The sequence below is a fragment of the Streptomyces sp. SID5643 genome (assembly GCF_009872555.1).
Taxonomy (GTDB): Bacteria; Actinomycetota; Actinomycetes; order Streptomycetales; family Streptomycetaceae; genus Streptomyces; species Streptomyces iakyrus.
The window spans coordinates 1-57671 of record NZ_WWIC01000063.1 but is presented as its reverse complement, the minus strand read 5'-3'; the positions used below and the strand labels follow the sequence as shown (position 1 = coordinate 57671).

Sequence of the window (57671 nt, the reverse complement as noted above, 5' to 3'; positions counted from 1 at the left end):
TCGGACAGGATCGCCGGGTACCGTGGATCCGGCCCGGACCACGGCAAGACCCGCACCGACCACGAGGGCCGAGGACCGAGGACATCGCTAGGAGCTTCAGGTGTTCAATGACATAGGACCACTCGAGCTGGTGACGCTCATCGTCCTCGCCGTGCTCGTCTTCGGTCCGGACAAGCTCCCCAAGGTCATCCAGGACGTGACGCGCACGATCCGGAAGATCCGTGAGTTCTCGGAGAGCGCCAAGAACGACATCCGGGAGGAACTCGGCCCGGAGTTCAAGGACTTCGAGTTCGAGGACCTCAACCCCAAGACCTTCATCCGCAAGCAGCTGGACAACGAGGATCTGGGACTCAAGGAGATCCGCAACGGCTTCGACCTGAAGAAGGAGATGGCCGAGGTCACCGACGCCGTCCACAGCCGTGAGTCCGACGCCTCCTCCGCGTCGTCCGCCGGCGCAACCGGTTCGTCCGGTGGCCGCATCGACATGACGAAGAAGCCGGAGACGCCCGACCCCGGCGACCGGCCGCCCTTCGACGCGGACGCCACCTGAGCACCACGCCGAGGGGCGCACGCCCCCGGGCGCGTGACGCGTTTCATACTCCGGTCGGGCTGTCTACGGCCTGAACCGGGCGCCCGTGCGGCCCACGCGCCGGGCGGTTTCCCTGCTGCTCGCAGCGGTGTGGCTATGCTGCCGAGTTGTTGTGCGGTCCGTGACGAGTACGCCCGAAGGGGGGCGGGCCGTTCCGGTCCGACTAGAGCGAGGAGGCGTCCGGGCACATGGAGACGACGAGTCGGGCAGTCGCGCAGACGCCGGCCGCGGAGGGTGGACAACAGCTCCCCTCCGCCCGGCGTACGGTCGACGGCTACCTGCGTGCGCCCTTCCCGTGGTACGGCCTCGACGAGGCCTTCACGGGACCGCGCTGGCTGATGCAGGTCGGCACGACGGCCGACGGGGCCGTGGAACACGGGTCGATCGGGCACGGGGACGAACCCACGGTGCGCAACGAGCATGCCGCCGGGGGCGATCTGGATGCCAAGGAGAAGTTCGCGGTCGTCGTGACCGTGGCGGCGAATCCCTCACGGCGGACGGCGGACGGCACGGGGCTGCTGGAGGCCACGTCGGTCTCCTCCGTGGCGTGGCTCGCGGGCGTGGGGCTGCTGTCCTTCACCTGGCCCGGGCAGATGGACCACGCCCTGCGGGACGACTGGCTGGAGCAGCAGACGGAAACGGCGTGGGTGCTGGCGGACGACCTGGACGGGGACGACTGGTCGACGCTGTCGCTGCCCGTGGACGGCGTGCCGACGGCGTTCCACTACCGGGAGTCCGAGTTCGGCTGGGTGCTGGCCGGCTCCACCTCGGCAGGGGTTCATGTCGGGGCGTACGGCAGGGGCATGAGTGCGTACGGGCTCGGCTTCGCCGTGGTGAAGGACATCGCCGCTTACGCGTGAGTTTCCCGGGGCGCCGGGTTTCCGGCGCCCCTTCGCCGTGGGGCCTTCGCTTCGTGGGCGGCTGCGGGTGCGATGGGGTCGCTCGCGCGGCTCCCCGTGCCCCTGGGTCAGTTCAGAACTTGTTCCGCGGAGTGATCCCCAGCGACAGGCCGGACAGGCCCCGCTGGCGTCCCCCCAGCTTGCCCGCGATCGCCCGGAGGGCCGAGCCCGCCGGGGAGTCCGGGTCCGTCAGGACGACCGGCTTGCCGTCGTCGCCGCCCTCGCGCAGGCGGACGTCGATGGGGATGGCGCCGAGGACCGGGACGTTCGCGCCGGTCGTGCGGGTCAGGCCGTCGGCGACCGTCTGGCCGCCGCCCGTGCCGAAGACGTCGACCATCTCGTCGCAGTGCGGGCAGGGCAGGCCGGACATGTTCTCGACCACGCCGACGATCTTCTGGTGGGTCTGGACGGCGATGGAGCCCGCGCGCTCGGCGACCTCGGCCGCCGCCTGCTGCGGGGTCGTCACGACCAGGATCTCGGCGTTCGGGACCAACTGGGCGACGGAGATCGCGATGTCGCCGGTACCGGGCGGCAGGTCCAGGAGCAGGACGTCCAGGTCGCCCCAGTACACGTCCGCCAGGAACTGCTGGAGGGCGCGGTGCAGCATGGGGCCGCGCCAGACGACCGGGGCGTTGCCCGGGGTGAACATGCCGATCGAGATGACCTTCACGCCGTTCGCCGACGGCGGCATGATCATGTTCTCGACCTGGGTGGGACGGCCGTCGGCCCCCAGCATGCGCGGCACGGAGTGGCCGTAGATGTCGGCGTCGACGACACCGACCTTGAGGCCGTCGGCCGCCATCGCCGCGGCCAGGTTGACCGTCACCGAGGACTTGCCGACGCCGCCCTTGCCGGAGGCGACCGCGTAGACGCGGGTGAGGCTGCCCGGCTTGGCGAAGGGGACCTCGCGCTCGGTCTGGCCGCCGCGCAGGGCGGACGCCAGCTCCTTGCGCTGCTCGTCGCTCATCACGTCGAGCGTGACGTCGACGCGGGTGACGCCCTCGACCGCGGAGACCGCGTCGGTCACGCGCTGCGTGATCGTCTCCCGCATCGGACAGCCCGAGACCGTGAGGTACACGGTGACCGCGACCGCCCCGTCCACGCCGATCTCCACCGACTTGACCATCCCGAGCTCGGTGATGGGCTTGTGGATCTCGGGGTCGTTCACCGTCGCCAGTGCCTCGCGCACCGCGTCTTCCGTAGCCATAGGACGATGGTACGGCTCCGTACCTGGGCGTAGGAAAGCGTCTCAGCGGTCGTCTGCGTCACGTCCCCGTGACCGTTCCGCCGGGAATACGACGGGGTCGTGACGGTGGCCGTTCTGCCGTTCCTCCATCTCCTTGATCGTGTCCTGGAGCTCCGAGCGGATCCAGTCGCGGGTCGCGACCTCGCCCAGGCCGATGCGCAGCGCGGCGATCTCGCGCGTCAGGTACTCGGTGTCGGCGATCGACCGCTCGTTCTGCTTGCGGTCCTGCTCCAGGTTGACCCGGTCCCGGTCGTCCTGCCGGTTCTGCGCGAGCAGGATCAGCGGGGCGGCGTAGGAGGCCTGGAGGGACAGCATCAGGGTCAGGAAGATGAACGGGTACTCGTCGAAGCGCAGGTGGCGCGGGGCGAGGCTGTTCCAGACCACCCACAGGATGATGACGACCGTCATCCAGACGATGAACCGCCCGGTGCCCAGGAAGCGCGCGATGCGCTCCGACAGCCGCCCGAAGGCCTCCGGGTCGTACTCGGGCAGGAACCGGCGCCGGCGCGGCAGCGGCTGGTCGAGACGGGTGGTGCGCGGCCGGGAGGCGGCCGTGGCGCCCGCGGGCGTGCGCTCGCGCAGGTTCTCGCGCTCAGGAACCATCGGTCGCCACCTCCTCGTCCAGGTGGAACTCCGTCTCCCGCCAGTCCTCCGGCAGCATGTGGTCCAGCACGTCGTCCACGGTCACCGCGCCCAGCAGCGAGCCGGCCTCGTCGACCACGGGCGCCGCGACCATGTCGTACGTGGCGAAGAACCCGGCGATGGCGGGCAGCTCCGCCTCGGGGTCGAGCGGCTGGAGGTCGGTGTCCACGATCGAGCTGACCAGGGACGGCGGTGGCTCGCGCAGCAGGCGCTGGAAGTGGACCGTGCCCAGGTACTTCCCGGTCGGCGTCTCGTCCGGGGGCCGGCAGACGTAGACCTGGGCGGCCAGCGCGGGGGAGAGGTCGCGGTTGCGGACGCGGGCGAGGGCGTCGGCGACGGTGGCGTCCGGGCGCAGCACGATCGGCTCGGTCGTCATCAGACCGCCCGCCGTGCGGTCCTCGTACGACATCAGGCGCCGCATGTCCGCCGCGTCGCCGGGCTGCATCAGGCTCAGCAGCCGCTCCTGCTCGTCGGTCGGCAGCTCGCCCAGCAGGTCGGCCGCGTCGTCCGGGTCCATGGCCTCCAGGACGTCGGCGGCGCGCTCCTCCTTCAGCTTGCCCAGGATCTCGATCTGGTCGTCCTCCGGCAGCTCCTCCAGGACGTCGGCGAGCCGGTCGTCGTCGAGGGCGGCGGCGACCTCGGCCCGGCGCTTGGAGGAGAGGTGATGCAGGACGTTGGCCAGGTCGGCGGGGCGCAGCTGCTCGAAGGTGGCGAGCAGGTTCTCGGCGCCCTGCCCCTGCTCCTCCAGGGAGAACCCGGTGACCGCGGTCCACTCGACGGTCAGCGCCTCGCCCTTGGCGCGCCGGAACGCCCCGCCCTTCCTGCCCTTGCGGACGAAGACCCGGTCGATCTCCCACTCCCGGCGGGCCGGCAGCTGATGCACCGACAGGTCGAGGACGGTGACCTCCTCACCGGTCTCGGTGAGCGTCACGCGCCGGTCCAGCAGCTCCCCGAAGACCAGCCGCTCGGTCGGCCGCTGCTCGAAGCGCCGGACGTTGAGCACGCCGGTGGTGATGATCTGGCCGGACTGGATGGCGGTGACCCGGGTCATCGGCAGGAAGATACGGCGGCGGGTGGCGAGTTCGACGACGAGGCCGAGCAGCCTCGGGGGCCGCTGCCCCACCCGCAGCATGACGACCAGATCGCGCACCCGCCCCACCTGGTCGCCGGCTGGGTCGAAGACGGCGACACCTTGGAGGTGCGATACGAAGATCCGGGGGGCGCCCGCTGCCATGGCCGCGGCTCCTTTTCGTGCGGGGTGGTTCGTGGTGGCTGTCTGTGTGGCTGTCTTTGTGCCTGTGTCTTCCGAATTGCCCGCTCGGGTGGGCTTCAGGCTAGCCCGTCCCGATCGGTGGCGCGTCGGCGGGCGGTCCGGACGGACTGGCTCCGATCCGCCCCCACGACCCCGGTACCCTGCGGTACGCCGTTCAGGTCTCCCGTCAGAGAGGCAGCCCCACCTGTGACCCCGATTCGCCAGAGCCGCGGCCGCCGTGCCGCACTCGCGAGCGCGACGTGCGCCCTGCTCGTGACGGGTACGGTGCTCACCGGCTGCGCGGAGGATCCCAACGAGGGCACCAACGGGGTCGGCAGACTCCCCGCGACCAAGATCCAGGGCAAGACCCGGTCGGCCGCCGAGTCCGCCGGCGCGGTCCGGGTGCACGGCAACGTCGTCAGCGGCGGACGGACGTACGCGCTCGACATGCGGCTGAACGACGACGGCGGTGACGGCTCGGTCACCTCCCAGGACGCGACGTTCAAGCTGCTGCGCATCGGCGAGCAGCTCTACGTCAAGGCGGACGCCGAGTTCTGGACTCACGGCAGCGGCCAGGGCGGGGGCGGCAAGGCGGACGCGGCGGCGGCCTCCAAGCTCGACGGCAAGTTCGTGAAGGTGCCGCAGGGCGACCCCTCGTACAAGAAGTTCAGCGGTTTCACGGACAAGGCTCTCCTCCTCGACGGCCTGCTGACCCTGCACGGGACGCTCGCGACGGACGGCCACGACGAGGAGGCGGGCGTCCGCACCATCCGCGTCACCGGGGACAAGGGCTCCGGCGGCACCCTGGAGGTGTCCCTGGAGGGCAAGCCGTACCCGCTGCGCCTGGAGCGGGCCGGCGGCGCGGGCACCCTCACGTTCTCCGGCTGGGGTGATGACTTCTCCCTCAGGGAGCCGGAGCGGAACGAGACCGTGGACTACGGCCCGCAGCTGCCGTCGTCGTAGGACGTCACGTCCGTTTGCGCTTCCTCAGCAGCAGACGGGGCAGGCCCGCCGGGACGGGCCGGCGGGTGAGCGCCGGGGACGGTAGGGGCGGCTCGGACAGAGAGCCGTCGGGCAGCGGCGCCGTCGCCCCGGTCGGTTCCAGGCGCAGCACCCGGCACTCGCGGGCCCAGCGCTCGGGCATGGCCTCGCCGTCGGGCGCGTTCAGCCGTTTGCCCTTCAGCTCGGCGACCGCCGCGTCCCACGCCTCGGAGCCGGGCGCGAGCTGGGTGACCCGCGCCGTCCAGGTGACCAGCCGGCCACCCTTGTCCTTGCTGCGGACCGTCACCCGCGCCTCTGCGCCGTCGGCAAGACCCGGCAGCGGCTGCTCGCCGGGTCCGTCGCCGACCAGGCACGCGGCGCCCTCGTGCCACACGTGCCACAGCGCACGCGCCGGGCCGTCGGGGCCCTGGACCCAGACGAGGCCGGACTTCTTCGTGGCCTCCTCGACGAGGGCCTGGTCGAGCAGCTCGCTTGTCATGGGGCCCACCCTAACCAGGCTGCTCACAGCCATCCGTTCCGCTTCAGCGTGCGGTGGATGCCCAGACAGACGGCCACCGTGAAGCTCATGATCACCGGGTAGCCGTACTTCCAGTGCAGTTCCGGCATGTACTTGAAGTTCATGCCGTACACGCCGCACACCATCGTCGGCACGGCGATGATCGCGGCCCAGGAGGTGATCTTGCGCATGTCCTCGTTCTGGGCGACGGACGCCTGCGCGAGGTTGGCCTGGAGGATGGAGTTGAGCAGCTCGTCGAAGCCGAGGACCTGCTCCTGGACCCGGGCCAGGTGGTCGGCGACGTCCCGGAAGTACTTCTGGATGTCGGGGTCGATCAGCCGCATCGGCCGCTCGCTCAGCAGCTGCATCGGCCGCAGCAGCGGCGACACGGCCCGCTTGAACTCCAGCACCTCGCGCTTGAGTTGGTAGATCCGGCCGGCGTCCGAGCCGCGCGGCGAGCCCTTGCGGCCCGGGGAGAACACCTCCGTCTCGACCTCGTCGATGTCGTCCTGCACCGCGTCGGCGACGGCGATGTATCCGTCGACGACGTGGTCGGCGATGGCGTGCAGCACGGCCGAGGGGCCCTTGGCGAGCAGCTCGGGGTCGTCCTGGAGGCGGTGCCGCAGAGCCCGCAGGCTGCCCTGCCCGCCGTGCCGGACGGTGATGAAGAAGTCCCGTCCGGTGAAGCACATGACCTCGCCGGACTCGACGACCTCGCTGTTGGCGTCGAGCTGGTCGTGCTCGACGTAGTGGATGGTCTTGAAGACCGTGAAGAGGGAGTCGTCGTAGCGCTCCAGCTTGGGCCGCTGGTGGGCCTGGACGGCGTCCTCCACGGCGAGCGGGTGCAGCCCGAACTCGCCGGCGATGCCGGAGAATTCGGCCTCCGTCGGCTCGTGCAGGCCGATCCACACGAAACCCCCGTCGCGGCGCACCAGGCGCACCGCCTCGTGCGGGGTCAGGGCGGTCTCGGTCTCGATGCGGCGGCCGTCCCGGTAGACGGCGCAGTCGACGACGGCCGAGGAGGCCGCGGGGCTGCGGGTGGCGTCGTACGTCCCGCCGTCCTTGCGCAGCGACACACGGGACGGACGGACGACTGCTGCGCGCAGGTCGCGGATCATCGACATGGCGGGCTCCTTCGCGGGCGGGCGACGAAACGCCGGCCGACGACGGCTGGAACTACCCGGAATGGGGACGTAGGGACTACTGATGTTTGGCACGTCCACAAAGCGGGGAGCACCGCACCGTCGCGGTGGTCGGTTTCGTCACTGATTCAGCTACTGAGGCAGATCAGGCAAAGCGAAACGAAGCGCTCTTCCGCGGTGAAGCGAGTGCGAGAGGTGGCAGCCAGAGACAGAAGCAGCTACATCGGCGGCGCGAAGAGCGTGGTGCTACTGCACGGTCGACTTCGATCCATTGCAGCCCCACCTCCTCCGGCCGGTCCCTCGTGAGGGAGTTCCTTCGGCGTCGGGGCTTGATCGCGACGCTTCTGCGTGCTGCCCCGAACCACCGGGCAAGAGTAGCAGCCGACACAACTGTCAAGGTGCTGCTTTGCCCGCTACTGGCGAGTTCTATGCTCGCCGCATGGCAGATGTTCTTCCTCTGGTCGAGGCCCGGTTGCGCAGCGCGCTGGGCGAACCGGACGCGCGCGCGGCGGTCACCTTCCTGGGCACCGACCGCATCGAGGTGCTCCGCTTCCAGGAGGCCGGCATCGTCCGCTACGCCTCGCTCGGCATGTCCGCACACCCCATGACGGACCCCACGGCGGTGGTCGCCGACCCGGTCAAGGGCCCGCGCGCCGAGCTGGTCCTCTCCGTCCGTGCCGGGCTCGCGGAGACCGACAAGGTGCTCCGGCCGCTCGCTGTGCTCGCCGCTTCTCCGCAGGTGGAGGGCCTGGTCGTGGCTCCCGGTGCGTCCCTGGACGTCGGTGAGCCGCTGTGGCCCGGTGCCCCGTTCACCTCCGTCCTGGTCGCCGAGCCGGGCGGTCTGGTGGAGGATCTGGAGCTCGACGAGCCGCTCGACCCCGTGCGGTTCCTGCCGCTGCTGCCGATGACCCCGAACGAGGCCGCATGGAAGCGCGTGCACGGCGCGCAGGCGCTCCAGGAGAAGTGGCTCAACTCGGGGACGGACCTCCGGGATCCGTCCCGGAAGTCCGTCCCGCTGGAGTGAGGAAGCTCACCAAATCCCAGTGATGGCAGTTCAGTTGGAGAACACGGCGACGCCGTCCTCGGCCGCTGGCCTGGGCTCCGGCTCGTCGGCCTCGTAAGTGAGGGCCTTGCGTCGTACGACGACCACGGCCGCGCCGGCGACGGCGGTGACGGCCGCCACCACGAACGGGGCGTGGACGTCGGTCCACTCCTCGATCTTCGGCGCGAAGAACGGAGCGGCCGCCGCCGCGAACCAGCGGACGAAGTTGTAGCCCGCGCTCGCCACCGGCCGGGGCGCGTCCGAGACGCCGAGGGCCAGCTCGGTGTAGACGGTGTTGTTCACGCCGATGAAGGCGCCGGACAGGATCGTGCAGACGACGGCGGCCGTGTGCGACCCGTAACCGAGCACCAGCACGTCGGCCGCGAGCAGCACCAGCGAACCGCTGAGCACCTTCAGCGAACCGAAGCGCTTCTGGAGCCGGGGCGCGACGATCACCGAGAAGACGGCGAGCAGCACGCCCCAGGCGAAGAACACCGCACCCGACCGGTACGGGCTCATGTTCAGCACGAACGGAGTGAAGGCCAGCACGGTGAAGAACGTGTAGTTGTAGAAGAAGGCCGAGGCCGCCGCGGAGGCGAGGCCGCCGTGGCCGAGGGCCTTGATCGGGTCCAGCAGCGAGGTCTTGCGGGCCGGTTTGGGCTGCTCCTTCAGGAACACCGCGATGCACAGGAAGCCGACGGCCATCAGGAACGCCGTGCCGAAGAACGGGTAGCGCCAGCTGGCGTCGCCGAGCAGGGCGCCCAGCAGCGGGCCGCAGGCCATGCCGAGGCCGAGGGCCGACTCGTACAGCAGGATCGCGGCGGCGCTGCCGCCGGCCGCCGCGCCGACGATGACCGCGAGGGCCGTCGAGACGAACAGCGCGTTGCCGAGGCCCCATCCGGCGCGGAACCCGACCAGTTCGCCGACGGATCCGGAGGTGCCCGCGAGCCCGGCGAACACCACGACGAACGCGAGGCCGAGCAGCAGGGTCCTGCGGCCGCCGATCCGGCTGGAGACGAAACCGGTCACCAGCATCGCGACGGCGGTGATGAGGAAGTACGAGGTGAAGAGCAGGGAGACCTGGCTCGCCGTGGCGTCGAGGCCCTGGGCGATGGACGGCAGGATCGGGTCGACGAGCCCGATTCCCATGAAGGCGACGACCGACGCCCCGGCGGTCGCCCACACGGACTTGGGCTGCTTCAACAGGCCGCCCGCTCCGGTGTCGAAGGGGTCCATTGCTTGCTCCCTTTCCCGGGACCGAGGTAGTTGGTGTTTACACACACTAAGTTAGCAAGACTAATTAATGCAAATTACATCTAGTGTGGGTGGTGAAGGGTTCCGTCCGGATGGGTGATCGTCCTTGACGCGGCGGGGCGAGGGTAGGACCGTGGGGCCCTATGAGGGGCGAACCCAGTTGCCCGAAGTGCGGTGGCCGGGTCAGGGCTCCCGGCCTCTTCTCCGACTCGTGGCAGTGCGATGTGCACGGCACCGTTCACCCGGTGCAGCCCGTGATACCGCCGAGCGTCGACGCCCTCAACGTCGTGGTGCACCGCACCCGCGTGCCGCTGTGGATGCCGTGGCCGCTGCCGGTGGGGTGGCTGTTCACGGGGGTGGCCTGCGCGGGGGACGACCGCACGGGCGGCCGGGCGACCGCCGTCGCCTGCACGGGGCCCGGCCCGCTCGGCGGAATGGGTGAGCTGATCCTGGTGGCCGAGGAGCTCGGCGTCGGGCTCGGCGCGCGGTACGCCGGCATGGACGGGCCCGACCCCGGACCGCACATGAACGTCGAGAAGCCACCCCAGGCGAAGGTGCTGGCCGCCGGGCGCCCCACGCCGTTGTGGCATGTGGCCGGGGCGCCGGACGACCGGGCGGTCTTCGCGGGCGAAGCGCTCGGGATGTGGCTCTGGGCGGTGGTGTGGCCCGAGCAGTCCGGGCTGCTGATGTACGACGAACTCGTGCTGACGGATCTGCGGGATGCCGGCGCCGAGGTCGAGCTGGTGCCGTGCGGCGCCCTGTCCCCGCGCCTGCTGGGGCCCTGAGGGATGCGGGGGTGCTTGCGGATGTAGGGGGCGCTTGCCGGGTTCAGGTGTGACACGGGGCCGTTGAAAAGCTGGTTATCCTTGAGCAGTCCTGTCGTCCCGCCCGTGTCTGGAGTCCGTGTCGTGCGCATCGATCTGCACACCCACTCCACCGCTTCCGACGGCACGGACTCGCCCGCCGAGCTGGTGCGCAAAGCCGCTGTCGCCGGGCTGGACGTCGTCGCGCTCACCGATCACGACACCACCCGCGGGCATGCCGAGGCGATCGCCGCGCTGCCCGAGGGCGTCACGCTGGTCACCGGGGCCGAGCTCTCCTGCCGGATCGACGGGATCAGCATGCACATGCTGGCCTACCTCTTCGACGCCGAGGAGCCCGCGCTGCTCGCCGAGCGGGAGCTGGTCCGGGACGACCGGGTGCCACGCGCCCAGGGCATGATCGCCAAGCTCCAGGACCTGGGCGTCCCCGTGACCTGGGAGCAGGTGGCGCGGATCGCCGGTGACGGGTCCGTCGGCCGCCCGCACGTGGCGAGTGCGCTCGTCGAGCTCGGTGTCGTGCCGACCGTGAACGACGCCTTCACACCGGACTGGCTGGCCGACGGCGGCCGGGTGTTCGTGGAGAAGCACGAGACCGACCCCTTCGAGGCGATCCGGCTGATCAAGGGCGCGGGCGGGGTCGCGGTGTTCGCGCATCCCGGCGCGAGCAAGCGGGGGCTCACGGTGCCGGAGGCCGCCATCGCCGAGATGGCCGCTGCCGGTCTTGACGGCGTCGAGGTGGACCACATGGACCACGACGCGGACACCCGTGCGCGGCTGCGGGGGCTGGCCAAGGAGCTCGGTCTTCTCGTGACCGGGTCGTCGGACTACCACGGCAGCCGGAAGACCTGCGTCCTCGGTGAGTACACGACCGATCCCGAGGTCTACGGGGAGATCACGCGGCGGGCCTTCGGTGCGTTCCCCGTGCCGGGAGCCGGCGGAGCCCTCTGAGGTCTCTCCCGTAGGCCGGTCTCTTCTTCTCGCTCCCCTTTTCTCACCCGGCGCTGTCCGCTGCGCCCAGGCGTTCCGCCCTGCGCACCGCCTGTCCGCGGCGGCTGCCCCCTGCGCAAGGCTCACTCATGTTCGACGTCGCCGTCTTCGGCTCCCTGTTCCTGACCCTCTTCGTCATCATGGATCCCCCGGGGATCACACCGATCTTCCTCGCGCTCACCGCCGGCCGGCCCGGCAAGGTGCAGAAGCGGATGGCCTTCCAGGCCGTCTGCGTCGCCGGCGGTGTGATCACCGTGTTCGGTCTCCTCGGGCACCAGATCCTGAACTACCTGCACGTGTCCGTGCCCGCGCTGATGATCGCGGGCGGGCTGCTGCTCCTGCTGATCGCACTGGACCTGCTCACCGGCAAGACCGACGAGCCGAAACAGACCAAGGACGTCAACGTCGCCCTCGTCCCGCTCGGCATGCCGCTACTGGCCGGGCCCGGCGCGATCGTGTCGGTCATCCTGGCTGTGCAGAAGGCCCACAGCGTCGCCACCCAGGTGTCGGTCTGGGCGGCGATCCTCGCCATCCACGTCGTGCTGTGGCTGGTGATGCGCTACTCGCTTGTGATCATCCGGATCATCAAGGACGGCGGTGTGGTCCTGGTGACCCGCCTCGCCGGCATGATGCTCTCCGCGATCGCCGTGCAGCAGATCATCAACGGCGTCACGCAGGTGATCCGGGGGAGCTGACGATTCCCTTCAGACCCGGAGGGCGCCGCGGATCTCCTGGGCGGCCTTCGGGTGGCCGAGGTACTCCTCCATCTTGTGCGCGCGGTCGCGGCCGTTGGAGACGGCCAGCTGGCTGAGCTTCCCCCACCGTTCGTCCTTCAGGGGGCAGCCGATGGCCACCGCGTCGGTGGGGCACCAGACGTTCACCCAGTCACGCACCCTGGGCGGCTGGTGCGGGCCCCGCGCGAGGAGCCGTTCGTTGACGCCGTCCAGACCGAGCGGACTTCCCGCGGTGACCAGCAGGACGGGGTCGAGGCCCTCCGGGAGCCGGGTCAGAAGGTCCATGCCCACGACCGTGCCCAGGCTGTGGGTGACCAGCACCAGCTCGCCACCCGCCGGCATCGTCTCCATGACGCTGTCCAGCACCGCCTGCCGCACGGCGCTGTCGCCGAGGTACAGGTCGACGTCCCGCAGGAACGTGGCGATGGTCCATTCGTCCAGGTCCGACTTGGCCGCGAGCCAGCTCAGCGGCCGGTGCAGCACCCCCACCAGGCCCGAACCGAACCCCTCCGTGGCCGCCGGCCCGTTCTGGGGCATGCCGGCCCGCACGGCCGCCTCGTGGAGCAGCTGCTCGTAGGAGCCGGTGGGCGACTGCGCGGCGAAGACCTCGGCGGCTGCGGCGGCGCTCAGCTGGTCGAGGCCGACGGGTGCCGCCGTGCTCTCCCTGCCGCTCAGGGCGTGCAGTGTCGTGCCGTAGAACGGGAACCAGACGTCCTCGGGGTCGAGCGTGGGCAGGGACGCGAGGGTGAGGCCGTGGTTCAGGCCGGCCGTCCAGCTGCGGCGGAGGACGTCGGGGACGTTCTCCTGCTGGTCACGGCCGTGCAGGAAGACCAGGTGCTGACGGCCGCCGAAGGCGGTGGCGCGTGCCCGGACCCCGGCCCTGGGCCGCTCGCCGCCGGTCCTGGGGGCCGTCGTGGCGGCTTCGGGGACCGCGGGGGCTGAGGGGATCGTGACGCCCGGTACCGCGGTCGTCCTCTGCGACTGCGCCCCGGGGGCCGGCGCGGTGGTCATGGCCTGGTCCAGCCCGGTGTCCGGGCCCATCTCGGCCAGCACGGCACGCCGCCCCGGATCGAGGTCCAGTCCGGCGAGGTGCTTGAGGATCGAGCTGATCCGGACGCCCTCGTTGGCGACCCAGTCGATGGCGTCGTCGCCGTCGCCCTGCTGCCATGGCCGGCCGTCCTTGCGCAGGACGCGGCCCTGGTCGTCCTTCTTCGGCACGCCGCTGTGGTGCAGCGCCACGACCTCCCACTGGTCGTTGAAGACGGGGGAGCCGGAGTTCCCCGGTTCGGTGTCGGTCGTGTAGTGCACGAAGTCGTCGAGGCGGACCAGCACGGCGTTGTCACGCAGCGCGATCTCCTTCAGCCGTCCGGAGGGATGGCCGATGATGTTGACCTTCTCGCCGAGCACCAGCTTGCCGATCTGCACGCTCAGCCGGTTCCAGCCGAAGATCTCGCCCGGAGGCGGGCCGTCCAGGGTGGGCGCGACGGCGACGAGGGCGAAGTCGAGCCGCCGGTCCGCCGCGAAGAAGGTCCCGGGGTCGAGCTCCATCCGGACGACCGTGTCGGGCAGGTTGTCGGCCGTGACCTGGGCGTTGAACTCAGCGAAGCAGCGGCGCGCGAAGCTCTCGTCGGGCAGCACATGGTGGTTGGTCATCATCAGCCGCGGCGAGACCAGGAAGCCGGTGCCGTGCGGCAGCTCGCGGCCGTCGCGGCGCAGCGTGATCCGGGCGACCGTGGCCCCGGCCCTGACCCCGCGCGGCAGGAAGCTCCAGGCCTGGAGCTCGTTGGACAGGTCGATGATCCGCTCGTTGGCGTCGGGCAGGTTCATGGCGTCGCGGTGGATGTCCGCCACCACAGCCGAGGGCGACAGACCGCCCCTGTCGAGGATGCGGTCGGCGCGCACGGCGAGGGCGTCAGGGGAATCGGGGAACCGCACACCGGCCGCCAGCCGGCCCTGCACGCGCTCGCGTTCCGCGGCGGAGTCCTGGTAGCGCCGTGCGGCCTCGTCGGCGGCCTGCTCGTGCAGCTCCTGGTGCGACCGGTCCGTCACCGACATGTCCACCGTCCTCCTGGTTCGTGCCGGCCCCTCAGCCAGTACGCCCCCGACCACGGAGGTCCGCAACAGCGGAGCCCCCGCACGGCTGATGCCGGGCGGGGGCTGCGAAGTGTGGGAGAGCTGCGCGCGTTATGAGGCCGTGGTCTCGGCCGGGCGGATCCAGAGGCGCTGCCCTATGGCGGCCGCCTGCTGAACGATGTGGTTGACGGAGGCGGCGTCCACAACGGTCGAGTCCACAGCAGTGCCGTCGACGTCGTCGAGTCGCATGATTTCGAAGCGCAAGGGCTTCTCCCTTCGTCTGGTCATCCTCCTGAGGAGAACTACTCGGTGTGCGGCCCACCGGGCGTCGGTGCCGGTGTTCCGTATGGGTCAACAGCGATGCGGGTGTCAAACATTCCCTACGCTAAGGAAATTTTTCGAACGGCTAATTACTGAGGCGTAAGAGTGTCGTTACGGGACCGGCCGGGACCGGTGGTGTTCACAGCGTGACCGCCGGGACAATGGAGGTGATGAATGACGACCTCGCGGCCCTCAGCGCCCGCATCGACCGCACCAACGAGCTGCTCCAGCGCATGCTCGCCGAGGTGGCGAAGACGCCCTCGACCCACGCGATCTTCGTCGATGCCGGGTATCTGTACGCGGCCGCGGGACGCCTCGTCGCCGGTACGGAGGACCGCCGCTCCTTCGACCTGGACGCCGAGGGTCTGATCGACGCCCTCATCGACAAGGCCCGCACGATCTTCGCGGACAGCCGGCTGCTGCGGGTCTACTGGTACGACGGCGCCCGCCGCCGTATCCACACGGCCGAGCAGCAGACCATCGCGGAACTGCCCGACGTCAAGGTGCGCCTGGGCAACCTCAACGCCAACAACCAGCAGAAGGGCGTCGATTCGCTCATCCGCTCCGACCTGGAGTCCCTCGCCCGGCACCGTGCCATCAGCGACGCGGCCCTGCTCGGCGGCGACGAGGACCTGGTGTCGGCGGTGGAGGCGGCCCAGGGGTACGGCGCCCGGGTCCACCTCTGGGGCATCGAGGCCCCGGAAGGCCGCAACCAGGCGGAGCCCCTCCTGTGGGAGGTCGACAGCCAGCGCACCTTCGATCTCGACTTCTTCAAGCCGTACGTCTCCCGCCGCACGGCCCCCGCCTACGAGTCGGCCGCAGGCCGGCCCACCCGCGAGGACGTGCGGTTCGTCGGCGCGCAGATCGCGGCGAAGTGGCTGGCGGCACGCGGCCGGGACACTCTGGTCGAACTGTTGCCCGGCCACCCGTACCTGCCCGGCTCGGTGGACCAGGACCTCCTCGTGGAGGCCGAGGGTCTCCTGCAGTACTCACTGCGCGGCCAGGCGGACCTGCGGCGGGCGCTGCGGGACGGCTTCTGGGATCACCTGCGGACGCAGTACTAGGCGGGAGTTTGCGGGCACCCCTAGGGCGTCCCGGCAGCGGCCGGGGACCGGCCCGGCCCGACGCCGTCCCAGAAGTCGGCGAGGGCGTGGGCCGTCGGGAGCGGCTGGTCGGCGTTCGGGGAGTGCTCGGCTCCGGTGACGACCGTACGGTGCGCGTCCAGCCGCAGGGCCATGTCGTCCAGGATCGCCACCGGCCAGGTGTCGTCGTGCGCGCCCGACAGGACGTGGAACGGCAGCGGGACGGCGGCGAGTTCGGCCACGCGGTCCGGCTCGGTGCACAACTGACGACCGGTCGCGAGCAGTTGTGCGGGGCTGTGGCCGAGCCAGCGGCGGCGCAACTGGTCCTGATCACCGAGACCGCGGGCGGGCCCGCCGACCTCCTCCGGAGGTCCCATGGCCTGGATGGCCTCCCACACCTCCTCCATCGACAGCACGGCGAGCGCGTCCCGCAGCAGCTTCACACGCTGCTGCTGGGAGACGGAGATCTCCGCCGGGCCGGACGAGACCAGGGTGAAGGAGACGAACGGTGAGTGGTCGAGCAGCACGGCCGCACGGGCGATCTGCCCGCCGAGTGAGTGCCCCACGAGGTGGACGGGCACGCCCAGAGCCTCGGCCTGCGCGAGCACGTCCCGCGCCAGTTCCCGCTGGGCGTAGGCGGATTCGTCGTCCAGGGGACCGACCGACTCGTGCTGCCCGCGCCCGTCCACGGCGACGGCCCGGTACCCCCGCTGCGCGAGCGGCTCGTGGAGCAACCGGAAGTCCTCCTTGCTCCCGGTGAACCCCGGCAGCATCAGGGCGACCCCCCTGGCCTTCTCACCCGCCGCCGGCGAGGAGTCGACGACGGCGAACTCGCCGCGCGCGGTGCTAAGGGGGTAGGCGCGGGCGCCCGGGGGAGGGGGGAAGGCGGGGTGGCTGGTCACGGGGCGAGGGTAGCGGGTGGGAATCGCCCCCGTGCCCCGGGCGAAAGCCGACGGCCCGGCTCCCCGTGAGGGGGCCGGGCCGTCGGAGAGGGGTGTGTCAGCCCTCCGTGGGCTCCGCGGCGGCCGTGGCCTTGCGGGTGCGGCGGGCCCTGGGCTTCGCCTCGGCAGCGTCCTCCGCAGCGGCAGCCGTGGCGGCCGTGGTCGCCTTGCGCGTACGACGCGGCTTGGCGGCCTCCGGCTCCTGATCCGCCTGCGCGGGGATCTCGGTGGGCTCGGCGGCCTTGCGGGTGCGGCGGCGCGGCTTGGCCTCCGTGGCCTCGGCCGTGTCGACGGCGGCCTCGGCCGTCGCGGCCGTCTTCCGCGTGCGGCGCGGCTTGGCCTCGGCGGCCTCCCCGTCCGGGCCGGCGGCGGCCGTCTTGCGCGTGCGGCGTGGCTTGGCCTCGACGGCCTCCGGCTCCTGAGCCGTCTGCGCCGGGATCTCGGCGACGGCCACTGCGGCCGTCTTGCGAGCGCGGCGCGGCTTGGCCTCCGTGCCTTCGGCCGTGTCGACGGCGGCCTCTGCCGGGGCGGCGGCCTTGCGGGTGCGGCGCGGCTTGGCCTCGGCAGCCACCGGAGCCTCGGCGGTGGCCGTGGTCTCGGTTGCCTGGGCAGCCTCGGCGGTCTTGCGGGTGCGGCGGCGCGGCTTGGCCTCCGTGGCCTCGGCCGTGTCGACGGCGGCCTCGGCCGCCGCTGCCGTCGCCTTGCGCGTACGCCGGGGCTTCGCCTCGACCGTCCCGGCGGGGTCCTCCGCCGCTGCGGCCGTCTTGCGCGTGCGGCGCGGCTTGGCCTCGGTCGCCTCGGCCGTGTCGACGCTCGCCTCGGCCTTCGCGGCCGTCTTACGGGTACGACGCGGCTTCGTCTCCGCCGGCTCCGCAGCGGCTTCGGTGGTCCCCTCGGCCGTGTCGACCGCCGACTCGGCCGCGGACGCCGACGTGGCCTTGCGGGTGCGGCGGCGCCGCGTGGTGGCGGCAGCCTCGGGCTGAGCGGCCTCAACGGGGGCCCCGGTGACGGTCACCTGCTCCGGGGCCGACGGCGTCACCGGGGCCTCGGTCTCCACCGCGGGCGTGTCCGAGCGGCGCGTACGACGCCGGCGCGGCTTCGCGGCCGTCTCGGGGGCCTCGGCTGCCGTGCCCTCCGCCGTCGCGACGGCGGTCTCCGCCTGCTCGGACACGGTGGACTCGACCGCCGTGACCGGGGCCGCCTCGGTCTGGGCCCCGCCGCGGGTGCGCCGACGGCGGCGCGGGGTGCGCGGAGCCGTGACGGCGTCCGCCTCGGCGGCACCGCCGGTGGCCGTGGTGTCGGGCGTGGTGGTGCCGGCGGACTCCGGAGCACCGTCCACCGCGGCCCCGCCGCGCGTACGACGGCGACGACGCGGCGTACGCGCGGAGCGCTCGCGGTCGGCCGAACGGGACTCGTCCCGGTCGCCGCGGCCACCCCGGCCGCCGCGACCGCGCGGCCCGCGGCCTCCCGGCTCGCCCAGGTCCTCCAGCTCCTCCGCGTCCAGCCCGGCGCGCGTACGCTCCGAGCGCGGCAGGATGCCCTTCGTGCCCTCGGGGATGCCGAGGTCGGTGTAGAAGTGCGGAGAGGTGGAGTACGTCTCCGGCGGGTCGCTGAAGCCCAGGTCCAGCGCCTTGTTGATCAGCTGCCAGCGCGGGATGTCGTCCCAGTCGACCAGGGTGATCGCCGTACCCTTCGCGCCCGCGCGGCCGGTCCGGCCGATGCGGTGCAGGTACGTCTTCTCCTCTTCCGGCGACTGGTAGTTGATGACGTGAGTCACGCCCTCGACGTCGATGCCGCGGGCGGCGACGTCGGTGCAGACGAGCACGTCCACCTTGCCGTTGCGGAAGGCGCGCAGGGCCTGCTCGCGCGCGCCCTGGCCGAGGTCGCCGTGGACCGCGCCGGAGGCGAAGCCGCGCTGCTTGAGCTGGTCGGCCAGGTCGGCCGCCGTGCGCTTGGTGCGGCAGAAGACCATGACCAGTCCCCGGCCGTCGGCCTGCAGTATGCGCGCCACCATCTCGGGCTTGTCCATGTTGTGCGCGCGGTAGACGAACTGCTTCGTGTTCGCGACCGTCGCGCCCGCGTCGTCCGGCGAGGTGGCGGAGATGTGCGTGGGCTGCGACATGTAGCGGCGGGCCAGTCCGATGACCGCGCCCGGCATGGTGGCCGAGAACAGCATCGTCTGGCGCCGCACCGGAAGCATGTTGATGATCTTCTCGACGTCGGGCAGGAAGCCCAGGTCGAGCATCTCGTCGGCCTCGTCGAGGACCAGGCACTTCACGTGCTTCAGGTTCAGCTTCTTCTGCCCGGCGAGGTCGAGCAGCCGGCCCGGAGTACCGACGACCACGTCGATGCCCTTCTTCAGGGCCTCGACCTGGGGCTCGTAGGCCCGGCCACCGTAGATCGCGAGGACGCGCACGTTGCGTGCCTTGCCCGCGGTCTGCAGGTCGTTGGTGACCTGCGTGCACAGCTCGCGCGTGGGGACGACGATGAGTGCCTGCGGGGCGTCGGTGAGGTCCTCGGGCTCGGCGCGCCCGGCCTCGACGTCGGCGGGGACGGTGACGCGCTCGAGGAGCGGGAGGCCGAAGCCCAGCGTCTTGCCGGTGCCGGTCTTGGCCTGGCCGATGACGTCCTTGCCCGAGAGGGCGACGGGAAGCGTCATCTCCTGGATGGGGAAGGGGGTCATGATGCCGACGGCCTCCAGGGCCTCGGCGGTCTCGGGGAGGATTCCGAGCTCTCGGAACGTAGTCAGGGTGCTGCCTCTTCTGTGTGGGCGGCGCGAGGCGAGCGCGGGGTCGTGTCAGACCGTGCCGGGGACGTCGGCTGCCTACGGGCGGGCCGTAGAGCACGGGACCGCGCCGACGCTCTAGCGCTCGTGCCGCTGAGGGTCTCCCCCTCCGGGTCTCGTACGCACTGGAGCGGACGGCCGGGGAGGGCTGTCGGGTCGGAGCCGATCGGGCCACCGACCGGGCATCCTCATACGTGCGGCCTGTCGAGGTACGTCGACGTACCAGCAGGCGCATTACCACCATACCCCGGAATCGCGCACATGGGATGGCCGATTCGGTCACGTAGTCGTCGTCACAGTGAATGACCAGGGCCTTACGCCCCCCGGCGGGCAGACTATTGTGCGCTTCATGACGAGCTCTGACAAGCCTGAGAACGCCTCGGACACCGCCGCCGCCGAACCGACCTCGGTCGCCGCCCGGGACTGGGCCACGGCCTCCGCCGACCCGCAGTACCGCGCCGCGGTCGTGGACCTGCTCGGTGCGCTCGCGTACGGGGAGCTGGCGGCGTTCGAGCGGCTCGCGGAGGACGCCAAGCTGGCGCCGACACTGGCGGACAAGGCGGAGCTGGCGAAGATGGCCTCGGCGGAATTCCACCACTTCGAGAGGCTGCGCGACCGGCTCGCCGAGATCGGGGAGGAGCCGACGCGGGCGATGGAACCGTTCGTCGCCGCCTACGACGGCTTCCACAAGCAGACGGCCCCCTCGGACTGGCTGGAGGGCCTCGTCAAGGCCTACGTCGGCGACTCCATCGCCAGCGACTTCTACCGGGAGGTCGCGGCCCGGCTGGACTCCGACTCCCGCAACCTCGTCCTGGCCGTGCTCGACGACACGGGGCACGGCGGCTTCGCCGTGGAGAAGGTGCGGGCCGCGATCGACGCCGACCCGCGCGTCGGCGGGCGGCTCGCGCTGTGGGCGCGGCGGCTGATGGGGGAGGCCCTGTCGCAGTCCCAGCGGGTGGTCGCCGACCGCGACGCACTGTCGACCATGCTGGTGGGCGGTGTAGCGGACGGCTTCGACCTCGCCGAGGTCGGCAAGATGTTCTCCCGGATCACCGAGGCCCACACCAAGCGGATGGCCGCGCTGGGTCTGGCCGCCTGACGCTCCCCGGCCGGCCTGCCCGCGCCGTCGTCAGCGCCGCCACCGTCGGCGACCCCTCAGGCGGTCGCCGACCGGCGGCGCAGTCTTCCCGCGGGGCGCAGCAGCAGCGACAGCGAGGCCACGGAGACGATCACCGCACCGAGCAGCACGAGCAGCACGTGCCCGGCGTCCAGCGCGCTGTGCATCACGAAGGCCCCGAAGAGGGCGCCGGCGACACCGGTCGACAGCACCATGGGGCGCGCCGGGAGACGGTGCGACAGGCGGTGCGTGGCCGCCCACGCCAGAGCCAGGCCGAGGATCGCGGAGCTCAGCGCTTCCAGGAGCATGTCGGGGTCCCTCCCACACGGCCGGCTGCCCACATCGTCGTAGCCCGTCATACCCCTGACCTGCGGAATCCAATCCACTCCTGTGGGCGACCTGTGCGCCATCCGTGGACGGAGCGGTGCGCCGCAAGGGGAAGCCGAGGGCCACGCGGGAGGGGTGTCCGGGAGAGAGCCATGCAAACGGGGGGCGGCTGCGCAAACGGGGGGACGGCTGCACATACGGAGGGGGCGGAACGGCCGACAGCCGTTCCGCCCCCTCCGCGTATGCGCCTACAGCGCGCCGAAGCCCACCTTGCGCGGGGCCGGCTCACCGATCTCGACGTACGCGAGACGGTCGGCCGGGACGAGGAGCTTGCGGCCGTGCTCGTCCACGAGGCTCAGCAGCTGCGACTTGCCTGCCAGTGCCTCGGCGACCACGCGCTCGACCTCCTCGGCAGTCTGACCGCTCTCCAGAACGATCTCGCGGGGCGCGTGCTGCACGCCGATCTTGACCTCCACGGCTATGTCCCTCCGACGGTCAGTGATGTGCGCGACCTTCCGCGCCGTACGCAGCACACATTAGCCCGGTGAGGGGACATACATGCTCCGCCCGAGAACGCCACGAGCGAACACCGGACGGGAACAACGCGCCCGTCAGTGGTGAGGCTGGTCCATGCCGTGCAGCGGGAAGCCCGCGATACCGCGCCACGCCAGCGACGTGAGCAGCTGCACGGCCTGGTCGCGCGGCACGCTGCGGTCGCTGTGCAGCCACGACCGTGCCACCACCTGAGCCAGGCCGCCCAGGCCTGAGGCCAGCAGCATCGACTCCGCGCGCGACAGACCGGTGTCCTCGGCGATGACGTCGCAGATCGCCTCCGCGCACTCGTTCGTGACCTTGTCGACGCGCTCGCGCACGGCGGGCTCGTTCGTCAGGTCCGACTCGAAGACCAGGCGGAAAGCACCGCCGTCGTCCTCGACGTAGGCGAAGTAGGCGTCCATCGTCGCCCGGACGCGCTGCTTGTTGTCGGTCGTCGACGCGAGCGCGTGCCGTACGGACTGGATGAGCGACTCGCAGTGCTGGTCCAGCAGCGCGAGATAGAGGTCGAGCTTGCCCGGGAAGTGCTGGTAGAGCACCGGCTTGCTGACGCCAGCGCGCTCCGCGATGTCGTCCATCGCGGCCGCGTGGTAGCCCTGGGCCACGAAGACCTCCTGGGCGGCGCCCAGGAGCTGGTTGCGTCGGGCACGGCGCGGCAGGCGTGTGCCCCGCGGGCGAACCGCCTCTGTCTGCTCGATGGCTGTCACGCCGCCTCCCATGTTCGTCCATGTGCGGATCTGGCCGCGTCGCCATCGTACTTTTCGGTAACCGTGGTGTGCGCGGTGAGAACGCAGAATTTCACGGACCGGACGGTTGCGAAAGCGGTTGCGAAGGTTTCAAACAGGGTCAGAGCGGGCAAAATGCTGCCCCTTTCCTGTTCGGGTGAGCTGCTCGTCGCCCGTCGGCGGCGAGTGTCACCGGTAGTCGTCCTCGTCGAGCGAGACGATCCGGGCCTGCTCCACCAGGTCGGCCTCGTTGGCCCGGCCCGGGTCGACGGCGGTCAGCGGGTCGTCGCGGTCCGGCGCGATGTCCGCCTGCTGCTCGGCCGCGTCGACCTCGGGGGCCTCGACGTCGAACTCCTGTGCCTCCGGCGCGTCCTCGGCCTCGAACGTCTCGGGGTCGGTGGGGTCTACGGCCATGTTGGGCTCCCTTCCTACGAACGTCCCTGGGAATGCAGGGGCCACACGCGGGTGCCCTCTGTACGAGCCTAGGAGACACCCGATCCGGACGCTATGCGATCCGCGTCCGGGACGTGACACAGTGCGCATTCCGTTGACTGTTACCCGCGGGCGACCGGGTGCCTCGTCTTCCGCCCCCGCAACGGGCCGAATCCTGTGACGGCGAACACAGGCGAACACATGAGTCACTGCGTGATCGTCTCGTAACATTGCCGCATGTCTTCGACCGAGCTGCCGTTCGTGCCGCCCGCCAATGTGCTGCCGAAGGTGGGGACCGTCCGGGTCGCGGAGGGCGAGCGCCTGCGGTCGGTCGAGCTGCCCGGCGTCACACTGACGGTCCGGTCGAGGCCTCCCGCGCGCGAGGGGCTGCCGCCCGCGCTGTACGTGCACGGGCTCGGCGGTTCCTCGCAGAACTGGTCGGCGCTGATGGCGCTGCTGGACGGCGTCGTCGACGGCGAGGCCCTCGACCTGCCCGGCTTCGGCGACTCCCCGCCACCGGACGACGGCAACTACTCCGTCACGGGCCACGCGCGCGCCGTCATCCGTTACCTCGACGCCTCCGGGCGCGGCCCCGTGCACCTGTTCGGGAACTCGCTCGGCGGCGCCATCACCACACGTGTCGCCGCGGTCCGGCCAGATCTGGTCCGTACGCTCACGCTTGTGTCGCCCGCCCTGCCGGAGATCCGAGTGCAGCGCGCCGCCGTGCCCACGGGGCTGCTGGCGGTGCCCGGAGTCGCCCTGCTCTTCACCCGTCTCACCCGGGAGTGGACCGCGGAGCAGCGCGTCCGCGGCGTGATGGCGCTGTGTTACGGAGACCCCGGGCGGGTGACGCCGGAAGGATTCCGCAACGCAGTGCAGGAGATGGAACGGCGGCTGCGGCTGCCGTACTTCTGGGACGCGATGGCGCGCTCCGCGCGCGGGATCGTCAACGCGTACACCCTGGGCGGCCAGCAGGGACTGTGGCGCCAGGCCGCACGGGTCCTCGCCCCGACCCTGCTCGTCTACGGCGGCCGCGACCAGCTCGTCGGCTTCCGCATGGCCCAGAAGGCGGCCCGGGCCTTCCGCGACTCCCGGCTCGTGACGTTGCCCGACGCGGGCCATGTGGCGATGATGGAGTACCCGGAGACAGTGGCTCTGGCGTTTCGTGAACTTCTCGAAGACGCCGGAGAGTTGGGCGCGCAGCGAGCGAGGCGGGCCGGCCGGGAGGACACCGGGGGCCACGCCGTCGACGAAGAAGGCACCGACGAGAGCATGGGGGGCTGAGGCGCGACGTGGGACGCCACAGCCGCCGCGGACCGGTCGCCAAGGGCGACAGCGCGGACACAACCGCAGTACGGGACGGCCGGACCGGGGCCGCGCAGGGTCAGAGGCCGGGCCCTGGCCCGGGCCAGGCGCCGGACGCCGGACGTGGAGCCAGGACCGCACCGCCCGGCGCCCCGCAGGGCGGCTGGCCGTCGCAGGGCCCGCGCAGGGTGCCGGGGCCGCGGACCGCGGCGGCAGAGGGGGCACCGCCGCCATCCGGCATGCCGCGCCTCCCCGACGGCTGGCACCCGGACGGCACACCGCCCCAGGGCCTCCCGCGCCTGCCGGACGGCACGCCGGTGCGGGGGGTTCCGCGACTTGCCGACGGGGCTCCGGCGCGGGATCTTCCGGGGTTGCCGGACGGGACTCCGGCGCATGGTTTTCCGCGGTTGCCCGACGGGACTCCTGCGCATGGTGTGGCGAGGCCGGCTGACGGGAGCCCCGGGCGGGGCGTTTCACGGCTGCCCGACGGCACGCCCGCGCACGGCTTTCCGCAGGCCCGCGGCGGGCATCCGGAGCAGCGCGAAGCCGGAGGCGGCTGGGGTGAGTTGAGAGGGAACGGCGGGGCACCCGCCGAAGTCGGTGCCCCCATACCGCGGCAGCGCCGGGCATCAGTGCCCGGGCCGCGGCAGGACTATATCGATGCCTTCGTCGACGAGGAGGACGACGTCTTCGCGCCCCGCACGCCCGCCTCCGCGCACGCTGCGGACGCCCACGCCTCCGTCACGGACTGGAGCGTCGGCGGCGCCGCCGACTCCGGGTCCGGGGCCGGCGGGCCGGGCGACGCGAGGCCCACCGGCGCGCCCGTGCCGGGCAAGGGCGGCAAGGGCCGTACTTTCACCGGCATCGCGGCCGCGGCCGTCACCACCGTGCTGGCCGTCGTCGTCGCCGGCCAGGTCACCGACGACAACGGCGGCGCCGGCGTGCAGTCGCAGTCCGCACCCGACCGGGCCCGCGACGTCCGTGACTCCGCATCGCGCGCGGACGGCCGGGCACCCGCCCCCGAGGTCAAGCCGCTGACGTACGACGAGAAGATGGGCCGGACGTACCCGCTCGGAGCCAAGCTCAAGGGTTCCGGAAGGTTCGACGCCGTCCCCGGCATCGCCGAGGCGCCGGGTGCCGGGCAGAAGTTCACCTACCGCGTCGACGTGGAGCAGGGACTCGGGCTCGACGGCGCACTGTTCGCCGAGGCCGTGCAGCAGACGCTCAACGACCAGCGCAGCTGGGCCCACAACGGCGCCCGCACCTTCGAGCGCATCTACTCCGGCAAGCCCGACTTCGTGATCACTCTCGCCAGCCCCGGTACGACCGCCGACTGGTGCGCCAAGTCGGGCCTGGACACCACCCAGGACAACGTCTCCTGCGACTCGGCCGCGACCGAACGCGTGATGATCAACGCCTACCGGTGGGCCCAGGGCTCACCGACCTACGGCGACAGCAAGATCCACGCCTACCGGCAGATGCTGATCAACCACGAGGTCGGCCACCGCCTCCGCTACAACCACGTCACCTGCGACAAGGACGGCGATCTCGCGCCGGTCATGCAGCAGCAGACCAAGTTCCTCGACCATGACGGAATCCGCTGCCGCGCCAACCCCTGGCCCTACCCCGGGAACTGACGGGCGTCACAGGCCGCTGTCCTCGTGAATCGACGGGAGTTGGCCGCGGCATGACGATCCGTGTCCGCTTGATCTCCTAGCGCGACAGAACGCGACCCGCACGGGAAAGTTACGACCGTTCACCCCTTTTGGTGGTGCGACGGACAACCGTCCGTCGCACCACCGCCTTGTCCGCATACGTTCGTCCCGCTGCGAGCCGCCGGGCAACGGCGGCTCCCCATACGGGAGATCGGGGGTGCACTCGTGCGCATCGGACTGCTTACGGAAGGTGGCTATCCGTATGTGAGCGGTGACGCCAGGCTCTGGTGCGACCGGCTGGTGCACGGACTCGCCCAGCACGAGTTCGACGTCTACGCGCTCAGCCGCAGCCAGCACCAGGAGGACGAGGGCTGGATCCCGCTGCCGCGGAACGTCCGCAGAGTGCGCACCGCGCCACTCTGGATGGCGGAGGACGACGAGGTGGCGCTCGGGCGCCGCGCACGCCGGCGGTTCGCCGAGTGCTTCGGGGAACTGGCCGCCGTACTGTGCGGGGCGCCGGAGGCTTCGTCGAGAGGTGCTTCCGGTGTTTCCGGTGCTGCCGCGGGTGCTTTCCGTGCTGCTGCGGGGATCTCCGGGAGTACCTCCAGGGCTTCCGATGCCTCCAGTGCCTCCAGTGCTACCGGAGGTGCTCCGACCTTGGAGGCGGACCGTTTCGCCAATGCTCTGTACGGGCTTGCCGAACTCGCTCGCGAGGAGGGCGGACTGACAGGAGCCCTCCGGTCGGAGGCCGCCGTGCGCACCCTGGAACGCGCCTGTCGCGCACCTGGCGCCCACCGCACGGCCCGTGAGGCGCGCGTCCCGGATCTGCTCACCGTCGCCGCACACCTGGAACGCGCCCTGCGCCCCCTCTCCCTCGACTGGTACGAGGACGACGGGCTCGGTGCGGTCGACCTCTGCCACGCCGCGTCCGGCGGCACGGCCGCCCTGCCCGGCCTGCTCGCCCGGCACTTCACCGGTGTGCCCTTGATGGTCACCGAGTACGGCGTGCGCCTGCGGACGCACTACCTCACCGCCCCGGACGCCCCACCCGCCGTACGGTCCCTGCTGGCGGCCTTCCAGGGCCGACTCGCGGCCGAGGCCTACCGGCAGGCCGAGGTCGTCACCGCCGGCAACACCCACGCCCGCCGCTGGCAGGAGCGCTGCGGTGCCGAGCGCGAGAAGCTCCGCACGGTCTACCCCGGCATGAACGCCCGGCCCTTCGCAGAGGTGGGCGAGTCCCCGGACTGCGCCGACCCCGACACGCTCGTGTGGGTCGGCCGCGTCGAGCCCGCCAAGGACCTGGTCTCGCTGCTGCACGCTTTCGCGGAGGTCCGCAAGCAGGCGCCGAGGGCCCGCCTGCGCATCGTCGGCGCGCCCGCAGGCCCCGAAGGCGCCGCCTACCTCGGCCACTGCAGGACGCTGGCCGCCCAGCTCTTCCCCGACGAGGCCGAGGGCCCGCACACCGCCGGGGACAACCCGGTGTCCTTCGAGGAGACCGGCGGTCCGGAACTCCCGGCCGTCGCCGACGCCTACGCCTCGGGCGCCGTGACTGTCCTCTCCAGCGTCGTCGAAGGTTTCCCCGTCGGCCTCGTGGAGGCCATGCTCTGTGGTCGGGCGACAGTGTCGACGGACGTCGGCGCGGTCGTGGAGGTCATCGGAGGCACCGGTCTCGTCGTACCGCCGCGCAACCCGCGGGCGCTCGCCGAGGCGTGCGTGGCACTGCTGCGTGACCCCGAGCGGCGTGCGCGCCTGGGAGCCGCCGCTCGCGCCCGGGCCCTCGAACTGTTCACGGTCGAGCAGAACATCGAGGCATTTCACAGCATTTATCTGGAGATCGTCTCCCGGGCGCCGGTCCGCCGGGCCCTCCTCGACGGAGCGGGAGAGCCGCTGCCTTTCGCGGTCCCCGCCGAAGCACATGTGTCCGTCCGCTGGACCGCCGCGTCGCCCGACCTCGCCGCCCGCAGCGGCCCCGGCTGGGCTGCGAGCAGGCCCGTACGCGCGACCACGCCGCTCCACGCCCCGGAGGGCGCCCGATGAGCGACTTGGACGAACTGGACCGTCCGGGAGCCCCGACCAGCTCCGGCGCACGGAATGTCCACCCCGAGAAGGAATCGGCCACGACGATCACGGACTCGGCCACCACGGAATCGGCCCCGGCGCACTCGGCGCACTCGGCCGTCACCGACCCGACAGCCTCTGACGCGTCCGCAGACCTCAAGGTGCGCGGAAACCGGAAGCCGGCGGCCGACCCCAGGGTGTCCGGGGCACGGGAATCGGCTTCCGGCCGCAGGGTGTCCGGGACGGGGGAGCCGGCGGCCGACCTCAAGGTGCGCGGGACGGAGGAATCGGCCTCCGACCGCAAGGCGTCCGCCCCGCGCCGGGGCGCTGCCGACCCGGTGAAAGCGCTGATGCACCGTCATCGGGAGCTCTGCGAACGCGCGGTGGACCCCCTTGAGATCGCCGCGGGACTGGAGGCGCACGGCATCACCGACCGGACCGCCGCCCGCTTCCGCCACCGGGACGTCTTCTCCCTCGCCGAGGAGATGTACGCGCGCGTCTCCCGGGACGGGGACACGCCCCTGCCCGCCCCACCCGTCACGCCCCGGGTGCGCGCCGGCTGGGCAATTCTGAGCCTGCTGCCCGGTGCGCTGTGCGCCGCCGCCGTGACCGCCGTGCACCTCACCCACGGGCAGTCACGCCTGCTCGCGGCCACAGCCGGTGCCCTCGCCGTGGCCCTGGCACTCCGCGCCGCCCTGCGCCGTGGCCCCCTCGGCAGAACCGATGCGGACCGGCCCGGTGCGCGGCCCGGAGCGGCCTCCGGCCGGACCGCCCCCTGGACCGTGTGGCTCATCGCCTACTCCGTTCTCGGCAACGGCCTGCTCGACAGCGCCCTCGCCGGAGGCCCCGACGCCCTGCCCACCGGCACGGCCGACGGCCCCTGGCCCCTCACCGCCGCCCCGGTCCTGGCCCTCGCCCTGGCCTGCGCGCCCGCCGTCTGGACCGCTCACCTCTTCACCGTGCGCACCCGTCGCCGACTCGGGGCCAGTCGCGGTCTGGAGGACTTCGCCGCCGCCGTACGCCCCCTCCTGCTCGGCACGTTCGCCCTGTTCCTGGGCGCCCTGGCGGGCCTGCTCACCCTCTGCGCTGCACTCCTCGACGAGCCCGCGGCCCTCGCGCAGGTCCTGGCCCTGGGCTCCCTCCTGTTCCTGGCCCGCCTCCTCACCACGCACGGCTTCACCTACGCCCCCGCCGTGGTCCTCACCGCCGCGGCCACGGTCGAGGCGGCCGCCCTCGCCACGGTCTTCGCCGCCCGCCTCCCGGGTCTGGGCTTCCTCGCCACCCCCGTCGAGACCCTCGTCACCACCTGGGGCGCCGGGAGCGTCCCCGCGCTCACCTGCGGTGTGGCGGCCCTGACGCTCCTCATCCACGCGACCCGCAAGCTGACCCGGGCCTCGGCCCACGCACCGCCGGAACCCGCGCAGTGACCGCCGCGGACACCGGCCCCGCCGCCACGGGCGCCCCCCCCGCCCCGTCCCTTCCTATCCGCTCCCTTTCTTTCCGCCCCGAGGAGAAATCGCATGATCACCCACCCAGGAACCCCGGCGACTTGGGGAGCCGCGCGATGAGAGTCCTGCTGATCGGAGCCAACGGCTACATCGGGCGCTTCGTCGCCGACCGTCTGCTCGCCGACCCGGCCGTGCAACTCACCGCCCTCGGACGCGGCGACGACGCCGATGTCCGCTTCGACCTCGCCTCCGGCAGTCCCGGTGCCCTCACCCGCTTCCTCGACGCGGTCCACCCCGGTGTCGTCGTCAACTGCGCCGGCGCAACCCGCGGCGGGGCCCGCGAACTCACCCGCCACAACACCGTGGCCGTGGCCACCGTCTGCGAGGCCCTGCGCCGCAGCGGCTGCGGCGCCCGGCTGGTGCAGATCGGCTGCAGCGCGGAGTACGGCCCGAGCCAGCCCGGTTCCTCCACCGCCGAGGACGCCGTGCCCCGGCCCGGCGGTCCGTACGGGGTCAGCAAACTCGCCGCCACCGAGCTGGTCCTGGGCTCCGGTCTGGACGCCGTCGTCCTGCGTGTCTTCTCACCGGCCGGGCCCGGCACCCCCGCCGGCTCCCCGCTGGGCCGCCTCGCCGAGGCCATGCGCCGCGCCATGCAGTCCGGCGACGGTGAGCTGAAACTCGGCGGTCTCGGCGCGCAGCGCGACTTCGTCGACGTCCGTGATGTGGCCCGTGCCGTCCACGCCGCCTCGCTCTCCGCCGCGCAGGGTGTCATCAACATCGGGTCCGGCCGCGCGGTGCGCCTGCGCGACGCCGCCGCGGTCCTCGCCCGGGTCGCCGGATACGGCGGCGCCCTCCACGAACTCGACGGTCCGCCCGGCGCCCTGCGCACGGCCATCGGCCACCCCCGCCCCGACCCGGACCACGCGCCCCCCGTCGCGTACCCGTACCCCGACGGCTGCGGCGGCTGGCAGCAGGCAGATGTGCGCACCGCTCGCGACCGGCTCGGATGGCGTCCCCGGATCGGCCTGGAGGAGTCCCTCGCCGACATCTGGATGGAGGCGGCATGCCGCATCTGACCAGATCCCGGCGGCACACCGCGGGTACGGAACTCCGCCCCGGCGTCGGCGTCCCCGGGTACGCGCACCCCCTCCTCGCCCCCACCGAGTGGGGCGAGCTGACCCGCCCCGGCACCCCGCTGCACTGGGTGGTCCTCAACGTGTCCGACGGCCCCGGTGCCCGCCCCGACCCGCACTGCCTGGAGGCGGCCGGCCGGCTGCGCAACGCGGGCGTCCGCGTCCTCGGCCACCTCGACACCCGGTACGGCACCCGCGACTTCGGCGAGCTGATCTCGGACGCCCACCGGTTCGTCGACTGGTACCAGGTCGACGGCTTCCTCCTGGAGCGCTGCCCGGCGGACCACGCCGGGCTGCCCGAGGTCCGCCGCACGGTCGCCACGCTCCGCGTGATCCGTGACGCTGCCCACATCGTCCTCGGCCACGGCATCCACCCGCACCCCGGTTATGTCGAGCTCGCCGACCAGCTGGTCACTTTCTCCGGCCCCTGGAGCGACTACCGCTGGTCGCAGGTGGCCGAATGGACCGCCGACCATTCGCCCGAGCGCTTCTGCCACTTCGTCCACGGCGTACCCCGCCCCCACCTGACCGAGGCGCTGCGCATCGCCCGCTGGCAGGGAGCCGCGACGGTCTGGATCACGGACCACACGGACGGCGGCGGGGGAGCCGACCCCTGGGAGGCCATGCCCGGCTACTGGGACGAATTCGTCTCGCGTGTCGGAACAGGTGTCTCGGAATGAAAAAGCGCATGGCACTGTTACGGGGAGAACAACCGTAGTGATTGACCGACCAACGGAGTCCCCGTGTCGCTGCCACCCCTGGTCGAGCCGGCTTCCGAGCTCACCGTAGACGAGGTCCGCAGGTACTCCCGCCACCTGATCATCCCCGACGTCGGGATGGACGGGCAGAAGCGGCTGAAGAACGCCAAGGTGCTGTGCGTGGGCGCCGGCGGCCTGGGCTCGCCGGCGCTGATGTACCTGGCCGCCGCGGGCGTCGGCACCCTCGGCATCGTGGAGTTCGACGAGGTCGACGAGTCGAACCTGCAGCGCCAGATCATCCACAGCCAGGCCGACATCGGCCGCCCCAAGGCCGAGTCCGCCCGTGACAGCGTCAAGGGCATCAACCCGTACGTGAACGTGATCCTTCACGAGGAGCGGCTCGAGGCCGACAACGTGATGGAGATCTTCAGCCAGTACGACCTGATCGTCGACGGCACGGACAACTTCGCGACCCGCTACCTGGTCAACGACGCCTGCGTGCTGCTGAACAAGCCGTACGTCTGGGGCTCGATCTACCGTTTCGACGGCCAGGCGTCCGTCTTCTGGTCCGAGCACGGCCCCTGCTACCGCTGCCTGTACCCGGAGCCCCCGCCCCCCGGCATGGTCCCCTCCTGCGCCGAGGGCGGCGTCCTGGGTGTGCTGTGCGCGTCCATCGGCTCCATCCAGGTCAACGAGGCCATCAAGCTCCTCGCCGGCATCGGTGACCCGCTGGTCGGCCGACTGATGATCTACGACGCCCTGGAGATGCAGTACCGCCAGGTAAAGGTGCGCAAGGACCCGAACTGCGCGGTCTGCGGCGAGAACCCGACCGTTACCGAACTCATCGACTACGAGGCCTTCTGCGGGGTCGTCTCCGAGGAGGCCCAGGCGGCGGCCGCCGACTCCACGATCACTCCCAAGCAGCTCAAGGAGTGGATCGATGACGGCGAGAGCATCGACATCATCGATGTCCGCGAGCCGAACGAGTACGAGATCGTCGCCATCCCGGGCGCCCGACTGATCCCGAAGAACGAGTTCCTCATGGGCACCGCCCTGGAGAGCCTCCCGCAGGACAAGAAGATCGTCCTGCATTGCAAGACGGGTGTCCGCAGTGCGGAAGTCCTCGCGGTCCTCAAGTCCGCGGGCTTCTCGGACGCGGTGCACGTCGGCGGCGGCGTGATCGGCTGGGTCAACCAGATCGAGCCGTCCAAGCCGGTGTACTGAACCGCACCGGTCCCCCCTCTCCGAGCGGCGGGGGCTTCGCGCACCACGGGTGCGTGGAGCCCCCGCCGTCGTCATGAGCAGACCTTGCCGTCCTTCGGCACCGTGCCGTCCAGCAGGTAGGCGTTCACCGTGGAGTCGACGCAGTCGCTGCCACTGCCGTACGCGCCATGTCCCTCGCCCCGCCAGGTGAGCATCACGCCGACGCCCTTGCCGAGCTCGTCGGCCATCCTCCGCGCTCCCTCGTACGGGGTGGCCGGGTCGCCGGTGTTGCCGACCACCAGGACCGGTGCCGCGCCGGGGGCGCTCACCTCCGGAGTGTCGTGCCGGCCGGGCACCGGCCAGTCGTGGCACCAGCCGGCCGTGTCCCAGCCGAGGAACGTCCCGAAGACGGGGGAGATCTTCTCGAACCGGGGCAGCAGCCGCTTCGTCCCGGCCGTGGTCGGCCGCTGCCGGTCGTCCAGGCACGATATGACCCGTTGGGAGTGGGTCGTCGTGCCGTAGCGCCCGGACGGATCGCGTTCGTTGTAGCGGTCGGCGAGGGCCAGCAGCTCCGAGCCGTCGCCCCGCTCGGCCGCGTCGAGGGCGCTGGTCAGCGTCGGCCAGCTGTCCTTGCTGTAGAGCGGAAGGATGATGCCCGTGACCGCGAGGGTCTGCGTCAGCTTCCGCCCGGGTGTGCCCGCCGCCAGGGGCCGGGCGTCGATCCGCCGCAGGAGGTCCGCGATCTTGCGCGTGCCCTCCTCGGGGTCCTGTCCCGTGGACGTGAGGTAGCCGTTCAGCGCGCGTTGGAAGCCCCTGGCCTGGTTCTCGGCGTGGCCCACGGTGTCGGCGCCGGGGTCGACGACCGCGTCCAGCGTCATGCGGCCCACCTTCTTCGGGAAGAGGTGGGCGTAGGTGCCGCCCAGTTCGGTGCCGTAGGAGATGCCGAAGTAGTTCATCCTGGTGTCGCCGAGGACTTCGCGGATGCGGTCCATGTCGCGGGCCGAGTCGGCGGTCGAGACGTGCGCCAACAGCTTTCCGGCGTTCTTCCGGCAGCCCTCGCCGAAGTCGGCGGCGTCCTCGAAGTACGCCTTCTCCTCGGCGGGGGTGTCCGGGGAGACGTCCACCGACTCGGCGGCCTGGATCTCCTTGTCGCCCCGGCACCGCACGCCCTCGCTGGCGCCCACGCCGCGCGGGTCCCAGCTCACCAGGTCGTAGCGTTCGCGGAGCGAGGAGACGGTGGGGGCGTACGACGGCATCATGGACAGGCCCGAGGCGCCCGGGCCGCCGAAGTTGAACAGCAGTGACCCCACGCGGTCGTCACCGCGGGCCTTGGCGCGGATCAGCCCCAGGCCGATCGTCTCGCCGTCGGGCTCCGACCAGTCCAGCGGCACCTTCAGCGTCGCGCACTGCCAGTCGCTGCTCGGCGCGGGGCCCTCGGCGGTGGCCTTGCAACGGCCCCATGAGAGCCCGCTCCTGCCGTCGTCGGACGAACCGGCGCTGCAGCCCGCCGCCAGCAGGGCCGAGGCGGCCGCCAGAGCGGTCCACCGAACGAAGCGCGTCATTGCCCATCCCCCCTCGCAGGCCGTCCGCTCCGTGCCGCGGATGGCGGTCAGGCCATGGTAGGCAGATCCCGGTTCGGCCGTTTCGGCCTGTGGATAACCTTCTGACCTGCGAGTATCCGGGATCTCCGGGAGGTCAGGTGCAGACGGTCCCCGCCGGCGGCACCTTTCCGTCCAGCAGATAGCCGTTCACCGCGCCCTGTACACACGTGTTCTTGCTGTCGTACGCCCCGTGCCCCTGCCCCCGGTACGTCAGCTCGACCCCGACTCCCTTGCCCAGCGCGTTCGCCATCGCCCGGGCACCCTCGTACGGCGTGGCCGGGTCGCCCGTGTTGCCGACGACCAGAATGGGTGCCGCGCCCGGAGCGCTCACGTCCGGATGGTCGGCGGCGCCGGCCACGGCCCAGTCGGTGCAGCCGATCATGCCCCACGCCAAGGAGTCGCCGAACAGGGGTGACGCGGCCCGGAACTCCGGCAGCCGCCGCTCGACGTAGGCGGCGTCGTAGCGAGGTTTGGCATCGGCGCAGCTGATGGCGGTGAAGGCGGCGGTCGAGTTGTCGTACTCGCCGTTCTCGCTGCGTCCGTTCATCAAGTCGGAGAGGATCATCAGGGTGCTCCCGTTGCCGTCGTAGGCCTCCACCAGGCCATCGGTGAGGATGTCCCAGAGATCCTTCGAGTACAGGGCCTGCAGAATGCCGCTGGTCGCCGCGGTCTGGGTCAGCTGGCGCGGGAAGATGCCCTCGATCGGCTTGCGGTCGAGATCCTTCAGCAGTCCGGCGATGCGGTCCTTCACGTCCTTCGCGCTGTCGCCGATCGGGCATTCCTCCGTCTTCGACACGCAGTCCTCGGCGAAGTTGTCGAAGGCGAGCTGAAAGCCCTTGGCCTGCCCCAGCGAACTCTGTTCGGAGTTCTGCGTGGGGTCGACGACGGCGTCGAACACGACGCGGCCGACCCGCTCGGGGAACAGGTGGGCGTAGACGCCGCCCAGTTCGGTGCCGTAGGAGATGCCGAAGTAGTGCAGCTTGCCGTCGCCGAGGACCTGGCGCATCAGGTCCAGGTCGCGGGCCGCGTCGGTGGTGCGCACATGCGGCAGGATCTTCCCCGAGTTCTGCTCGCAGGCGTCATTGAACTCGGTGGTGCTGTCCAGGAGCCGGGTGCGTTCGGCGGTGTCGTCGGGGGTGCCGTCCTGCTGGAAGTAGGCGTCGAGCTGCTGGTCGTTCTCGCAGATCACAGGGTCGCTGCGGCCGACCCCGCGCGGGTCGAAACTGACCAGGTCGTAGCGGGTGCGCAGCTTCTCGTAGCCCTCCGCGAACGCGGGCAGGGTCGTGACGCCCGAGCCGCCGGGGCCGCCGAAGTTGAAGATGAGCGAGCCGATGCGTTCGTTCGCGGCGCCGGTCGTCCTCACCCGGATCAGTTCGAGGCCGATCGTGTCGCCCTTCGGGTCGTCCCAGTCGAGCGGGGCCTTCATGGTGGCGCACTGCCACTCGCCGTCGTCCGGCAGGGGAGAGGGCGGGGCGCCTCCGCCCTGGGCCTCGTCCGGGGCCGGGCAGGCCTTCCAGCTCAGTTCCTGCCGTGTCACGTCCTCGCCCTGGGCGTCGTCTCCGCACCCCGCCAGCACGGTGGACAACAACACGGCGGAGACGGTCAGGACGGCGGCCCGCGGCCGGAGGAGGGATGGCATGGTTCCATCCTGCGGCGGTCCCGGACGGGGCGCGCGGGACGCGTGCCGTACGAGGTAAGAGGGGCAAGAGGGTTCTGCGAGGCCAACCGACCGTCGGCACGGACGGCCGGGAGCGCCGCCGCCGCGGCGGCCCGGCTGATCGTGCGCGGGACCTGCTTCCGGCCCGGTCGGATCAGAGGGCCTGCTTGCGCGTGAGGTGGTTGAAGGCCAGCCAGCCCGGCAGCACGGGCAGCCACAGCGTCAGCAGACGGAACAGCAGGACCGCCGGTGCCGCGACCTCCTTCGGGAGCCCGACGGCGATCAGACCGACCGTCAGGGTCGCCTCGACCGCGCCCACACCGCCCGGTGTCGGGGCCGCCGATCCCAGGGCGTTGCCCGCGAGGAAGACGACGGCGACGCTGGCGAGGCTGATCGACGTGGACTCGTCGCCGAACGCGCGGATCGAGGCGTCCAGGCACATCACGAAGCAGGCGGTCAGCAGCAGCATGCCGCCGATGCCGGTGACCAGCTTCTGCGGCCGTTGCAGCACGTCCAGCATGCGGGGCACGACACCCGCGAACAGCGACCGCACGCGCGTGGAGACGAACTTGCGCAGGAACGGCACCGACGTCACCACGAGGACGAGTACCGCCACCGTCAGCAGACCGGCGATGACCGTCCGGGAGGGCGACAGCGACGGCGTCTTCTCGGTACCGGTCAGATAGCCGAAGGCCAGCAGCATCAGGATGTGACAGCCGAGCCCGAACAGCTGCGACGCGCCGACACTCGCCACCGCGAGCCCAGGCCGCACGCCCGCGCGCTGGAGGAAGCGTGTGTTCAGGGCGACTCCGCCCACCGCCGCCGGGGCGACGATCTTCACGAACGATCCGGCGACCTGCGCAGCCACGGTCCGCACGAACGGCACCCGCTCGGGCACGAATCCCAGCAGCGCCATCGCCGCCGCCACGTAGCTGCACATCGAGAACAGCACGGCCGCGGCGACCCAGCCCCACTCGGCGTTCGCGATGAGCGGCCCGAACTCGATGTGTGTGAGCTGCGTCAGCAGGAAGTACGCGCCGATCGCGCCGGCCATGAAACTGATCAGCGTGCGCGGCCGCACCCGCTCCAGCCGGGCCGGCTCGACGGGTGCCTGCGGCCTGATCCGCAGCACCGCGTGCCGGATCTGCGTGAGCAGGTCCTCCTCGCGCGCTTCCTCCACGGCCTCGTCGATCGCCCGCTTCTCGGCCCGCTGCTCCGCCCGCACGGCCTTCTTGTCGGGCTTCACCAGGACGGGCGCGGCGGCGTCCGCTTCCCCCTCCGGACGGGCCTGCTTGGCCTGCCGGGACGCCTCCAGGACCGCGTCGCGCTCGCGCTGGGCCCGCTCCCGTGCCAGTCTGCGCAGCGTCGCGCGCGTGGAGCGGCTGAGGGCGATGGGCTGGAGCATCGGCAGGCAGTCCGCCACCGCGTCCGGACCGAGCACGCCCACCGCCGAGGCGACCGCGCGCTCGGCGCCCACCCGGAGGCCGAGCGTCACCAGCAGCTGCGAGGTGTCCATGCGCAGCAGCAGATCACCGGCCGCGATCTCGCCGACGCGCAGGTCGGTGAGGATCACCGTGCCGGAACGATCCACCAGAATCGCGTCTCCCACCAGCCTGCGGTGCGCGATGCGCCGCGACTGCAGGGCCTTCACCTGGTGCCAGGTGTCGCGCAGCAGGTCGTCGGTGATCTCCTCGTCCGACAGCGAGTCGAGGGTGCGTCCGCCGCTGTGCTCGTAGACGAGCATCACCGCGTCGGGGCCGAGCTCGGAGGTGGCGATCAGCTTGGGCGCGTTGGCGCCTGCCGCGATCGCCGCATACGCCAGCAGGGCCTCCTGCTCCAGGGCCTGCCGCAGCGACTGGAGGCTGCTGCGGGTGGCGAAGCCGCGCAGGGTGAGGTTGCGCCAGGCACGGTAGAAGAAGCCCTGGGCCTGCTGCTCCCGGTCCACCACCGTCACGTCAAGGGGCGGGCCGTCCTCCAGGGTAACGAAGTAGCGCCGGCCTCGGTCCCCGGTGTCCGGGTTATCCGAAGTGTCCTCGCGCGAGGCGCTGACGGGGCGGAAGCCGACGGTCCGCAGGCCGGCCATCAGCGTCTGCCCTGTGGGCCGGACGTTCGGGGAGCCGACCGCGTACAGCGTGCCGTAGGCCACCGTCCAGCCGATCAGCACGGTCAGGATGATCGAGAACGGAGTCGTGTACCCGGTGACGAGCATCGAGAAGGCGTCGAGGAGCAGCACGACCCACAGCACCGCGCGCCAGCGCGGTCTGCGCGACATGCCGACGGCCGTCATGTAGGCGATGACCGGGGCCAGATAGCCGTGCACGGGATCGGTCAGCGCGTGGATGTCACCGGGGGAGGGCTGGGTGAGCGCCTCCTGGATCGAGTCGGGGGCTGCCCGGGCGACCCACAGGTCGGTGGCGAGGGTCACACCGTGCGCGAGGACCGCCGCCAGCACGCCGTCGGCGATGCGCAGTCCGTCCCGTTTGATCAGCCGCTCGATGGCGAAGGCGACCGGCACCAGCAGGATCGCGATGCTGGAAGCCAGCCCCGCGATCTTGATGAGCAGATCGGGCGCCTGACCGGTGCCCTTGTTGATGTCCTGTTCGAGGCCGGAGGTGGTGCCGTGCGCGAACGCGGCGATCCCGATCAGGATCACGACGGCGAGTACGCCCACCAGCAGGCGCATCAGGTCGGAAGGGCGGTGCACGCGCGCGGGGAGCAGCGGTTCGTCGCCCTCCACCTCGTCGATGTGCGCGAAGTCGGGCTCCTCGGCGGCCGCACGGTTCTTCTTCGCGGCTCCCTTCGGACCGTCGTCCCGAGTGCCCGGGCGCGACGAAGCGTCAGAGGTGCCTTCCGTGTCCTCGGGGTGCGCACCCTGCTGCTTCATCGTCTCTTCTTGGTCTCGTATCACCGGTCACCGCCCGCACGATGGTGGCATGCCGCACCGGCACACGGGGCAATCAGGGTGCACATGCGGGGGCGGACAGTCTGCCCGACGCACTCCTGCCGAGCGAGCAGAACGCTCCGGAGCACGCCCGGCCCGTTGTCGGTGCCGTGGGGCAGGATGGGGCGGATGAGTGAGCAGAGCCCTGAGGGGGGCCGGTACGAGGACGAGCCCGCGCACGCGCTGCCCGAGTACGCCGAGCGGGTCCTCGACGTCGCCGAACTGATCCCGCCGGGCCATGTCATGACCTACGGGGATGTCGCCGAATGGCTGGAGCAGGGCGGTCCGCGGCAGGTCGGCCGGGTGATGGCGCTCTACGGGGGAGCCGCCCCGTGGTGGCGGGTCGTCCGCGCGGACGGCGTCCTGCTGCCGGGGCACGAGCAACGGGCGCTCGGGCACTACCGGGCGGAGGGCACACCCCTGAAGGAGGCGAGCCGTGCCGCCGAGGGCCACCTGCCGCGCATCGACATGAGACGGGCGCGGTGGGACGGCGGTGATCGCGCGGAGGGTCACACCTGACAGCTTCCGCCATCCGACGGCCTCCTGTGTGACCCGTGATCCGTACGGGGGAATCGGGGCACCCCGACGGCATGACGTACGTTCGTGAGTGGAGGGGCACGAGAGCCGCGAGTGCCGTGAGTGGCCGGCGGGAAGAAGGGGAAGCCCTGCTTCCGCCTCGCTCGTCGGCGTAGCGTCGGCTGCGCGTGCCCCCGTCACCCCGCGGTCACCGCCCGCCACGCGCGGTGGCCCGCCCACCAGCACTTCCACCAGAACCGGCGAACCACGTGAGCTCCTCTTCCTCCACCAGCGGCCTGCCGCACCCCCGGGCGCGGCGGGGGAACCGTGGCGCTTACCGCCTGGTTCGTACCCCTCCTGCCCGCGTGGACCCCCCTCATCTGGACGCCTCGCAGCGCTCCGTGGTTGACCACACGGCGGGACCGCTCCTCGTCCTCGCAGGTCCGGGCACCGGCAAGACCACCACCCTCGTCGAGTCCGTGGCCGAGCGAGTGGCCCGGGGCGGGGACCCCGAGCGCATCCTGGTACTCACCTTCAGCCGCCGGGCCGCGGTCGAGCTGCGCGACCGCATGGCCCGGCGGACCGGGGCCGCCCGCGCTCCCCGGACGACCACCTTCCACTCGTTCTGCTACGCCCTGGTCCGCGCCCACCAGGACAGCGCCCTGTTCGTGGAGCCGCTGCGGCTGCTCTCCGGCCCCGAGCAGGACGTCTCGGTGCGCGAACTACTCGCGGGCCAGCTGGATCTGGAACGGCTCGGGCTCGCACACGTGCGCTGGCCCGACGAACTGCGCGCCTGCCTGACCACCCGCGGTTTCGCCGACGAGGTCCGCGCTGTCCTCGCCCGCAGCCGTGAACTGGGCCTCGGCCCCGACGCTCTGGACGCCTTCGCCCGCCGCACGGGACGGCCCGACTGGCGCGCCGCGGCCGCCTTCCTCGCCGAGTACCTCGACGTCCTCGACCTCCAGGGCGTGATCGACTACGCGGAACTCGTCCACCGCGCGGTGCTCCTCGCACGCCGCCCCGAGGTCGCGGCGTGGCTCGCCGCCCGGTACGACGCCGTCTACGTCGACGAGTACCAGGACACCGATCCCGCTCAGGTACGACTGCTGCACACCCTGGCCGGCGGCGGCCGCACGCTCGTGGCCTTCGGCGATCCCGACCAGTCGATCTACGCCTTCCGCGGCGCCGACGTGAACGGCATCCTGGACTTCCCGCACGCCTTCCCCCGCGCGGACGGCCGCCCGGCTCCCGTCACCGTGCTGCGCACGTCCCGCCGCTCCGGCGCCGGTCTGCTGGCCGCCACCCGGCTGCTCACCCAGCGCATGCCGCTGACCCGGCTGCCCGCCGAGAAGGTGCGCGCCCACCGCGAACTCGCCCCCGTACGGGACGGCGGCCGCGTCGAGGCGTACACGTACCCCACGTCCGGGACGGAGCTGGACAACATCGCCGACATCCTCCGCAGGGCCCACCTGGAGGACGGCGTCCCGTGGAGGGACATGGCCGTCCTGGTCCGCGCCGGCTCCCGCACCATCCCCACGGTCCGCCGCGCCCTCACAGCGGCGGGCGTCCCCGTCGACGGCGACGGTGACGACGTGCCGCTGCGGCACGAACCGGCGGTGGCACCGCTGTTGACGGCGTTGCGGGCGGTGGCCCTTGCGGAGGCCGCCGGGCCTGCCGACAGGAACACGGCGGCCGAGGGCGCTCCCGACGCGGGGCCGGCCGCCTCCTGGCTCGACACCGAGACCGCCCTCACTCTCCTCACCTCACCCCTCGCGAGCATGGACGCGGCCGACCTGCGTCGCCTCGGCCGGGCCCTGCGCGACGAGGAGCGGGCCGCCGGCACCCCGCTGCCGCCGCCCTCCGACGTGCTGCTCGCGCAGGCACTCGCCGAGCCGGAGCGGCTGGCCGTGCACGACCCCGCGTACGCGCGCGGCGCCCAGCGCCTCGGCGCACTGCTGCGCAAGGCCCGCGAGCGCCTGGCCGGCGGCGGTACGGCCGAGGAGGCGCTGTGGGACCTCTGGGAGGGCACGCCCTGGCCCACACGACTGGAGCGGGCCGCCCGTCGGGGCGGCGCCGCCGGGCGCAACGCGGACCGCGACCTGGACGCCGTCTGCGCCCTTTTCGCCACCGCGGCCCGCGCAGAGGAACGCACCGGCGGCCGGGGCACCCTGAACTTCCTGGAGGAGATCGAGGCCGAGGACATCGCCGCCGACACCCTCGCGCGGCGCACCGTACGCCCCGACGCCGTCCGCCTGATGACAGCCCACCGCTCCAAAGGCCTTCAGTGGCGCCTCGTGGTCGTGGCGGGTGTCCAGGAGGGGCTCTGGCCGGACCTGCGCCGCCGTGGCTCCCTCCTGGAGGCCGACCGCATCGGCCGCGACGGGCTCGCCGAACCCCTCACCCCCGGCGCGCTGCTCGCCGAGGAGCGCCGCCTGTTCTACGTGGCCGCCACGCGCGCGAGCGAGCGTCTCGTCGTCACCGCGGTCAAGGCCCCCGCGGACGACGGCGACCAGCCCTCCCGCTTCCTGACCGAACTCGGCGTCGAACCCAAGGACGTCACCGGACGCCCCCGCCGCCCGCTGTCCGTAGCCGCCCTCGTCGCGGAACTGCGGGCCACCACGGTCGACCCGCGCGTCTCTGACGCCCTCCGGGAGGCCGCCGCCCGCCGCCTGGCCCGGCTCGCAGCCCTGGCCGACGAGGACGGCCGCCCCCTGGTGCCGTCCGCGCACCCCTACCGCTGGTGGGGCATGTTCGAGCCCACCGACTCCAAGGTGCCGCTGCGCGACCGCGACCAGCCCCTCGTGCTCTCCGGCAGCGCCCTCGACCAGCTCGCCAACACCTGCGCCCTCCAGTGGTTCCTGGGCCGCGAGGTGAAGGCCGACGCACCCGCCACGGCCGCCCAGGGCTTCGGCAACGTCGTGCACGTCCTGGCTGACGAAGTCGCCTCCGGGCACACTCCGGCCGACCTCGGTGTCCTCATGGAACGCCTCGACTCCGTGTGGAACGCGCTGGCCTTCGACGCGCCCTGGAAGTCGGCCCAGGAGAAGGACAACGCGCGCGTGGCCCTCGAACGGTTCCTCCAGTGGCACGTCATGAACCGCACCGGGCGCACCCCGGTGGCCAGCGAGCACGACTTCGACGTCACCCTCGAAGCAGGCGATTACCAGGTGCGCATCCGCGGCCAGATGGACCGGGTCGAGGCCGACGGCGACGGCCGCGCCTACGTGGTCGACTTCAAGACCGGCAAGCAGGCGCCCGGTTCCAAGGAAGTGGAACGCCACCCGCAGCTGGCCGTCTACCAGCTGGCCGTCCGCGAGGGGGCCGTCGACCAGGCCTTCGACGGCGTGCGCCCCGAGCCGGGCGGCGCCGAACTCGTCCACCTCCGGCAGGGAGCGGCCAAACGCGACGGCGGGGAGACCCTGCCCAAGGTGCAGGCCCAGGAGCCGCTGGAGGGGGAGTGGGTCGGCGACCTGCTCGCCACGGCCGCCGGCAAGGTCCTCGACGAACGGTTCACACCGACCGCAGGGCAGCACTGCACGCACTGCGCGTTCCGGGCCTCGTGCAGCGCCCGGCAGGAGGGGCGTCACGTCGTGGAGTGAGCTATCGCACCACATGTGCTGACCTGCGCTTCCTCCTCCCCGGAGACCCGTTCGGTCACCACTGTCAGTGGCCGCCGCTAGCCTTTCGATGTGCCCGCCCGTATCACCGATCCCGACCAGCTCAAGGAGCTCCTCGGCATCCCCTTCACCCCGGAGCAGACGGCCTGCATCACCGCGCCGCCCGCCCCGCAGGTGATCGTGGCCGGAGCCGGCTCGGGCAAGACGACGGTGATGGCGGCCCGCGTGGTGTGGCTGGTCGGCACCGGCCAGGTCGCCCCCGAGCAGGTGCTCGGCCTCACCTTCACCAACAAGGCCGCGGCCGAACTCGCCGAGCGCGTCCGCAAGGCGCTCGTCAGGGCCGGCGTCACCGACCCGGACGCCATCGACCCGGACAACCCGCCGGGCGAGCCGGTCATCTCCACGTACCACGCCTTCGCGGGCCGCCTCCTGACCGATCACGGCCTGCGCCTCGGTCTGGAGCCCACCTCCCGGCTGCTCGCCGACGCCACCCGCTTCCAGCTCGCCGCACGCGTCCTGCGCGAGGCACCGGGGCCCTACCCGGCCCTGACCCGTTCCTTCCCGGACCTCGTCGGCGACCTCCTCGCCCTCGACGCCGAACTAGCCGAGCACCTCGTACGCCCGGAAGCACTGCGCGCGTACGACGCCGAACTGCTGCTGACCCTGCGGGGCGCCAAGCTCAGCAACGCCGACCTGCGCAAGGTCCCCGACGCGGCCGCCGCCCGGCGTGAACTCGCCGAGCTGGTCACCCGCTACCGGGCTGCCAAGCGCGAGCGGGACCTGCTCGACTTCGGCGACCAGATCGCCCTGTCGGCCCGCCTCGCCGGCATCCCCGAGGTGGGCCGCGTCCTGCGCGACGAGTTCCGGGTGGTCCTGCTCGACGAGTACCAGGACACCTCGGTCGCCCAACGCGTCCTCCTGGCGGGCCTGTTCGGCGAGGGCACCGGCCACCCCGTCACCGCCGTCGGCGACCCCTGCCAGGCGATCTACGGCTGGCGCGGCGCCTCCGTCGCCAACCTCGACGACTTCCCCGACCACTTCGCCCACGCCGACGGCAGCCCCGCGACCCGTCAGTCCCTCAGCGAGAACCGCCGCAGCGGCGGGCGCCTCCTCGACCTCGCCAACGGCCTCGCGGAGCCGCTGCGCGCCCTGCACGCGGGCGTGGAAGCACTCCGCCCGGCCCCCGGTGCCGAACGCGACGGCCTGGTCCGCTGCGCCCTGCTGAGCACCCACGCCGAGGAGATCGACTGGGCCGCCGACTCCGTCGCCCACCTCGTCCGGACCGGCACGGCACCGGGCGAGATCGCCGTCCTGTGCCGTACCGCGACCGACTTCGCCGAGATCCAGGGTGCCCTGGTCGCCCGGGACATCCCCGTCGAGGTCGTCGGCCTGTCCGGGCTGCTGCACCTCCCCGAGATCGCCGACCTCGTCGCCGTCTGCGAGGTCCTCCAGGACCCCGGCGCCAACGCCTCCCTGGTGCGCCTGCTCACCGGCCCGCGCTGGCGCATCGGACCGCGCGACCTCGCCCTCCTGGGTCGGCGCGCCCGACTTCTCGTCACCCACGCGCGCGTGGCGGACGACGACGACCGGGACCGCCGTCTCGCCGAGGCCGTCGAGGGGGTCGACCCGTCCGAGGTGATCTCCCTCGCGGACGCCCTCGACACGTTCCTGGAGACACCGCTGGACGGCCGCGGTGACGACGACGGACTGCCGTTCTCGCCCGACGCGCGCGTGCGCTTCGCCCGGCTCGCCACCGAACTGCGCGAGCTGCGCCGCTCCCTGGCCGACCCGCTGATGGACGTCCTGCACCGCGTCCTCGCCGTCACCGGTCTGGAGGTCGAGCTGTCGGCGTCCCCGCATGCCCTGGCAGCGCGCCGCCGCGAGACGCTGTCCAACTTCCTGGACGTCGCCGCCTCCTTCGCCGCCGGCGACAACGAGGCGAGCCTGCTCGCCTTCCTCGGCTTCCTGCGCACCGCCGCCCAGTACGAGAAGGGGCTCGACAACGCCCTTCCGGGCGGCGAGAACACCGTCAAGGTGCTCACCGCCCACAAGTCCAAGGGCCTGGAATGGGACGTGGTGGTCGTCCCCGGCCTGGTCACCGGCACCTTCCCCAGCAGCCAGGGCCGCGAGAAGTGGACCTCCCAGGGCAAGGTCCTGCCGCACGTGCTGCGCGGCGACGCCGACACCCTGCCCGACGTGACGTCCTGGGACGCCAAGGGCCTCAAGGCCTTCCACGAGGCCATGAAGGACCACCAGCACACCGAGGAACTCCGCCTCGGCTACGTCACCTTCACCCGCCCCCGCTCCCTCCTCCTGGGCTCCGGCCACTGGTGGGGGCCCACCCAGAAGAAGCGCCGCGGGCCGTCCGCGTTCCTCCAGGCCCTCTACGAGCACTGCGAGGCCGGGTACGGCGAGATCGAGGCCTGGGCGGACGAACCCGCCGACGACGAGGAGAACCCGGCCCTGCACCGGGCGACGGCCGACCAGGTGTGGCCCCTGCCCCTGGACGCGGCAGCCCTGGCACGCCGCCGAGCGGCCGCCGAGACCGTCCTGGCCCACCTGGAGAATCTCGCGCCCCCCGAGGACGGGCACCCCGCGGCCACGCACGACCTGGACGCCCTCGACGACCCGGAGTGGCCTCCGCCGCCCGAGGAGGACGAACCCCCGTACGAAGAACCGGACCCGTTCGACGAGGCACCCCTCGACGACGCACCGTTCGACGACGCCGCATTCGGCGAGGAGCCTCTCGAAGAGATCTCCGGTGAAGACCCGGCGGGCGGGGACGCCACGCCCGTGATCCACCCCACCGTCCCCCATCAGGCGACCCCGCCGGAGCCCCCGGCCGCCCGCCCTGTCCCCGGGACCCCCGGGCAGTCCGGCCCCCGGGGCCGGGCGCATCCGCACCTCACCCCGGAGGAGGCCCGCACCGTCGCCTCCTGGGACCGTGACCTCGACGCCCTCACCGGCGAGCTCGTGCGCGCCCGCGACAGCGTCACCGAGGTGCCCCTGCCGGCGTCCCTCACGGCCTCCCAGCTGCTGCATCTGGCTGCCGACCCCGACGGCCTCGCCCAGGAGCTGGCCCGCCCCATGCCGCGCCCACCCCAGCGCGCCGCGCGCCGCGGTACCCGCTTCCACGCCTGGGTCGAGGCCCGCTTCGAGGAGCTCACGCTGCCCATGCTGGAGCCGGAGGAACTGCCCGGCAGCGATGCCGAGATCGCCGACGAGCAGGACCTGGAGGGGCTCAAGGAGGCCTTCGAACGCACTGAGTACGCACGCCGAACGCCCCACCGGGTGGAGGCCCCCGTCCAGCTCGCGATCGGCGGCCGGATCGTCCGGGGCCGCATCGACGCCGTCTACAAGGAAGGCGACGGGCAGGACGCGACGTACGAGATCGTCGACTGGAAGACCAGCCGCTCCCGCACCGCCGACCCGCTCCAGCTCGCCGTCTACCGGCTGGCCTGGGCCGAGCAGCAGGGCGTGCCCCCGGAGTCGGTCACGGCCGCGTTCCTGTATGTGCGCAGCGGCGAGGTCGTACGCCCGCGCGACCTGCCCGGCCGGGCCGCCCTGGAGCGGCTGCTCCTGGGCGAGCCGTCGGGAGGGGAGGTCGGTGAGGAACCGCACTCCGAGGACGTCCGTGCGGGCCGATAGGCTCGTGACCATGAGCCAGACCCCGGACAGCGTCGTCCGTACGTACATCCAGCAGCACCGCGCCGCCTTCCTCGACGACCTCGCCGAGTGGCTGCGCATCCCGTCGGTGTCCGCCCAGCCGGACCACGCGCCCGACGTACGACGCAGCGCCGACTGGCTCGCCGCCAAGCTCAAGGAGACCGGCTTCCCGGCGGTCGAGGTCTGGCAGACCCCCGGCGCGCCCGCCGTCTTCGCCGAGTGGCCCTGTGAGGACCCGCAGGCGCCGACCGTGCTGGTCTACGGTCACCACGACGTGCAGCCCGCCGCCCGGGAGGACGGCTGGGACAGCGAGCCCTTCGAGCCGGTCGTGCGCGGGAACCGCCTTTACGCGCGCGGGGCGGCCGACGACAAGGGCCAGGTGTTCTTCCACACCCTGGGCGTGCGCGCCCATCTCGCCGCCACCGGCCGCAGCACCCCGGCCGTGCACCTCAAGCTGATCGTCGAGGGCGAGGAGGAGTCCGGCTCGCCGCACTTCCGGGCTCTGGTCGAGCAGCACGCCGAGCGGCTCGCCGCCGACGCCGTGATCGTCTCCGACACCGGCATGTGGTCCGAGGACACCCCCACGGTGTGCACCGGCATGCGCGGCCTCGCCGAGTGCGAGATACGCCTGCACGGCCCCGACCAGGACATCCACTCCGGTTCCTTCGGCGGCGCCGTGCCCAACCCGGCCACGGCCGCGGCCCGCCTCGTCGCCGCCCTGCACGACGAGCACGCGCGCGTGGCGATCCCGGGCTTCTATGACGGCGTGGTCGAGCTCACCGACCGCGAGCGTGAACTCCTCGCCGAGCTGCCCTTCGACGAGCAGCAGTGGCTGCGCACGGCCAGGTCGTACGCCACCGAGGGGGAGGCCGGGTACACCACCCTGGAGCGGATCTGGGCCCGCCCCACCGCGGAGGTCAACGGCATCGGCGGTGGCTACCAGGGCCCCGGCAGCAAGACGATCGTCCCCTCCTCCGCCCTGGTGAAGCTGTCCTTCCGGCTGGTGGCGGGCCAGGACCCCGGGCAGGTGGAGAAGGCCGTCCGCGCCTGGGCCGAGCAGCAGGTGCCGCCGGGGATCCGCTGCGACATCACGTTCAGCGGCGCCACGCGCCCGTGCCTGACGCCGCTGGACCACCCGGCCCTCAGGTCGGTCACCCGCGCCATGGGGCGGGCCTTCGGCAAGCCGGTCCGCTTCACCCGCGAGGGCGGCTCCGGACCGGCGGCGGACCTCCAGGACGTCCTCGGCGCCCCGGTGCTGTTCCTGGGCATCTCCGTCCCCTCGGACGGCTGGCACGCCCCGAACGAGAAAGTCGAACTCGACCTGCTCCTCAAAGGCGTCGAGACCGCCGCGTACCTGTGGGGTGACCTCGCCGAGAACTGGCGCCATGCGCCCTGAGCGTCCTGTTCCATCCGGACCGGGCAATGCGCGCGGGGCACACTGGAAGCGCCGCCCCGCACCGCCCGAGCCCGCCGGACCCGGTCGCCTCCCGCCGTACGTCCCGCTGAACCGCCCGCCGAACCCGACCGTTCCACCGGGGAGTTGGAAGCACCCGTGACCACCTGGACCGACCACAACGCCGACCGTCCCATCTCGCTCACCGCCCCGAGCGGCATCGACCGGGCCGCCCACCACCGGCTCGACGAGGCCTGGCTCGCGGCGGCGTGGAGCCACCCCACGACGCGCTGCTTCGTGGTCTCCGGCGGGCAGGTCCTCATCGACGAGACGGCGGACGGGCGCACCGAACTCGTCATGACCCCCTCCTTCGAGGCCCCCCTGACGGAAGCGCACCGCTACTTCCTCGGCATCGACGAGGACGGCGTCAGCTACTTCGCCCTGCAGAAGGACTCCCTGCCCGGGCGCATGGACCAGTCGGCGCGCCCGGCGGGCCTGCGCGAGGCGGGCGCCCTGCTGTCGGCCCGCGACGTGGGCCTGATGGTGCACGCGGTGGGCCTGGAGAACTGGCAGCGCACGCACCGTTTCTGCTCGCGCTGCGGCGAACGCACCGTCATCGCCGCCGCCGGCCACATCCGCCGCTGCCAGGCCTGCGGCGCGGAGCACTATCCGCGCACGGACCCCGCGGTGATCATGGCCGTGACCGACGAGGACGACCGCGTCCTGCTCGGCCGCCAGGTCCACTGGCCCGAGGGCCGCTTCTCGACACTGGCCGGATTCGTCGAGCCCGGCGAGTCCATCGAACAGTCGGTGCGCCGGGAGGTTCTGGAGGAGGTCGGCATCAGCGTCGGCCAGGTCGAGTACGTCGCCAGCCAGCCCTGGCCCTTCCCGTCCAGCCTCATGCTGGGCTTCATGGCCCGCGCCACCTCGACCGAGATCGAAGTCGACGGCGACGAGATCCACGAGGCCCGCTGGTTCTCCCGTGACGAGCTGCGCGCCGCCTTCGAATCCGGCGAGGTGCTCCCGCCCTACGGCATCTCCATCGCCGCCCGCCTGATCGAGCTCTGGTACGGCAAGCCGCTCCCCACGCGGAGCGTCGTCTGACCTTCTCGGCGCGGCCGGCGCCGGCAAGAGAGAAGGCGCCTCCTGAGTTTCCTCAGGAGCCGCCTTCCTCGCACCAGCACACGGCGACTAGGCGCCGATCTTCTGCTTCACCTGCGCCAGCGACGGGTTCGTGAGCGTCGAGCCGTCCGGGAAGAGGACGGTGGGCACCGTCTGGTTTCCGCCATTCGCCTTCTCCACGAACGCGGCGGACTCCGGGTCCTGCTCGATGTTGATCTCGGTGTACGCGATGCCCTCGCGGTCCATCTGGCTCTTCAGCCGGCGGCAGTAGCCGCACCACGTGGTGCTGTACATCGTCACAGTGCCCAGCATGTCTCTCGTGCTCCTTCGGTGGCTCGGGGCGGGTGGTCGCAGTGGAGGAACGTATGTGAAAGGTCCACCATTCCCGGCGGCCGGGCCAGACCCGACGTGACGCCTGCCGCATGGGCCCGACGTGACGCGTGCCGCATTAGTACGACTACTGGTGCCTGCCTGTGGACAACCGGCGCAGCCGTCTCGCGCGACCTGGCAGCATGGCTGTGTGACAGCAGCAACGCACTCCACCCTGTTCCCGCAGGTACCGGACTCCGCCGACGCGGTGCTCGAAGGGCTCGACCCCGAGCAGCGCGAAGTGGCCACCGCCCTGCACGGTCCGGTGTGCGTCCTGGCGGGCGCGGGCACGGGCAAGACCCGGGCGATCACCCACCGCATCGCCTACGGAGTGCGTGCAGGCATCCTGCATCCCTCCAGCGTCCTCGCCGTCACCTTCACCAACCGCGCGGCCGGGGAGATGCGTGGCCGGCTGCGCCAGCTCGGCGCCGCAGGCGTCCAGGCGCGTACGTTCCACTCGGCCGCCCTGCGGCAGCTCCAGTACTTCTGGCCGAAAGCGATCGGTGGCGCCATGCCCCGGCTCGTCGACCGCAAGATCCAGCTCGTCGCCGACGCGGCGGCCGCCTGCCGCATCCGGCTCGACCGGGGAGAGCTGCGGGACGTCACCGCCGAGATCGAATGGTCCAAGGTCACCCAGACCGTCCCCGCCGACTACGCACCCGCCGCCGCCAAGGCCGGCCGTGAGTCCCCCCGCGACCCCGCCGAGATCGCCCAGCTCTACGCCGCGTACGAGGACGTCAAGCGCGACCGGTCCGTCATCGACTTCGAGGACGTGCTGCTGCTGACCGTGGCGGTTCTCCAGGACCGCCACGACATCGCCGAACAGATCCGCGCCCAGTACCAGCACTTCGTGGTCGACGAGTACCAGGACGTCAGCCCTCTCCAGCAGCGCCTGCTCGAACTGTGGCTGGGCGAGCGGGACAGCCTGTGCGTGGTCGGGGACGCCAGCCAGACGATCTACTCGTTCACGGGGGCCACCCCGGACCATCTGCTCGACTTCCGCACCCGCCACCCCGGTGCGACCGTCGTCAAGCTGGTCCGCGACTACCGTTCCACCCCCCAGGTCGTCCACCTCGCCAACGGTCTGCTCGCCCAGGCCCGGGGCCGGGCCGCCGACCACCGCCTGGAGCTCGTCTCCCAGCGCCCCGCCGGGCCCGAGCCGGTCTACGCCGAGTACACCGACGAACCCGCCGAGGCGGAGGGCGCGGCCCGCCGGATCCGCGAACTCGTCGACTCGGGAGTCCCGGCCTCCGAGATCGCCGTCCTCTTCCGCACGAACGCACAGTCCGAGACCTACGAGCAGGCCCTCGCGGACGCCGCAGTGCCCTACCAGTTGCGCGGCGCCGAGCGGTTCTTCGACCGTCCGGAGGTGCGCAAGGCGGGCATCGCCCTGCGCGGCGCGGCCCGCTTCGGCGGCAACGACTCCCTCCTGGACGATGTCGTCGACCTTCCCTCCCAGGTGCGCGCCGTGCTGTCCGGAGAGGGCTGGACCACGCAGCCACCGGCCGGTTCCGGCGCGGTGAGAGAGCGCTGGGAGTCCCTGGCCGCCCTGGTGAACCTCGCCCAGGACTTCGCCGCCGCCAGACCCGCCGCCACCCTGGCGGACCTCGTCGCCGAACTCGACGAACGGGCGAACGCCCAGCACGCCCCCACCGTCCAAGGCGTCACCCTCGCCTCCCTGCACTCGGCCAAGGGCCTGGAGTGGGACGTCGTCTTCCTGGTCGGCGTCGCCGAGGGCATGATGCCGATCACCTACGCCAAGACCGACGAGCAGATCGAGGAGGAGCGCCGCCTCCTCTATGTCGGTGTCACCCGCGCGCGAGAACACCTCCATGTCTCCTGGGCGCTCTCCCGCTCACCCGGAGGTCGCCCGAGCCGCCGCCCCAGCCGTTTCCTCGACGGGCTGCGCCCCGGCTCGACGGCCACCGCGGGCCGTACCGCCGCCGGAGGTGCGGGCGGAATCGAGCGCGGAATCCCTGGAACCAGGGGGTCCACCCCGAAACGGGCGCAGCGAGTCCCCGCCCGCTGCCGGGTCTGCGGCCGCACGCTGACCGACCCGGGCGAAATGAAGCTGATGCGGTGCGACGACTGCCCCTCCGACATGAACGAGGGCCTGTACGAGCGGCTGCGTGAGTGGCGCGCCGACCAGGCACGCAGCAGTGGCCAGCCCGCCTTCTGCGTGTTCACGGACAGGACACTGATGGCGATCGCCGAGTCCGCCCCCGACGACGAGCGCGAGCTCGCCCGCATCCCGGGTGTCGGGATGCGCAAGCTCACCCGCTACGGCGCCGACGTACTGGCCATCTGCACAGGCCAGTCCCTGGTGGAGAGCGCAGATCAGGACTGACACGAACTCGTCGAAAAAATAGTTTGCGCATGCCCCAGCAATCCCCATAGGTTCTTAGGCACGAGAGCAGCGGCCTTCTCGAAGGCCCTGATCCCGTGATGTACTTCCATACCCGTCGGACTGGTTCACCCAGTCCCCCGATACGCCGAGAGGAGGCGAGTCCAGTGATCAGCATCTACACCAGCTCCGTCAGCGCCGTGAAAATGACCGATCGCTCGGCCGTCTCCACGTGCATGCTCGGCGTTTCGAACCTGGGCACCGGTCTGTCCGGCATTCGTGCCGTCCGTCCGGCGTCCTCCTTCGTCGCCCTCGCGGGCCTTCCCGTCCGCGAGCGCAATGAGCGACCGACCAAGGCACTGGAAGCGGCAGTAGTGGCACAGGCGCATGCCTATGCACTTACGGCGACCGGTGCCGGATTCCGGAAGCAGACGACGCAGCACCACCAGATGTGGGCCTTCCGTGGGCCAGAACCCTGGAGTGATCCAGCCTGATCGCCGATCAGGCCGGCGCCTTCAGGGCCGCGGAACCCCATCCGGGATCCGCGGCCCTTCTGTTTGTCCCTGAACAGGGATGACGGACCGAAGGAGCCTCGGGACAAGAAAAGAACCCGGTACCACCCCACCCGGCCAACAGGCCGGAACGACCAGACGAGGAAGACGAACCGTGCAACTCGAAGCGCACGCCCCGTCCGTACCGCCTTCCGACACGATCCCCAAGCCCGGCTCCACGGAGGACCCCGCCTTGACCCCGCTCACCGCGCTCACCGCGCTCGACGACGCCATCGAGAACCTCGGCGTACCCGTCCCGTGCCGTTCCTACGACCCGGAGGTCTTCTTCGCCGAGTCGCCCGCGGACGTCGAGTACGCCAAGTCCCTCTGCCGCACCTGCCCGCTGGTCGAGGCCTGCCTCGCCGGTGCCAAGGAGCGGCGTGAGCCCTGGGGCGTCTGGGGTGGCGAGCTGTTCGTCCAGGGTGTCGTCGTCGCCCGGAAGCGGCCGCGTGGCCGCCCGCGCAAGAACCCGGTCACAGCATGAACATCGCAGGAACGATCGACCGCCCCCTCACGCACGACCCCCAGAAGCAGGCCCCGATGAAGCCGTCCACTTACGAGCCCGCAGGCTCTGCGACCCAAGACTTCACCATCAGCGGCGCGAAGGACTCGCGTCAGAACAGGACCCGAGAGATGCAACTCATTCCAGAAGCCATGGCTCGTGCGCATATGCGCGAGCGCCTGCAAGAGGCGGAGCGCGATCGCCAGGCTGCGCGCCTGGTGGCCGCCCGCCGGATGCAGCGCAAGGCGGAGCGCGCGTCGATGCGTGCCCGTCGGGCGCTCGCCATGGCGGTCATGCAGTAACCCGAGCACCCAGCGGGGGCCTCCCGGTCGGGAGGCCGCACTGCCACCGCCGTAGAGCTCTCACCGCGGGGGGGGGGGCCGGTCCGTACCGAACGGGCCGGCCCCCCGCGGGGCGTTCAGCCCCCAGGAGGGGAGGCGGCCGCCATGAGTGCCGGGTGCTGGGTGCCGGTCGGGCTGGTGCGGGTGCTGGTCCGGTCGATGCGGGGTGTGCCCCCGGGCCGGCGTGTGGGTGCTCCCCCGGGGCCGGGCGTCTGGTGCTGCGTCGTCGCGGGGTGCCGTGGTCACCTGGGGCGATGCGCGGTGCTTACCGGACCACGGGGCGGGGCCCGTCAGGCCCGGGTGGTGCGCCACCGACCTCTGCAGCGTTGGGCCTGCAGAAGCCCCGGGCGCGGAGATATCGTCGCGGGGTGACGAGTCCTCCTGGAGGCGGCGACAACGGATCCGCCGAGGAGCCGCGGCGGTTCGTCTGCGCCCGCTGCGGCACATCGGTCGACGTCCTGAGCGAAGGCCCACCCCTCACCTGGACCTACTCGGTGGAGAGCGGTATCCGCCAGTACTACTGCGAGACCTGTTCCCGAGAGCATCTCAGGTCCATCGAGGGGCGCCTGGACTCGGACTGGTGGTGAACCCCGAGGCCCGGCCTCATGCCTGCGCCACCACCTCTTCGCCGTCCACGGGGTCCTCGGGGACGAACCCCGGCAGCCACTCCTCCAACTCCTGGCGCAACCGCACCGTCGCCCCCAGCTGACACAGCACGCCGATCGTGCTCAGGGTCACCCGGTGGATCAGCAGATAGGACGGGGGCAGGTTGAGCTGCTTGCCGAGCTGGTAGGCGGGTGAGCGGGGGTCGGCGACCCGAGCCGCCTGGCTGCGCATCCAGCCCCGCGTGAAGGTGAACTCCTCGACCTGGGCCGGCTCGATGATCGGCAACAGGTAGTCCATGACGGCGTCCGGGTCCAGCTCTATGGTCTCCTTGACGAACCCTTCCGCGCACAGCAGCTCGTAGACCGCCTCGGCCTCCCCGTCGAGAGTCATCCGCAGGGATTCGCCGATCGTGGCCGGCAGTCCCCCCGGGAGACGGTCGACCGTGCCGAAGTCCAGGACGCCGAGGCGCCAGTCGTCCTCACCGTCCGGGCCGCCGGGCAGAAGCCGGAAGTTACCCGGGTGGGGATCGGCGTGCAGCAGGCCCGTGCGGGCGGGGCCGGAGAACAGGAAGCGGGCCAGGAGCTGACCGGCACGGTCGCGCTGCTCCTGGGTGCCGTCCGAGATGATCTCCGACAGCGGGATGCCGTCCATCCACTCGGTGACCAGGACTTGGTCGGACTGGTGCACCACCTGCGGCACGACCACGTCCGGGTCGTCCGTGAACTCCTCCGCGTGCGCCTGCTGGGCCTGGGCCTCCAGGCCGTAGTCCAGCTCCTCCGAGACGCGGTCCTTCAGCTCCGCGAGCAGCGGCTTGATGTCCATGCCGGGGATCAGCGGACCGAGCAGGCGCGAGAAGCGGCTCAGCTGGTTCAGGTCCGACAGCAGGGCCTCACCGGCACCCGGGTACTGCACCTTGACCGCCACCTCGCGGCCGTCGTGCCACACCCCTCGGTGGACCTGGCCGATCGAGGCCGCCGCGGCCGGCTTGTCCTCGAATTCCAGGAACAGCTCGTGCCAGCCCTCGCCGAGCCGCTCCTCCAGCACCGCGTGCACGGTACGCGTCGGCATGGGCGGCGCCGCCTCCTGGAGCTTGGTCAGCGCGGCCCGGTAGGGGCCGGCCACCTCCTCGGGCAGCGCGGACTCGAAGACCGACAGGGCCTGGCCGAACTTCATCGCCCCGCCCTTGAGCTCGCCGAGCACCTTGAACAGCTGCTCTGCCGTGCGCTGTTGGAGCTCCCGGCCGACGAGCTCGGCGGACTCGCCGACGATCCGCTTGCCGAATCCCCAGGTGGCCCGCCCGGCGATGCCGAGCGGGAGCGCGGCGAGCTTGGCGGTCCGGGTAACCGCCTTCCGGGGAAGATCAGACATGCGCCCTCCAAGTCCCAGCCGGCCGCTCCGCCTCTGCCTCGCGGCACTGCTCCGACGGCCGTTGCACCGCCATTGTCTCGTGCGACTCCCCGTCCTCCGAGAGGTGCTCCCCTTTTCCTCTCTCCGCCGCCGCACACGAGCATGCCGTATGGGCCGGGACCGGCCGCGCTTGCCAGTGGAGAGCCGGGACGGAGACCTCCCATCGGGCGCCGGCGCTGGACGGAACCCGGCCGTCCAGGAAAGCGAGCGCATGGGCGGCGGCCAGCCCGGCCACGGTCGTGGCCAGCGTCAGGTCGCAGGGCCCCACCTGCCGCTGCCTGCCGGAGCGCCACTGGGCGATCAGGCGCGGCCAGGCCTGGTCCCGGTCGGCGCGGTCCTCGTGCAGACAGCCCGCGCAGCCCGTCTCCCCGGGCAGGACGAACGGGCCGACCACCCCGGTGCCCTCCACGACACCGGCGTACAGATGCGGGGTCCCGGAGGCCATCAGCGGCTCGGCGGCGGCCGGGTCGGGCGCGTGCACGGCCACATCGTCCCGGGGGGCGAGGATCACCAGTGAGAATCCCGGGTCGCCGTCCTCCGGGGGCACCTGGGCCGCTGCACGGCGCGGCGGCCGGTCCACAGCCGCCCGGCGCACGGCACGGCGGGCCGACTCGTCCCTGCGCTCGCCGACGGATTCCGGGGGAAGCCCGCCCGGTGCGACGTCCCACGGCTCCACACAACCACCGTCGAGCACATCCACCTCGCCCACGCCGGCCCCGGCCAGGAGCGAGGCCAGCACGGCGCCCACCCGGCCGGCACCCCGCACCTGTACGCGCTGCGAGCGCCGGGCGGCCAGCTGCCCGATCGCGTCGCCGGGCGCGGAGGTGGTCAAGGACAGGGAGGCAAGGTCCGGGCGCAGCCGGTCCAGGACCTCCTTCTTCTTCCGCAGGGCGTCGGCGGCCGGTCCGCCGCCCCGGGAGTCGTCCAGCAGCCCGGCTCGCGAGAGCCCTCGCACCAGCCCGTCGACATGACCGTCGGGCAGGTCCATGCGGCGTCCCTCCTCGCGCAACAGCTCCAGCCCCCGGGTGCCGTTCAGCAGGTCGAGGAAGCTGCCCGTCGCCAGGTCCATCGGACCGAGTGTCATCGCGTGCGCCGGTGTCATCCCGAACTGCACGGTCTTGAGGTCACGCCAGCCGCGCCGGAGCGCGGGTTTCACCATCGGATGCATGACAGGCCCCCGTGTGCCATAGATCGTCCCCGTATGCCGACGGAGCGAGGATGCGGACACCGGCCGTTCATGCCGAGGCCGGTTGTCCGTGTGCCCTGAGCGCAGCCGCGGCCCGACCCGGGCACAGGGTCCGACCCGGGCACAGGGTCCGACCCGGGCACAGGGTCCGACTCGGTGCAGCCCCGACCCGGACGCAGGCGCGGTCCGTGCGCGGACCGGATCCGAGTGCGGGCACGGCCCTTGATCCCGGACCGAATCCGAGTGCGGGCACGGCCCTTGATCCCGGACCGAATCCGAGTGCGGGCACGGCCCCTGGTCCGGGACCGCCGCCGCGTCATCGCTTCGCCGACGAGATCCAGCATGCCCAACCCCACAGACGGCTGCCGAAAGTTGTCCACAGGTGCGAGCATTCGTCGTACAAATCCGGCGGCCGGTGGGAGCGGCGGCACCGAACCGTCCCGGAGCCGGGACTTCCCCGTGTGCAGCGGGTAACGTCGGGGCGTGCCCGCCGACCCACTGCACCGCGCCGGAACCGCACAGCGCAGCACGACGAGCCAGCCGCCGAGCGGCTCGGGGGCGAGCCCGATCGAGGTCCGCAGGAGCACCCGCCGACGCAGAACGGTCTCCGCGTACCGCGAGGGCGATCGCACCGTGGTGCTCATCCCCGCCCGGATGTCCGAGGCGGAGGAGCAGCGCTGGGTGAACGTCATGCTCGACAAGCTGGCCGCCCAGGAGAGCAAGCGGGCCCTCGGCGACGCCGAGCTGGCGGAGCGCGCCCGGCGTCTTTCGGACCAGTATCTCGATGGGCGGGCCCGGCCCGCGTCGGTGCGCTGGGTGACCAACCAGAACACGCGCTGGGGGTCCTGCACCCCCTCCGAGGGCAGCATCCGCCTGTCGCACCGCCTCCAGGGCATGCCCGAGTACGTCGTCGACTACGTCCTCGTCCACGAACTCGCCCATCTGCTCGTGCCCGGGCACGGACCTCGCTTCTGGGAACTCCTGGAGGCCTATCCGCGCACGGAGCGGGCCCGCGGATACCTCGAAGGCGTGGTGGCCGCCGAGCGGTTGCCCCATGTGCCCGGCGCCCGGGGCGAGAGCCCCGTGGGGTGACCGACCGCTTTCCGCGAGCGAACAGCCGATACGGCTGTGCGGGCGTTGTGTACCGGCTCTGTACCGACCTCGTCCGGTGTCCGAGTTTGCCGTTAGCCTGGCGCGACGCACTCACGCTCTGGATGGGGGACGGTCGTTACGCATGGCCAGGGAATTCCAACGCGGCCACAAGGCCAGGATCAGTGACCTCACCGCGGGCACGGATCTGTACGTAGGCGTACAGATCGCCGGCCCCGGGCTGAGCTTCGACATCAGCTGCTTCGGCCTCGACGCCGACGAACGGCTTTCGGACGACCGGTACTTCGTCTTCTTCAACCAGCCGAAGTCCCCCGAGGAGTCCATTCAGCTCCTGGGCGCCCAGGCGGGCGACACGGAGTCCTTCCGGGTGACGCTCGACCGGATCCCGCCACAGATCCAGAAGCTGTCCTTCACGGCGACCATCGACGGCGCCGGGCAGATGTCGCAGATCGCCTCCGGTTACATCCGGATCGTCGCGGGCGGCGAGGAGGTGGCGCGCTACTCCTTCAACGGCTCGGAGTTCTCCACCGAACGGGCCGTGATGCTGGGCGATTTCTACCTCAAGGACGTCTGGCGGTTCGCCGCCGTTGGGCAGGGCTTCGACGGTGGCCTGGATGCGCTGCTGAAGAACTTCGGCGGCGAGGTCGCCGAGGAGGAGGCGCCCGCGCCCGCCCCGCAGCAGCCGCAGGCCGGCGCGGCCCCGGGCTTCGCGCCGCCCGCGTTCGGAGTCCCCGGAAACGCGGAACCCGGCCCGGCGGCGCCTCCGGCGCCCGCGCCCCAG

The 57671-nt window shown here is 72.0% G+C and carries 48 protein-coding genes; 28 read left to right on the top strand and 20 right to left on the bottom strand.

Features of this window, described 5'->3' with window-relative positions; genetic code table 11:
• Positions 1-100 precede the first annotated feature (100 nt).
• Complete coding sequence (locus GTY56_RS08030) at positions 101-550, top strand: sec-independent translocase (protein ID WP_161363917.1); 450 nt, start codon at positions 101-103, stop codon at positions 548-550.
• Positions 551-777: 227 nt separating this feature from the next.
• Complete coding sequence (locus GTY56_RS08025; RefSeq protein WP_161363912.1) at positions 778-1449, top strand: hypothetical protein; 672 nt, start codon at positions 778-780, stop codon at positions 1447-1449.
• Positions 1450-1561: 112 nt separating this feature from the next.
• On the opposite strand, the gene GTY56_RS08020 is transcribed toward GTY56_RS08025, so the two are convergent.
• From GTY56_RS08020 to GTY56_RS08010, 3 genes are read right to left on the bottom strand one after another with little or no spacing between them, the layout of a single operon-like run.
• Positions 1562-2695 carry an Mrp/NBP35 family ATP-binding protein gene (locus GTY56_RS08020; protein ID WP_161363910.1) on the bottom strand — a complete coding sequence of 378 codons (1134 nt, stop codon included), beginning with the start codon at positions 2693-2695 and terminating at the stop codon, positions 1562-1564.
• Positions 2696-2737: 42 nt separating this feature from the next.
• Positions 2738-3337: a DUF1003 domain-containing protein gene (locus tag GTY56_RS08015; protein WP_161363908.1), complete on the bottom strand. Its 600-nt coding sequence runs from the start codon at positions 3335-3337 to the stop codon at positions 2738-2740.
• A complete protein-coding gene (locus tag GTY56_RS08010) occupies positions 3327-4610 on the bottom strand; it encodes a magnesium transporter MgtE N-terminal domain-containing protein (protein ID WP_161363906.1) in 1284 nt (427 codons plus the stop codon). The genes GTY56_RS08015 and GTY56_RS08010 overlap by 11 nt, the downstream gene beginning before the upstream one ends.
• Positions 4611-4835: 225 nt before the next feature.
• Between GTY56_RS08010 and GTY56_RS08005 the strand changes: the two genes are divergently transcribed.
• Complete coding sequence (locus GTY56_RS08005; protein ID WP_161363904.1) at positions 4836-5591, top strand: hypothetical protein; 756 nt, start codon at positions 4836-4838, stop codon at positions 5589-5591.
• A gap of 4 nt (positions 5592-5595) precedes the next feature.
• Here the strand turns inward: GTY56_RS08005 and GTY56_RS08000 are convergent, their stop codons facing one another.
• Together GTY56_RS08000 and GTY56_RS07995 are read right to left on the bottom strand one after the other, a co-directional pair.
• The gene (locus tag GTY56_RS08000; RefSeq protein WP_161363902.1) at positions 5596-6108 is read right to left on the bottom strand and encodes a hypothetical protein; all 513 of its coding nucleotides are present in this window, start codon (positions 6106-6108) and stop codon (positions 5596-5598) included.
• A 23-nt stretch (positions 6109-6131) separates the two neighbouring features.
• The gene (locus GTY56_RS07995; protein WP_161363899.1) at positions 6132-7250 is read right to left on the bottom strand and encodes a magnesium and cobalt transport protein CorA; all 1119 of its coding nucleotides are present in this window, start codon (positions 7248-7250) and stop codon (positions 6132-6134) included.
• 457 nt (positions 7251-7707) lie between these two features.
• Here GTY56_RS07995 and GTY56_RS07990 point away from each other — a divergent pair, with 457 nt between their 5' ends.
• Entirely contained in the window at positions 7708-8292 is a 585-nt protein-coding gene (locus tag GTY56_RS07990; RefSeq protein WP_033311061.1) for a suppressor of fused domain protein, read from the top strand.
• A 30-nt stretch (positions 8293-8322) separates the two neighbouring features.
• On the opposite strand, the gene GTY56_RS07985 is transcribed toward GTY56_RS07990, so the two are convergent.
• Positions 8323-9546, bottom strand: coding sequence for an MFS transporter (locus tag GTY56_RS07985; protein ID WP_161363897.1), 1224 nt, complete (start codon positions 9544-9546; stop codon positions 8323-8325).
• Between the two features lie 161 nt (positions 9547-9707).
• Here GTY56_RS07985 and GTY56_RS07980 point away from each other — a divergent pair, with 161 nt between their 5' ends.
• The 3 genes from GTY56_RS07980 (at position 9708) to GTY56_RS07970 (ending at position 12067) form a co-directional block, all read left to right on the top strand.
• Positions 9708-10349: a DUF6758 family protein gene (locus GTY56_RS07980; protein ID WP_161363895.1), complete on the top strand. Its 642-nt coding sequence runs from the start codon at positions 9708-9710 to the stop codon at positions 10347-10349.
• A gap of 123 nt (positions 10350-10472) precedes the next feature.
• Complete coding sequence (locus GTY56_RS07975; protein ID WP_161363893.1) at positions 10473-11333, top strand: PHP domain-containing protein; 861 nt, start codon at positions 10473-10475, stop codon at positions 11331-11333.
• Between the two features lie 128 nt (positions 11334-11461).
• Positions 11462-12067, top strand: a complete 606-nt coding sequence (locus GTY56_RS07970; RefSeq protein ID WP_161363891.1) for a MarC family protein — start codon at positions 11462-11464, stop codon at positions 12065-12067.
• 9 nt (positions 12068-12076) lie between these two features.
• On the opposite strand, the gene GTY56_RS07965 is transcribed toward GTY56_RS07970, so the two are convergent.
• Positions 12077-14161, bottom strand: coding sequence for a trypsin-like serine peptidase (locus tag GTY56_RS07965; protein WP_161363889.1), 2085 nt, complete (start codon positions 14159-14161; stop codon positions 12077-12079).
• Between the two features lie 129 nt (positions 14162-14290).
• On the bottom strand, positions 14291-14443 hold the full coding sequence (locus tag GTY56_RS39830) for a DUF8834 family protein (RefSeq protein WP_202509867.1): 153 nt from the start codon (positions 14441-14443) through the stop codon (positions 14291-14293).
• A 227-nt stretch (positions 14444-14670) separates the two neighbouring features.
• On the opposite strand from GTY56_RS39830, the gene GTY56_RS07960 reads away from it, so the two are divergent.
• A complete protein-coding gene (locus GTY56_RS07960) occupies positions 14671-15564 on the top strand; it encodes an NYN domain-containing protein (RefSeq protein WP_161363888.1) in 894 nt (297 codons plus the stop codon).
• A 20-nt stretch (positions 15565-15584) separates the two neighbouring features.
• Here GTY56_RS07960 and GTY56_RS07955 read toward each other — a convergent pair whose 3' ends face one another.
• Both GTY56_RS07955 and GTY56_RS07950 read right to left on the bottom strand, forming a co-directional pair.
• Complete coding sequence (locus GTY56_RS07955; protein WP_161363886.1) at positions 15585-16484, bottom strand: alpha/beta fold hydrolase; 900 nt, start codon at positions 16482-16484, stop codon at positions 15585-15587.
• 97 nt (positions 16485-16581) lie between these two features.
• Complete coding sequence (locus GTY56_RS07950) at positions 16582-19182, bottom strand: DEAD/DEAH box helicase (RefSeq protein WP_161363925.1); 2601 nt, start codon at positions 19180-19182, stop codon at positions 16582-16584.
• A gap of 475 nt (positions 19183-19657) precedes the next feature.
• On the opposite strand from GTY56_RS07950, the gene GTY56_RS07945 reads away from it, so the two are divergent.
• On the top strand, positions 19658-20407 hold the full coding sequence (locus tag GTY56_RS07945) for a ferritin-like fold-containing protein (RefSeq protein ID WP_033313892.1): 750 nt from the start codon (positions 19658-19660) through the stop codon (positions 20405-20407).
• Between the two features lie 56 nt (positions 20408-20463).
• On the opposite strand, the gene GTY56_RS07940 is transcribed toward GTY56_RS07945, so the two are convergent.
• From GTY56_RS07940 to GTY56_RS07925, 4 genes are all read right to left on the bottom strand, one after another.
• The gene (locus tag GTY56_RS07940) at positions 20464-20733 is read right to left on the bottom strand and encodes a hypothetical protein (RefSeq protein WP_033313856.1); all 270 of its coding nucleotides are present in this window, start codon (positions 20731-20733) and stop codon (positions 20464-20466) included.
• 267 nt (positions 20734-21000) lie between these two features.
• Complete coding sequence (locus GTY56_RS07935; RefSeq protein WP_030854792.1) at positions 21001-21228, bottom strand: DUF3107 domain-containing protein; 228 nt, start codon at positions 21226-21228, stop codon at positions 21001-21003.
• Between the two features lie 135 nt (positions 21229-21363).
• On the bottom strand, positions 21364-22011 hold the full coding sequence (locus GTY56_RS07930) for a TetR family transcriptional regulator (RefSeq protein ID WP_161363884.1): 648 nt from the start codon (positions 22009-22011) through the stop codon (positions 21364-21366).
• A gap of 207 nt (positions 22012-22218) precedes the next feature.
• The gene (locus GTY56_RS07925) at positions 22219-22443 is read right to left on the bottom strand and encodes an Rv3202a family protein (RefSeq protein WP_161363882.1); all 225 of its coding nucleotides are present in this window, start codon (positions 22441-22443) and stop codon (positions 22219-22221) included.
• 255 nt (positions 22444-22698) lie between these two features.
• Here GTY56_RS07925 and GTY56_RS07920 point away from each other — a divergent pair, with 255 nt between their 5' ends.
• The 7 genes from GTY56_RS07920 to moeZ all read left to right on the top strand — a co-directional run bounded on the left by GTY56_RS07920 (position 22699) and on the right by moeZ (position 31982).
• A complete protein-coding gene (locus GTY56_RS07920) occupies positions 22699-23745 on the top strand; it encodes an alpha/beta fold hydrolase (protein WP_161363880.1) in 1047 nt (348 codons plus the stop codon).
• Positions 23746-23753: 8 nt separating this feature from the next.
• On the top strand, positions 23754-25403 hold the full coding sequence (locus tag GTY56_RS07915) for a DUF3152 domain-containing protein (protein ID WP_161363878.1): 1650 nt from the start codon (positions 23754-23756) through the stop codon (positions 25401-25403).
• 243 nt (positions 25404-25646) lie between these two features.
• Positions 25647-27458 carry a DUF3492 domain-containing protein gene (locus GTY56_RS07910; RefSeq protein ID WP_161363875.1) on the top strand — a complete coding sequence of 604 codons (1812 nt, stop codon included), beginning with the start codon at positions 25647-25649 and terminating at the stop codon, positions 27456-27458.
• Positions 27455-28906 (top strand): hypothetical protein, encoded by a 1452-nt coding sequence (locus GTY56_RS07905; protein WP_202509865.1) that lies wholly within the window; start codon positions 27455-27457, stop codon positions 28904-28906. The genes GTY56_RS07910 and GTY56_RS07905 overlap by 4 nt, the downstream gene beginning before the upstream one ends.
• A 137-nt stretch (positions 28907-29043) precedes the next feature.
• A complete protein-coding gene (locus tag GTY56_RS07900) occupies positions 29044-30003 on the top strand; it encodes an NAD-dependent epimerase/dehydratase family protein (protein WP_161363874.1) in 960 nt (319 codons plus the stop codon).
• Entirely contained in the window at positions 29991-30740 is a 750-nt protein-coding gene (locus GTY56_RS07895) for a spherulation-specific family 4 protein (protein WP_161363872.1), read from the top strand. Before GTY56_RS07900 ends, GTY56_RS07895 begins: the two co-directional genes overlap by 13 nt.
• A gap of 63 nt (positions 30741-30803) precedes the next feature.
• Positions 30804-31982 carry an adenylyltransferase/sulfurtransferase MoeZ gene (gene moeZ, locus GTY56_RS07890; RefSeq protein ID WP_161363870.1) on the top strand — a complete coding sequence of 393 codons (1179 nt, stop codon included), beginning with the start codon at positions 30804-30806 and terminating at the stop codon, positions 31980-31982.
• Between the two features lie 71 nt (positions 31983-32053).
• On the opposite strand, the gene GTY56_RS07885 is transcribed toward moeZ, so the two are convergent.
• The 3 genes from GTY56_RS07885 to GTY56_RS07875 form a co-directional block, all read right to left on the bottom strand.
• Entirely contained in the window at positions 32054-33523 is a 1470-nt protein-coding gene (locus tag GTY56_RS07885; protein ID WP_161363868.1) for an alpha/beta hydrolase, read from the bottom strand.
• Positions 33524-33656: 133 nt separating this feature from the next.
• Positions 33657-35201, bottom strand: a complete 1545-nt coding sequence (locus GTY56_RS07880) for an alpha/beta hydrolase (protein WP_161363865.1) — start codon at positions 35199-35201, stop codon at positions 33657-33659.
• Positions 35202-35373: 172 nt separating this feature from the next.
• Positions 35374-38103, bottom strand: a complete 2730-nt coding sequence (locus GTY56_RS07875) for a lysylphosphatidylglycerol synthase domain-containing protein (RefSeq protein ID WP_161363863.1) — start codon at positions 38101-38103, stop codon at positions 35374-35376.
• A 186-nt stretch (positions 38104-38289) separates the two neighbouring features.
• On the opposite strand from GTY56_RS07875, the gene GTY56_RS07870 reads away from it, so the two are divergent.
• The 5 genes from GTY56_RS07870 to nudC all read left to right on the top strand — a co-directional run bounded on the left by GTY56_RS07870 (position 38290) and on the right by nudC (position 48456).
• Positions 38290-38679, top strand: coding sequence for an MGMT family protein (locus tag GTY56_RS07870; protein WP_237524441.1), 390 nt, complete (start codon positions 38290-38292; stop codon positions 38677-38679).
• A 266-nt stretch (positions 38680-38945) separates the two neighbouring features.
• Positions 38946-42275, top strand: a complete 3330-nt coding sequence (locus GTY56_RS07865) for a UvrD-helicase domain-containing protein (RefSeq protein ID WP_161363859.1) — start codon at positions 38946-38948, stop codon at positions 42273-42275.
• Between the two features lie 90 nt (positions 42276-42365).
• Complete coding sequence (locus GTY56_RS07860) at positions 42366-45941, top strand: UvrD-helicase domain-containing protein (RefSeq protein ID WP_161363857.1); 3576 nt, start codon at positions 42366-42368, stop codon at positions 45939-45941.
• 10 nt (positions 45942-45951) lie between these two features.
• Entirely contained in the window at positions 45952-47355 is a 1404-nt protein-coding gene (locus GTY56_RS07855; protein ID WP_161363855.1) for a dipeptidase, read from the top strand.
• A 156-nt stretch (positions 47356-47511) separates the two neighbouring features.
• A complete protein-coding gene (gene nudC, locus GTY56_RS07850; protein ID WP_161363853.1) occupies positions 47512-48456 on the top strand; it encodes an NAD(+) diphosphatase in 945 nt (314 codons plus the stop codon).
• Positions 48457-48543: 87 nt separating this feature from the next.
• On the opposite strand, the gene GTY56_RS07845 is transcribed toward nudC, so the two are convergent.
• Complete coding sequence (locus GTY56_RS07845; RefSeq protein WP_003992805.1) at positions 48544-48786, bottom strand: mycoredoxin; 243 nt, start codon at positions 48784-48786, stop codon at positions 48544-48546.
• A gap of 151 nt (positions 48787-48937) precedes the next feature.
• Here GTY56_RS07845 and GTY56_RS07840 point away from each other — a divergent pair, with 151 nt between their 5' ends.
• The 5 genes from GTY56_RS07840 to GTY56_RS07820 all read left to right on the top strand — a co-directional run bounded on the left by GTY56_RS07840 (position 48938) and on the right by GTY56_RS07820 (position 53168).
• Complete coding sequence (locus GTY56_RS07840) at positions 48938-51190, top strand: ATP-dependent DNA helicase UvrD2 (RefSeq protein ID WP_346345439.1); 2253 nt, start codon at positions 48938-48940, stop codon at positions 51188-51190.
• 164 nt (positions 51191-51354) lie between these two features.
• Entirely contained in the window at positions 51355-51681 is a 327-nt protein-coding gene (locus tag GTY56_RS07835; protein WP_161363851.1) for a hypothetical protein, read from the top strand.
• 172 nt (positions 51682-51853) lie between these two features.
• Complete coding sequence (locus GTY56_RS07830) at positions 51854-52222, top strand: WhiB family transcriptional regulator (RefSeq protein WP_033313877.1); 369 nt, start codon at positions 51854-51856, stop codon at positions 52220-52222.
• Positions 52219-52542 carry a putative WhiB-interacting protein gene (locus tag GTY56_RS07825; protein WP_161363849.1) on the top strand — a complete coding sequence of 108 codons (324 nt, stop codon included), beginning with the start codon at positions 52219-52221 and terminating at the stop codon, positions 52540-52542. Before GTY56_RS07830 ends, GTY56_RS07825 begins: the two co-directional genes overlap by 4 nt.
• Positions 52543-52949: 407 nt before the next feature.
• Positions 52950-53168, top strand: a complete 219-nt coding sequence (locus tag GTY56_RS07820; protein WP_161363847.1) for a hypothetical protein — start codon at positions 52950-52952, stop codon at positions 53166-53168.
• Between the two features lie 16 nt (positions 53169-53184).
• Here GTY56_RS07820 and GTY56_RS07815 read toward each other — a convergent pair whose 3' ends face one another.
• Both GTY56_RS07815 and GTY56_RS07810 read right to left on the bottom strand, forming a co-directional pair.
• A complete protein-coding gene (locus tag GTY56_RS07815) occupies positions 53185-54555 on the bottom strand; it encodes an ABC1 kinase family protein (protein ID WP_161363846.1) in 1371 nt (456 codons plus the stop codon).
• The gene (locus GTY56_RS07810) at positions 54548-55762 is read right to left on the bottom strand and encodes a ThiF family adenylyltransferase (protein ID WP_161363844.1); all 1215 of its coding nucleotides are present in this window, start codon (positions 55760-55762) and stop codon (positions 54548-54550) included. Before GTY56_RS07810 ends, GTY56_RS07815 begins: the two co-directional genes overlap by 8 nt.
• 501 nt (positions 55763-56263) lie before the next feature.
• Between GTY56_RS07810 and GTY56_RS07805 the strand changes: the two genes are divergently transcribed.
• Together GTY56_RS07805 and GTY56_RS07800 are read left to right on the top strand one after the other, a co-directional pair.
• Entirely contained in the window at positions 56264-56872 is a 609-nt protein-coding gene (locus GTY56_RS07805) for a SprT-like domain-containing protein (protein ID WP_161363842.1), read from the top strand.
• A gap of 142 nt (positions 56873-57014) precedes the next feature.
• Positions 57015-57671, top strand: a 657-nt coding sequence (locus tag GTY56_RS07800) for a TerD family protein (protein WP_161363839.1), incomplete at its 3' end; no start/stop codon positions are given.

Coding starts and splice junctions, on each gene's coding strand:
- GTY56_RS07945 (WP_033313892.1), top strand. CDS start 19,658: ATGACGAGCTCTGACAAGCCTGAGAACGCCTCGGACACCGCCGCCGCC.
- GTY56_RS07925 (WP_161363882.1), bottom strand. CDS start 22,443: ATGGCCGTAGACCCCACCGACCCCGAGACGTTCGAGGCCGAGGACGCG.
- GTY56_RS07825 (WP_161363849.1), top strand. CDS start 52,219: ATGAACATCGCAGGAACGATCGACCGCCCCCTCACGCACGACCCCCAG.
- GTY56_RS07900 (WP_161363874.1), top strand. CDS start 29,044: ATGAGAGTCCTGCTGATCGGAGCCAACGGCTACATCGGGCGCTTCGTC.
- GTY56_RS07845 (WP_003992805.1), bottom strand. CDS start 48,786: ATGCTGGGCACTGTGACGATGTACAGCACCACGTGGTGCGGCTACTGC.
- GTY56_RS07895 (WP_161363872.1), top strand. CDS start 29,991: ATGCCGCATCTGACCAGATCCCGGCGGCACACCGCGGGTACGGAACTC.
- GTY56_RS08000 (WP_161363902.1), bottom strand. CDS start 6,108: ATGACAAGCGAGCTGCTCGACCAGGCCCTCGTCGAGGAGGCCACGAAG.
- GTY56_RS07885 (WP_161363868.1), bottom strand. CDS start 33,523: ATGACGCGCTTCGTTCGGTGGACCGCTCTGGCGGCCGCCTCGGCCCTG.
- GTY56_RS07960 (WP_161363888.1), top strand. CDS start 14,671: ATGAATGACGACCTCGCGGCCCTCAGCGCCCGCATCGACCGCACCAAC.
- GTY56_RS08010 (WP_161363906.1), bottom strand. CDS start 4,610: ATGGCAGCGGGCGCCCCCCGGATCTTCGTATCGCACCTCCAAGGTGTC.
- GTY56_RS07990 (WP_033311061.1), top strand. CDS start 7,708: ATGGCAGATGTTCTTCCTCTGGTCGAGGCCCGGTTGCGCAGCGCGCTG.
- GTY56_RS08025 (WP_161363912.1), top strand. CDS start 778: ATGGAGACGACGAGTCGGGCAGTCGCGCAGACGCCGGCCGCGGAGGGT.
- GTY56_RS07970 (WP_161363891.1), top strand. CDS start 11,462: ATGTTCGACGTCGCCGTCTTCGGCTCCCTGTTCCTGACCCTCTTCGTC.
- GTY56_RS07950 (WP_161363925.1), bottom strand. CDS start 19,182: ATGACGCTTCCCGTCGCCCTCTCGGGCAAGGACGTCATCGGCCAGGCC.
- GTY56_RS07985 (WP_161363897.1), bottom strand. CDS start 9,546: ATGGACCCCTTCGACACCGGAGCGGGCGGCCTGTTGAAGCAGCCCAAG.
- GTY56_RS07870 (WP_237524441.1), top strand. CDS start 38,290: ATGAGTGAGCAGAGCCCTGAGGGGGGCCGGTACGAGGACGAGCCCGCG.
- GTY56_RS07810 (WP_161363844.1), bottom strand. CDS start 55,762: ATGCATCCGATGGTGAAACCCGCGCTCCGGCGCGGCTGGCGTGACCTC.
- GTY56_RS07940 (WP_033313856.1), bottom strand. CDS start 20,733: ATGCTCCTGGAAGCGCTGAGCTCCGCGATCCTCGGCCTGGCTCTGGCG.
- GTY56_RS07995 (WP_161363899.1), bottom strand. CDS start 7,250: ATGTCGATGATCCGCGACCTGCGCGCAGCAGTCGTCCGTCCGTCCCGT.
- GTY56_RS07880 (WP_161363865.1), bottom strand. CDS start 35,201: ATGCCATCCCTCCTCCGGCCGCGGGCCGCCGTCCTGACCGTCTCCGCC.
- GTY56_RS07920 (WP_161363880.1), top strand. CDS start 22,699: ATGTCTTCGACCGAGCTGCCGTTCGTGCCGCCCGCCAATGTGCTGCCG.
- GTY56_RS07905 (WP_202509865.1), top strand. CDS start 27,455: ATGAGCGACTTGGACGAACTGGACCGTCCGGGAGCCCCGACCAGCTCC.
- GTY56_RS07965 (WP_161363889.1), bottom strand. CDS start 14,161: ATGTCGGTGACGGACCGGTCGCACCAGGAGCTGCACGAGCAGGCCGCC.
- GTY56_RS08015 (WP_161363908.1), bottom strand. CDS start 3,337: ATGGTTCCTGAGCGCGAGAACCTGCGCGAGCGCACGCCCGCGGGCGCC.
- GTY56_RS07855 (WP_161363855.1), top strand. CDS start 45,952: ATGAGCCAGACCCCGGACAGCGTCGTCCGTACGTACATCCAGCAGCAC.
- GTY56_RS07875 (WP_161363863.1), bottom strand. CDS start 38,103: ATGAAGCAGCAGGGTGCGCACCCCGAGGACACGGAAGGCACCTCTGAC.
- GTY56_RS08020 (WP_161363910.1), bottom strand. CDS start 2,695: ATGGCTACGGAAGACGCGGTGCGCGAGGCACTGGCGACGGTGAACGAC.
- GTY56_RS07815 (WP_161363846.1), bottom strand. CDS start 54,555: ATGTCTGATCTTCCCCGGAAGGCGGTTACCCGGACCGCCAAGCTCGCC.
- GTY56_RS07980 (WP_161363895.1), top strand. CDS start 9,708: ATGAGGGGCGAACCCAGTTGCCCGAAGTGCGGTGGCCGGGTCAGGGCT.